Source organism: Bradyrhizobium sp. USDA 10063, from assembly GCF_054063735.1.
Genome location: NZ_JBSSGP010000002.1, coordinates 4,996,168 through 5,053,838 on the forward strand (window position 1 = coordinate 4,996,168; position 57,671 = coordinate 5,053,838).

44 protein-coding genes and 5 pseudogenes (2 of these 49 only partly in view) are annotated in these 57,671 nt (G+C 63.2%); 22 read left to right on the forward strand and 27 right to left on the reverse strand.

All coding sequences use genetic code 11. The features are described from left to right. A protein-coding gene (locus ACVJGD_RS25655) for a polysaccharide deacetylase family protein (protein ID WP_456636914.1) crosses the window boundary here: on the forward strand, window positions 1-182 show its 3' portion. Its footprint begins 880 nt before the window's first position; only the last 182 of its 1,062 coding nucleotides appear in the window; its start codon lies off the left edge, out of view; it ends in the stop codon at window positions 180-182. Between the two features lie 191 nt (window positions 183-373). Further along, a complete protein-coding gene (locus tag ACVJGD_RS25660) occupies window positions 374-1,183 on the forward strand; it encodes an SDR family oxidoreductase (RefSeq protein ID WP_456636915.1) in 810 nt (269 codons plus the stop codon). A gap of 136 nt (window positions 1,184-1,319) precedes the next feature. Here the strand turns inward: ACVJGD_RS25660 and boxB are convergent, their stop codons facing one another. From boxB to ACVJGD_RS25680, 4 genes are all read right to left on the reverse strand, one after another. Then, the gene (gene boxB / locus ACVJGD_RS25665; protein ID WP_456636916.1) at window positions 1,320-2,771 is read right to left on the reverse strand and encodes a benzoyl-CoA 2,3-epoxidase subunit BoxB; all 1,452 of its coding nucleotides are present in this window, start codon (window positions 2,769-2,771) and stop codon (window positions 1,320-1,322) included. Window positions 2,772-2,903: 132 nt separating this feature from the next. Then, window positions 2,904-4,592: a 2,3-epoxybenzoyl-CoA dihydrolase gene (gene boxC, locus ACVJGD_RS25670; RefSeq protein WP_456636917.1), complete on the reverse strand. Its 1,689-nt coding sequence runs from the start codon at window positions 4,590-4,592 to the stop codon at window positions 2,904-2,906. A gap of 114 nt (window positions 4,593-4,706) precedes the next feature. Next, window positions 4,707-5,513: an alpha/beta fold hydrolase gene (locus ACVJGD_RS25675; RefSeq protein WP_456636918.1), complete on the reverse strand. Its 807-nt coding sequence runs from the start codon at window positions 5,511-5,513 to the stop codon at window positions 4,707-4,709. Window positions 5,514-5,618: 105 nt separating this feature from the next. After that, window positions 5,619-7,163 carry a benzoate-CoA ligase family protein gene (locus tag ACVJGD_RS25680; protein WP_456636919.1) on the reverse strand — a complete coding sequence of 515 codons (1,545 nt, stop codon included), beginning with the start codon at window positions 7,161-7,163 and terminating at the stop codon, window positions 5,619-5,621. Window positions 7,164-7,300: 137 nt separating this feature from the next. Here ACVJGD_RS25680 and ACVJGD_RS25685 point away from each other — a divergent pair, with 137 nt between their 5' ends. Continuing rightward, on the forward strand, window positions 7,301-8,209 hold the full coding sequence (locus ACVJGD_RS25685) for a helix-turn-helix transcriptional regulator (protein ID WP_456636920.1): 909 nt from the start codon (window positions 7,301-7,303) through the stop codon (window positions 8,207-8,209). A 171-nt stretch (window positions 8,210-8,380) separates the two neighbouring features. Here the strand turns inward: ACVJGD_RS25685 and ACVJGD_RS25690 are convergent, their stop codons facing one another. After that, window positions 8,381-9,166: an IclR family transcriptional regulator domain-containing protein gene (locus ACVJGD_RS25690; protein ID WP_456636921.1), complete on the reverse strand. Its 786-nt coding sequence runs from the start codon at window positions 9,164-9,166 to the stop codon at window positions 8,381-8,383. A gap of 116 nt (window positions 9,167-9,282) precedes the next feature. Here ACVJGD_RS25690 and ACVJGD_RS25695 point away from each other — a divergent pair. Both ACVJGD_RS25695 and ACVJGD_RS25700 read left to right on the forward strand, forming a co-directional pair. Next, window positions 9,283-10,642, forward strand: a pseudogene (locus ACVJGD_RS25695) (aromatic ring-hydroxylating dioxygenase subunit alpha). 31 nt (window positions 10,643-10,673) lie between these two features. Next, window positions 10,674-12,110 (forward strand): glutamine synthetase family protein, encoded by a 1,437-nt coding sequence (locus tag ACVJGD_RS25700; protein WP_456636922.1) that lies wholly within the window; start codon window positions 10,674-10,676, stop codon window positions 12,108-12,110. A gap of 339 nt (window positions 12,111-12,449) precedes the next feature. Here ACVJGD_RS25700 and ACVJGD_RS25705 read toward each other — a convergent pair whose 3' ends face one another. Continuing rightward, window positions 12,450-13,910, reverse strand: coding sequence for a GH1 family beta-glucosidase (locus tag ACVJGD_RS25705; protein WP_456636923.1), 1,461 nt, complete (start codon window positions 13,908-13,910; stop codon window positions 12,450-12,452). Between the two features lie 15 nt (window positions 13,911-13,925). After that, complete coding sequence (locus tag ACVJGD_RS25710) at window positions 13,926-15,656, reverse strand: glycoside hydrolase family 17 protein (RefSeq protein WP_456640371.1); 1,731 nt, start codon at window positions 15,654-15,656, stop codon at window positions 13,926-13,928. Between the two features lie 289 nt (window positions 15,657-15,945). On the opposite strand from ACVJGD_RS25710, the gene ACVJGD_RS25715 reads away from it, so the two are divergent. After that, window positions 15,946-17,172, forward strand: coding sequence for an SGNH/GDSL hydrolase family protein (locus ACVJGD_RS25715; protein WP_456636924.1), 1,227 nt, complete (start codon window positions 15,946-15,948; stop codon window positions 17,170-17,172). Between the two features lie 916 nt (window positions 17,173-18,088). On the opposite strand, the gene ACVJGD_RS25720 is transcribed toward ACVJGD_RS25715, so the two are convergent. Next, window positions 18,089-19,882, reverse strand: coding sequence for an adenylate/guanylate cyclase domain-containing protein (locus ACVJGD_RS25720; RefSeq protein ID WP_456636925.1), 1,794 nt, complete (start codon window positions 19,880-19,882; stop codon window positions 18,089-18,091). A gap of 227 nt (window positions 19,883-20,109) precedes the next feature. Next, window positions 20,110-20,229, reverse strand: a pseudogene (locus tag ACVJGD_RS25725) (ABC transporter ATP-binding protein); the annotation flags it as partial. A gap of 709 nt (window positions 20,230-20,938) precedes the next feature. Between ACVJGD_RS25725 and ACVJGD_RS25730 the strand changes: the two are divergent. Next, entirely contained in the window at window positions 20,939-22,486 is a 1,548-nt protein-coding gene (locus ACVJGD_RS25730; protein WP_456636926.1) for a DUF1254 domain-containing protein, read from the forward strand. Window positions 22,487-22,650: 164 nt separating this feature from the next. Here ACVJGD_RS25730 and ACVJGD_RS25735 read toward each other — a convergent pair whose 3' ends face one another. The 7 genes from ACVJGD_RS25735 to ACVJGD_RS25765 all read right to left on the reverse strand — a co-directional run bounded on the left by ACVJGD_RS25735 (window position 22,651) and on the right by ACVJGD_RS25765 (window position 28,787). Next, window positions 22,651-23,364 carry an ABC transporter ATP-binding protein gene (locus ACVJGD_RS25735; protein WP_456636927.1) on the reverse strand — a complete coding sequence of 238 codons (714 nt, stop codon included), beginning with the start codon at window positions 23,362-23,364 and terminating at the stop codon, window positions 22,651-22,653. Beyond that, entirely contained in the window at window positions 23,357-24,124 is a 768-nt protein-coding gene (locus ACVJGD_RS25740) for an ABC transporter ATP-binding protein (RefSeq protein ID WP_456636928.1), read from the reverse strand. Before ACVJGD_RS25740 ends, ACVJGD_RS25735 begins: the two co-directional genes overlap by 8 nt. Further along, complete coding sequence (locus ACVJGD_RS25745) at window positions 24,117-25,064, reverse strand: branched-chain amino acid ABC transporter permease (protein WP_456636929.1); 948 nt, start codon at window positions 25,062-25,064, stop codon at window positions 24,117-24,119. Before ACVJGD_RS25745 ends, ACVJGD_RS25740 begins: the two co-directional genes overlap by 8 nt. Further along, the gene (locus ACVJGD_RS25750; RefSeq protein ID WP_456636930.1) at window positions 25,061-25,978 is read right to left on the reverse strand and encodes a branched-chain amino acid ABC transporter permease; all 918 of its coding nucleotides are present in this window, start codon (window positions 25,976-25,978) and stop codon (window positions 25,061-25,063) included. Before ACVJGD_RS25750 ends, ACVJGD_RS25745 begins: the two co-directional genes overlap by 4 nt. 133 nt (window positions 25,979-26,111) lie before the next feature. After that, window positions 26,112-27,284: an ABC transporter substrate-binding protein gene (locus ACVJGD_RS25755; protein WP_456636931.1), complete on the reverse strand. Its 1,173-nt coding sequence runs from the start codon at window positions 27,282-27,284 to the stop codon at window positions 26,112-26,114. Window positions 27,285-27,578: 294 nt separating this feature from the next. Further along, on the reverse strand, window positions 27,579-28,469 hold the full coding sequence (locus ACVJGD_RS25760) for a sigma-70 family RNA polymerase sigma factor (RefSeq protein ID WP_456636932.1): 891 nt from the start codon (window positions 28,467-28,469) through the stop codon (window positions 27,579-27,581). 9 nt (window positions 28,470-28,478) lie between these two features. Beyond that, complete coding sequence (locus ACVJGD_RS25765; RefSeq protein ID WP_456636933.1) at window positions 28,479-28,787, reverse strand: hypothetical protein; 309 nt, start codon at window positions 28,785-28,787, stop codon at window positions 28,479-28,481. Between the two features lie 272 nt (window positions 28,788-29,059). Between ACVJGD_RS25765 and ACVJGD_RS25770 the strand changes: the two genes are divergently transcribed. Together ACVJGD_RS25770 and ACVJGD_RS25775 are read left to right on the forward strand one after the other, a co-directional pair. Next, window positions 29,060-30,334: an NAD(P)/FAD-dependent oxidoreductase gene (locus tag ACVJGD_RS25770; RefSeq protein ID WP_456636934.1), complete on the forward strand. Its 1,275-nt coding sequence runs from the start codon at window positions 29,060-29,062 to the stop codon at window positions 30,332-30,334. 69 nt (window positions 30,335-30,403) lie between these two features. Continuing rightward, window positions 30,404-30,919: a MarR family winged helix-turn-helix transcriptional regulator gene (locus ACVJGD_RS25775; RefSeq protein ID WP_456636935.1), complete on the forward strand. Its 516-nt coding sequence runs from the start codon at window positions 30,404-30,406 to the stop codon at window positions 30,917-30,919. Between the two features lie 13 nt (window positions 30,920-30,932). On the opposite strand, the gene ACVJGD_RS25780 is transcribed toward ACVJGD_RS25775, so the two are convergent. Further along, window positions 30,933-32,795 carry a feruloyl-CoA synthase gene (locus tag ACVJGD_RS25780; protein ID WP_456636936.1) on the reverse strand — a complete coding sequence of 621 codons (1,863 nt, stop codon included), beginning with the start codon at window positions 32,793-32,795 and terminating at the stop codon, window positions 30,933-30,935. Window positions 32,796-33,136: 341 nt separating this feature from the next. Here ACVJGD_RS25780 and atzF point away from each other — a divergent pair, with 341 nt between their 5' ends. Continuing rightward, entirely contained in the window at window positions 33,137-34,930 is a 1,794-nt protein-coding gene (atzF, locus tag ACVJGD_RS25785) for an allophanate hydrolase (protein ID WP_456636937.1), read from the forward strand. Window positions 34,931-35,124: 194 nt separating this feature from the next. On the opposite strand, the gene ACVJGD_RS25790 is transcribed toward atzF, so the two are convergent. The 10 genes and pseudogenes from ACVJGD_RS25790 to ugpB form a co-directional block, all read right to left on the reverse strand. Beyond that, complete coding sequence (locus ACVJGD_RS25790) at window positions 35,125-35,853, reverse strand: GntR family transcriptional regulator (protein WP_456636938.1); 729 nt, start codon at window positions 35,851-35,853, stop codon at window positions 35,125-35,127. Next, window positions 35,850-36,249: pseudogene (gene hpxZ, locus ACVJGD_RS25795) on the reverse strand (oxalurate catabolism protein HpxZ). The gene ACVJGD_RS25790 and the pseudogene hpxZ overlap by 4 nt, the downstream one beginning before the upstream one ends. 3 nt (window positions 36,250-36,252) lie before the next feature. After that, a complete protein-coding gene (locus tag ACVJGD_RS25800; RefSeq protein WP_456636939.1) occupies window positions 36,253-37,644 on the reverse strand; it encodes an AtzE family amidohydrolase in 1,392 nt (463 codons plus the stop codon). 7 nt (window positions 37,645-37,651) lie between these two features. Next, on the reverse strand, window positions 37,652-37,834 hold the full coding sequence (locus tag ACVJGD_RS25805) for a DUF4089 domain-containing protein (RefSeq protein WP_456636940.1): 183 nt from the start codon (window positions 37,832-37,834) through the stop codon (window positions 37,652-37,654). 121 nt (window positions 37,835-37,955) lie between these two features. After that, window positions 37,956-39,725, reverse strand: a complete 1,770-nt coding sequence (locus ACVJGD_RS25810; RefSeq protein ID WP_456636941.1) for a dipeptide ABC transporter ATP-binding protein — start codon at window positions 39,723-39,725, stop codon at window positions 37,956-37,958. Further along, complete coding sequence (locus tag ACVJGD_RS25815) at window positions 39,725-40,624, reverse strand: ABC transporter permease (RefSeq protein WP_456636942.1); 900 nt, start codon at window positions 40,622-40,624, stop codon at window positions 39,725-39,727. Before ACVJGD_RS25815 ends, ACVJGD_RS25810 begins: the two co-directional genes overlap by 1 nt. A gap of 9 nt (window positions 40,625-40,633) precedes the next feature. Then, window positions 40,634-41,647 carry an ABC transporter permease gene (locus ACVJGD_RS25820; protein ID WP_456636943.1) on the reverse strand — a complete coding sequence of 338 codons (1,014 nt, stop codon included), beginning with the start codon at window positions 41,645-41,647 and terminating at the stop codon, window positions 40,634-40,636. Window positions 41,648-41,746: 99 nt separating this feature from the next. After that, the gene (locus ACVJGD_RS25825) at window positions 41,747-43,366 is read right to left on the reverse strand and encodes an ABC transporter substrate-binding protein (protein WP_456636944.1); all 1,620 of its coding nucleotides are present in this window, start codon (window positions 43,364-43,366) and stop codon (window positions 41,747-41,749) included. A gap of 228 nt (window positions 43,367-43,594) precedes the next feature. After that, a complete protein-coding gene (locus ACVJGD_RS25830; RefSeq protein ID WP_456636945.1) occupies window positions 43,595-44,548 on the reverse strand; it encodes an aminoglycoside phosphotransferase family protein in 954 nt (317 codons plus the stop codon). A 54-nt stretch (window positions 44,549-44,602) separates the two neighbouring features. Further along, window positions 44,603-45,913 (reverse strand): sn-glycerol-3-phosphate ABC transporter substrate-binding protein UgpB, encoded by a 1,311-nt coding sequence (gene ugpB / locus ACVJGD_RS25835; RefSeq protein WP_456636946.1) that lies wholly within the window; start codon window positions 45,911-45,913, stop codon window positions 44,603-44,605. A gap of 244 nt (window positions 45,914-46,157) precedes the next feature. On the opposite strand from ugpB, the gene ACVJGD_RS25840 reads away from it, so the two are divergent. From ACVJGD_RS25840 to ACVJGD_RS25895, 12 genes and pseudogenes are all read left to right on the forward strand, one after another. Beyond that, entirely contained in the window at window positions 46,158-47,117 is a 960-nt protein-coding gene (locus ACVJGD_RS25840) for a TRAP transporter substrate-binding protein (RefSeq protein ID WP_456636947.1), read from the forward strand. An 85-nt stretch (window positions 47,118-47,202) separates the two neighbouring features. Continuing rightward, window positions 47,203-49,231: pseudogene (locus ACVJGD_RS25845) on the forward strand (sensor histidine kinase). Continuing rightward, the gene (locus ACVJGD_RS25850; protein WP_456636948.1) at window positions 49,201-50,946 is read left to right on the forward strand and encodes an ATP-binding response regulator; all 1,746 of its coding nucleotides are present in this window, start codon (window positions 49,201-49,203) and stop codon (window positions 50,944-50,946) included. Before ACVJGD_RS25845 ends, ACVJGD_RS25850 begins: the two are co-directional and overlap by 31 nt. Beyond that, window positions 50,943-51,681, forward strand: a pseudogene (locus ACVJGD_RS25855) (response regulator). The gene ACVJGD_RS25850 and the pseudogene ACVJGD_RS25855 overlap by 4 nt, the downstream one beginning before the upstream one ends. A gap of 260 nt (window positions 51,682-51,941) precedes the next feature. After that, window positions 51,942-52,553, forward strand: a complete 612-nt coding sequence (locus tag ACVJGD_RS25860; RefSeq protein WP_456636949.1) for a sigma-70 family RNA polymerase sigma factor — start codon at window positions 51,942-51,944, stop codon at window positions 52,551-52,553. A 168-nt stretch (window positions 52,554-52,721) separates the two neighbouring features. Then, window positions 52,722-52,901 (forward strand): hypothetical protein, encoded by a 180-nt coding sequence (locus ACVJGD_RS25865; protein WP_456636950.1) that lies wholly within the window; start codon window positions 52,722-52,724, stop codon window positions 52,899-52,901. A 219-nt stretch (window positions 52,902-53,120) separates the two neighbouring features. After that, window positions 53,121-53,822, forward strand: coding sequence for a cytochrome c biogenesis CcdA family protein (locus ACVJGD_RS25870; RefSeq protein ID WP_456636951.1), 702 nt, complete (start codon window positions 53,121-53,123; stop codon window positions 53,820-53,822). Between the two features lie 24 nt (window positions 53,823-53,846). Next, a complete protein-coding gene (locus ACVJGD_RS25875) occupies window positions 53,847-54,392 on the forward strand; it encodes a thioredoxin family protein (RefSeq protein WP_456636952.1) in 546 nt (181 codons plus the stop codon). Between the two features lie 151 nt (window positions 54,393-54,543). Next, window positions 54,544-55,950 (forward strand): cytochrome ubiquinol oxidase subunit I, encoded by a 1,407-nt coding sequence (locus ACVJGD_RS25880; protein ID WP_456636953.1) that lies wholly within the window; start codon window positions 54,544-54,546, stop codon window positions 55,948-55,950. Next, window positions 55,947-56,957, forward strand: coding sequence for a cytochrome d ubiquinol oxidase subunit II (gene cydB, locus ACVJGD_RS25885; RefSeq protein ID WP_456636954.1), 1,011 nt, complete (start codon window positions 55,947-55,949; stop codon window positions 56,955-56,957). Before ACVJGD_RS25880 ends, cydB begins: the two co-directional genes overlap by 4 nt. Beyond that, window positions 56,957-57,085, forward strand: a complete 129-nt coding sequence (locus ACVJGD_RS25890; RefSeq protein ID WP_456636955.1) for a DUF2474 domain-containing protein — start codon at window positions 56,957-56,959, stop codon at window positions 57,083-57,085. Before cydB ends, ACVJGD_RS25890 begins: the two co-directional genes overlap by 1 nt. Window positions 57,086-57,244: 159 nt before the next feature. After that, window positions 57,245-57,671, forward strand: the 5' portion of a protein-coding gene (locus ACVJGD_RS25895; RefSeq protein ID WP_456636956.1) for a L,D-transpeptidase. It continues 167 nt past the right edge of the window; 427 of the gene's 594 nt are visible here — the first part of the coding sequence; its start codon is at window positions 57,245-57,247; the stop codon falls past the right edge of the window.

The window sequence follows — 57,671 nt, forward strand, 5'->3', positions numbered from 1 at the left end:
GCTTCAAGACCGCAGTGACGACGCGGCCAGGCATGATCTTTTCGGAAAGCGCCGACCACCTGACCGCGCTGCAGCGCGTCTCGCTCAATGGTAATTACCAGGAAGCACGCATTATCCCCGTCCTCACCTCCGGCGCGGCTACCGCCGTCTGGAACGGCTTCCGCCGCATCGACGCGGCGTAGCTTACCGTCGTCCCGGGCTTGACCCGGGACCCATAGCCACAAGCGTTTGTGGCATGCTCCGCTACCACCGCTTGCTCGTGCCACAACGTACATTGGTGGTTATGGATCCCGCTTTCGCGGGGACGACGAGACTTTCTTGACTCGCTTCCCTGCTCCTTTCACAACCATCCGCAACGCAATTGGAGGGATGCATGTTCAAGGATCTGTTTTCACTCAAGGGCCGTATCGCGCTGGTAACGGGCGGATCGCGCGGCATCGGCAGGATGATCGCCGCGGGCTTCCTCGCGCAAGGTGCGGCGAAGGTCTACATCACCGCGCGGAAAGCCGGACCGTGCGAGGAAACGGCAAAGGAGCTTTCGGCCGAATATGAGGGCGAGTGCATCGCGCTGCCGATCGACATCTCCACTCTCGCCGGCATCGAGATGCTGGCGGCCGAGATCAAGAAGCGCGAGCCGAGGCTCGACATCCTCGTCAACAATGCGGGAGCCGCGTGGGGCGCGGATTTCGACGAGTTTCCGGAAAGCGGCTGGGACAAGGTGATGAACCTCAACGTCAAGTCGCCGTTCTTCCTGACCAAGGCACTGGCCGCGCCGCTGCGCGCCGCCGCGAGCGCCGAGCGGCCCGCGAAGGTGATCAATATCGCCTCGATCGATGGCATTTTCGTCAACCCGATGGAGACCTATTCCTATGCCGCCAGCAAGGCCGGCCTGATCCACCTGACGCGGCGGATGGCGGTGAAGCTGATCAATGACCATGTGGCGGTCACCGCGATCGCGCCGGGGCCGTTCAAGTCGGACATGAACCGCGCCGCGCGCGACCATGCCGACGAAGTGGCGACGCGGGTGCCGTCGGGCCGCGTCGGCACCGACGAGGACATGGCGGGTGCTGCGATCTATCTCGCCTCCCGCGCCGGCGATTATGTCGTCGGCGCCACCATCACGGTGGACGGCGGCATCGTCTACGCGAATGCCGGGATCAAGGGCAGCGGCTGGGATTCGTGACGATAATTTCGCTGTCGTCCCGCCTTGAGCCGGGACCCATACCGCGTTGCGCTATCGATTTTGGTAAGGTCGGAGACGCCGTTCCTTAACTACACACGCCTGTGGTTATGGGTCCCTGCTTTCGCAGGGACGACGGCTAGCTCTCGATCTTCACATACTCGAAATCGCCGGGCTTGTTGTCGATGCCGACTTTCGGCGGCGATATCCAGGAGGCGAATTTGCCGATCTCGGTGACCGGCTTCATCAGGGAGGCGATGAACTCGCCGTCTTCCTTCGAGGGCAGCCATTCGTTGTTGCGCTTCGCCCAGGTGGCATCGTCGATCAGGATGCCCTCGGGCGTCGCCTCGACGTCCTTGAACTCGCCGATCGCGCGGTGGAAGGCGACGTGCGGCACCGCGAGCTTGAAGTCGTAGCCGGCGGTCGAGATGACCTTGTTCCAGCGCAGCATGCCCTTGACGCAGTCCTGGGTGTAGTCGTCGCGCAGGCGCATGTTGAGCGCGGTCAGCGCGGGTTCGTCGACCAGCTTGAGTTCGCCGTCGATCAGCTTCAGCACCGGATAGGTCGAGTTCTGGAGCTGATGATCGTCATCGATCGTCGTCTCCTTGTAGCGACCCTTGATGCCGGCGTTGAAGGCGTTGGCGGCGTTGGTCGAGACTTCCGAACCGAACAGATCGAGCGACAGCGAATAGTGCAGATTCAGCTTCTTCTGGATGGTCGGCAGGTCGATCACCCCTAACGCCCGCACTTTCGCGATATCGGTCGGATCCTCGATGCCGGCCTCCCGCATCGCCTCGCAGGTCCGCTGCACGACACGGCTGATGCCGGTCTCGCCGACGAACATGTGGTGCGCTTCTTCCGTCAGCATGAAGCGGCAGGTGCGCGACAGCGGGTCGAAGCCGGATTGCGCCAGCGAATGCAACTGCATCTTGCCGTCGCGGTCGGTGAAATAGGTGAACATGAAGAAGGAGAGCCAGTCCGGCGTCTTCTCATTGAAGGCTCCCAGCATGCGTGGGCTATCCGTGTCGCCGGAGCGGCGGCGCAAGAGCTCGTCCGCCTCCTCGCGGCCGTCACGGCCGAAATATTTCTGCAGGAGATAGACCATCGCCCAGAGATGGCGGCCTTCCTCGACATTGACCTGGAACAGGTTGCGCATGTCGTAGAGCGAGGGCGCGGTCTTGCCGAGGTGGCGCTGCTGTTCGACGGAAGCAGGCTCGGTGTCGCCCTGGATCACGATCAGCCGCCGCAGCATGGCGCGGTGCTCGCCCGGCACTTCCTGCCAGGCCGGCTCGCCATAATGGGCGCCGAACGGCACCACGCGGTTCTCTTCCTGCGGCGCGAGCAGGATGCCCCAGCGATATTCGGGCATCTTGACATAATCGAACTTGGCCCAGCCGCGCGGATCGACCGAATAGGCGGTGCGCAGATAGACCAGCGACTGCTGGAAGCCTTCCGGCCCCATGTCGCTCCACCAGTCCATGTAGCCGGGATGCCAGCCCTCCAGCGCCTTCAGGACCTGGCGATCCGCCGACAGATTCACGTTGTTGGGAATCTTGGTCGAGTAATCGACGTTCATGATGTTGACGTTCATGGGGACCTCCCGTTGGAGACGATCTCGTCAAAAGCTGGCATCGGACCGTGGGCCGGCGAGTAGCGAATAGCGAGTAGCGAATAGCGAGTAGCGAATAGAAACCATTCGCCATTCGCTACTCACCATTCGCCCCTAAACTCTCGTCATATCGAACTGCGCCTTCTGGCCTGTGCCGTAGCGGCGTAGCGCGCCCTCTTCGCCGACCGCGTTGGGGCGCTGGAAGATCCAGTTCTGCCACGCGGTCAGCCGCGCAAAGATTTTCGATTCCATGGTCTCGGGCCCGACGAAGCGCAGGTTCGCTTCCATGCCGGTGAGACCGTCAGGAGAGAAGCTGGTTCGCTCCTCGAGGAACACGCGCACCTCATCGTCCCAGTCGATGTCGTCGAGCGCGAAGGTGACGAGGCCGAGCTCCTCGGCCTCCTCCGCATCGAGCGCCTTGCCGATCGCGCCGCGCGCGCGCTCGAGGTCGGACGGATCGGCCTGGAAGCGCGATTCCAGCCGGGTGAGCCCGTGGCTCATCGGATAGGGGCCGAAATTCATCGCGGTGAGCTGGATCGCGGGCGGCGGACGGTTGTCGCCCTCGCGCGAGCCGATCAGCATGTAGGAGCGGTCGGCGGCGAACACGAGCTCGGCCAGCGTGCCGACGAAGCAGGAGCCGGGCTCGACCAGCGTCACCAGCGTGCGCGAGGTGACGTCGATGCGCTTCAGCACGCGCTTCCAAGTATGCCTGATCTCGTTGACCAGCCAATGCGCCTTGTTGGCATCGAGGAATTCGTCATAGGCGACGACATGAGCGGGGTCGCCGTGGCTCTTGAACACCAGCATCGCGATCTCGAGCTCGTTGATGCGCAGATGCAGGATCGCGTCATCGAGCTCGCGCGCGACCTGCAGCGGCCAGAATGCGGCGCCTTGCGCGATCAGGCCGTCTATATCGGCCGGCGGCGCGGCTTCCGGCGCCTGGATCGAGATCGTGGCGATGCGCGCCGCGCGATCGATATCGACGCTGACGAAGCCATAGCGGATGCTGTTCTCGTCGATCACGCGGCTAAGCGGCGTGAGCGCAATGCCCTTGCCGCTGCCATTGCGGGTCGATTTGGCGGCGAATTCCTTGATGCGCTCGCCAAGCTTGCCCTCGAGCTTGCTGTTCGGCGCGATCTCATCAACGAGGCGCCACTGCACGGCGCGCTTGCCCTTGATGCCTTCCTCGATGGTGCAGAAGAAGTCGGCATGGTCGCGGCGCACCTTGCGCTTGTCGACGACGCGCGTCAGCCCGCCGGTGCCCGGCAGCACCGCAAGCAGCGGCACTTCCGGCAGCGCCACGGCGGCCGCGCCGTCATCGGCAAGGATGATGTGGTCAGTCGCGAGCGCCAACTCATAGCCACCGCCAGCCGCGGTGCCGTTGACGACGGTGATGAAGCGCTGGCCGGAATTCTCGGAGGAATCCTCGATGCCGTTGCGGGTCTCGTTGGTGAACTTGCAGAAATTGACCTTGTGCGCGTGCGTCGAGCCCGCAAGCATGCGGATGTTGGCGCCGGCGCAGAACACGCGGTTCTTGCCCGAGCGCATCACCACGACCTTCACTTCGGGATATTCAAAGCGCAGCCGCTGCACGGCGTCGGCAAGCTCGATGTCGACGCCGAGGTCGTAGGAATTGAGCTTGAGCTGGTAGCCTTCGAACAAGCCGGCATTCTCGTCGACGTCCATGGTCAGCGTCGCGACCTCGCCGTCGACATCGAGCTTCCAATGCCGGTAACGGGACGGGTCGGTCTGAAAATCGATGTATTTCGCGCCGTTTGCGAGCACGCGATCCTCACCGGCCATGGGCCACCCTTGTACGTTATTGGTTAGTGGATATGCACAATAGTGCATGTTTTTGAACTGGTCCAGCCCGAAATGCGGAAACATGCACTTTGTTTCATGTTCCCGACATCGGGCCTAGGCGGCCTGCGGCTGATCGGCCCTCAGGGCAGCTTCAGCGAAATCCGCGATTGCCGTAAGCGTCGCCTCGGGCGCCTCACGGTGCGGCGAATGTCCCGCACCCGCGATGACCGTGACATCCACCGGGCAGTAGCACTCATCGTTGGCGATTTCGGCCTGGCGCAGCGTCCCATACTGGTCATCCTCGCCCTGCAGGATCGCGATGGGCACGCGGATATAGGCGAGGTATTCGGAGATATCCCAGTCGCGGAATTTCGGATCGAGCCAGGCGTCGTTCCAGCCGTAGAAGGCGTTGTCGACGTCCTTGTGCCAGCGCGCCAGCTTCTCCCTCAGGTTCATACTCTCGTACGTCGTCTTGATGTCGGCGATCGACTTCACCGAGATGTCCTCGACGATGAAGTGCGGCGCGATCAATGCAATGCCCTGCAGGCGATGGTCCTGGTGCGAGCCGGCGTAGATCGCCGCGATCGATGCACCGTCGGAATGCCCGAGCAGGAGCCCGCGCCGGAAGCCGATGGCATCCAGCAGCTTTGGCAGCACCGCCTGCGCCTCGATGTGCATATAGTCGAGCGGCCTCGGCAGCTTCACCGGGCTCGAGGCGCCATAGCCGGCGCGCGAATAGGCGAACACGCCGGCGCCGGTCGCGGCCTGAAGCTGTTCCGGAAAGTCGCCCCACAGCCCGACCGAACCCAGGCCCTCATGCAGCATCACGATCGTCGGCGCTGTGTCAGGCGCCGGACCGATCATGCGGTATTCGAGATCGGAGTTGCCGATGCGGAGGAAGCCGGATGGAGAAAGAGTCATGTCATCACTCTCGCCTTCTCGTCATGGCCGGGCTTGTCCGGGCCATCCCGTCTTGTGACTTGGCACGAAGGACGTGGATGCCCGGGACAAGCCCGGGCATGACGGCTAGTGGGGTGCAATATCCCGCAGCTTGAAGCGCTGGATCTTTCCCGTCGCGGTCTTTGGCAGGCTCTCGACCACGTCGATCCAGCGCGGATATTTCCACGGACCGATCTTCTGCTTGACGTATTCCTTCAGCGCCTCGTGCAGGCCATCGGTGTTCGCATCCGCGCGCAGCACCACGAAGGCTTTCGGCTTGAGCAACCCTTCCGGATCGGCTTCCGGCACAACGGCGGCCTCTAACACCGCGGGATGGGTGATCAGCGCGCTCTCCACCTCGAAGGGCGAGACCCAGATGCCGGAGACCTTGAACATGTCGTCGCTGCGGCCGCAGAAGGTGTAACGGCCCTCGGCATCGCGGATGTATTTGTCGCCGGTGCGGGTCCAGTGGCCTTCGAAGGTCTGCCGGCTCTTGCTGCGCTGGTTCCAGTAGCCCTCGCCGGCGGAGGGCGCGTCGACCAGCAGTTCGCCGACTTCACCGTCAGGCACCTCAGTGCCGCTCTCGTTGACGAGGCGCACCTTGTAGCCAGGGACGGGACGGCCGGACGAGCCGTATTTGATGTCGCCGGGCGCATTCGACAGGAAGATGTGCAAGAGCTCGGTCGAGCCGACGCCGTCGAGGATGTCGACGCCGAAGCGCGCCTTCCAAGCATTGCCGACCGATTCCGGCAGCGCCTCGCCGGCGGAGGTGCAGATGCGCAGCCGCTTGCCCGCCGGCGTCGTCTTCGACGCTTCATCATTCAGCATCGACGCGAACAGCGTCGGCACGCCATAGAAGATGGTCGGGTGATATTTGTTCATCAGCGCGAACATCACCGCCGGCGTCGGCCGCTCGGAATTGAGGATCGTGGTGGCGCCGACCGACATCGGGAAGGTGAGCGCGTTGCCAAGGCCGTAGGCAAAGAACAGCTTTGCCGCTGATAGTCCGACGTCGTTCTCCCTGATGCCGAGCACCTGCCTGGCGTAGGTCTCCGCCGTGGCGGCGAGATTGGAATGCAGATGGCGCACGCCCTTGGGCATGCCGGTCGAACCCGAGGAATAGAGCCAGAACGCCGGCTCGTCGGGATGGGTCGCGGCGGTCGTGAAGTCATCACACTCGCGCGCGAGCTCCTCGGAAAACTTTTTGTGGCCGTGCGCGTCCGCCCCGGAGACGACGACATGCTCGAGGTCGGGCATCCGCCCGACGATGTCCTTCACGATGGGCAACAACGCTTCCGAGATGAACAGCACCCGCGCGCGGCAGTCGGCAAGCACATAGGCATATTGATCCGCGGTCAGCAGCGTGTTCAGCGGCACTGGCACCACCCCGGCGCGGATCGCGCCCAAAAACACGATCGGGAAATCGACCGTGTCGAGCATGATCATCGCCACGCGCTCCTCGCGGCGGACGCCGAGGCGGCGCAGCAGATTGGCGAGACGGCGCGTCTGTCGCTGCAGCTCGCCATAGGTGAGCTGCGAGACCGTATCGTCGAAGACGAGCTTGTCGCCGCGGCCCTCGTCGACATTGCGGTCCAACAGCCAGGTCACCGCATTGTAGGAGGTGCCGCTCATGCCCTGTTTCTCACGCCCATGCGCGCCACGACGCCTCTCCCAGATTTTAAGAATTATAATTCATAGAAAGCCACCGGAGCGGCTTGCTGTCAATCCTCCTCGGCACTATCCTTCCTGCGACTCCTTTGCGGGGGGACATGACAGACCAAGACGATCCCGAAACCGACTTCCTGGAACAGCTCGGCCAGCGCGTGCGCACGATGCGCGCGCTGCGCGGCATGTCACGGAAAGTGCTCGCCAAGGTTTCAGGAATTTCGGAGCGCTATATCGCGCAGCTCGAGAGCGGCAAGGGCAATGTCTCGATCGTGCTGCTGCGCCGGGTATCGCACGCGATGGGCGCGCATCTGGAAGACCTGATCCCCTCCACTGAGCCGGCGCCCGACTGGGCCGTGATCCGCGACCTCCTGCGCAAGGCGACGCCGGAGCAGATCGCACACGCCAAGGACATCCTCGCCGGTGGCAGCCCATCCGCGCCGCGGCGCTCCTCATTCTCAGGCATTGCCCTGATCGGGCTGCGCGGCGCCGGCAAATCCACGCTCGGCAAGATGCTGGCCAAGCGGATCGGCTGGAGCTTTGTCGAGCTCAACAAGGAAGTCGAGCGCGAGAACGGCCTCTCGGTCGCCGAGATCATCGCGCTTTACGGCCTGGAAGGCTTCCGGCGCATGGAGCAGGCTGCGCTGAAGCAATTGCTTGCGCGGAACGAGCTGATGGTGCTCGCGACCGGCGGCGGCATCGTCTCCGAGCCCCTGACCTTCGACCTGATCCTGTCGTCGTTCTACACGATCTGGCTGAAGGCCGAGCCGGAGGAGCACATGGCGCGGGTGCGCAGACAGGGCGACCTGCGGCCGATGGCGGATGACCGCTCGGCGATGGCGGAGCTGCGCAACATCCTGCTCAGCCGCGAGCCGCTTTATTCGCGTGCTTCCGCGGTGGTGGATACCGCAGGCCTTTCCGTCGATGCCGCCGCCGCACGGCTGATAGAAGCGGTGACGCCGGTGCTGGAGAACCAGGCGCGCAGTTTTGGATTGCGCAGCGTGGCGATGTAGCCGCAACCAATGTTGTCGTCCCGGGCTTGACCCGGGACCCATAACCACAGGCCTTTGTTGTGCGCTCAACTTCAACTGCTTGCTCGCGCCACAACACCTCCCTGTGGTTATGGGTCCCTGCTTTCGCAGGGACGACGGCTGATAGGAAGCGCAATCCGCACTACGTGCCGCCTACAGCAGCTTGTCCTTCACATCGCCGGCGCCCTCTCGCAGCAGCGGCAGGAATCGCTCGATCAACTCTTCCGTCGGCACGCGGTCGACATGGGCGCCCATGTTGATGGCGGCGACGATGCTGTCGTCGTAGCGGCGGACCGGCACCGAGACCGAACGGAAATGCGGCTCGGCTTCGCGGTCCACGAGTGAGAAGCCCTTTTCGCGATCGGCGATGATGGCGGCGAGCAGCCGCTTCGGGTCGGTCACCGTCTGCGGCGTCAGCGCCTCGCGCCGCATCGCTTTCAATCTTGTCGCCAGTTCTTCATCGCTGAAGCGGCCGAGCATGGCGCGACCGACCGAGGTGCAGAAGGCCGGCAGGCGATAGCCGATATCGAGACCGCTGGAGAACATCCGCGCCGGGCTGCCGCGCGCGACGAACACCACGTCGTCACCATCGAGCAACGCAAGCGAGCTGATCTCCTGCGCCGCGCTCGCGATGCGATCGAGCACCGGCTGCAGCACCGCGATTGCCTGGTTCGAGCGCAGGTACGACCCTGCAAGCGTCAGCACATGCGCCGTGAGCGTAAACAGCTTGCCATCGGTCGCGACGAACCCGCCGCGCTCCAGCGTGAACAAAATGCGCCTCGCCGTGGCACGCGGCAGGTCGGCGGCGCGGGCGAGATCGCTCAGCGTCGCAGGTCCCGTGATGGTACCGAAGATCTGGAGCAACCGCAGCCCGCGGTCGAGACTTTCGACGAAATCGGTGGCGCGCTCCTCGCGATCCTCACGCTTCAGCTTCGGCATAGGTCCGTCCCGGCGGCGCGGATCAAAAATTTGGCTTGCCGCCAAACTAAGTCATGTCATAATTCGCCCATTCGTTCAATAGGCGAACAAATCCGAGCAGCCGGGAGGACCGCCGCATGATGAGCCAGGAGCAGAACGACCTGATCACCCGCACCGGGCCGAAGGACCCCTGCGGGAAATTGATGCGGATGTACTGGCAGCCGGTGGCGCTGGTGGACGAGCTCGACGGGCCGCGGCCGGTACGTCCGGTCCGGCTGCTGGGCGAAAACCTCGTGGTGTTTTCGTGACGAGCAGGGCCGCTACGGCCTGATCGACCGCCATTGCGCGCATCGCGGTGCCGATCTCGCTTTCGGCCGCCTCGAGCATGGCGGCTTGCGCTGCGCCTTCCACGGCTGGCTGTTTGACGTCACGGGCCAATGCCTGGAGACCCCGGCCGAGCCGAAGAGCTCACAGCTCTGCAAGGGCATCAAGCAGCGCTCTTATCCCGTGGTGGAGAAGAGCGGCATCCTCTGGGCCTGGCTCGGCGAGGGCGAACCACCGGCCTTTCCGGAGATCGACTGTTTCGTGGCGCCCGACAGCCACACCTTCGCGTTCAAGGGCCACATGAACTGCAACTGGCTGCAGGCGCTCGAAGTCGGCATCGATCCCTCGCACGCGTCCTATCTGCACCGCTTCTTCGCGGATGAGGACACCTCGACCGCCTATGGCAAACAGTTCCGCGGCGCTTCCGCGGGGTCCGAGATGCCGATGACCAAGATCCTGCGCGAATATGACCGGCCGATCATCAACGTCGAGCACACCGAATATGGCCTGCGGCTGATCGCGCTGCGCGAATTGGACGAAGAGCGCACCCATGTGCGCGTGACTAATCAACTTTTTCCGCACGGCTTCGTCATCCCGATGAGCACGGAGATGACGATCACGCAGTGGCATGTGCCTGTCGACGACGAGAACTGTTACTGGTACGCGATCTTCACCAGCTACACGGCGCCGGTCGACAAGAAGAAGATGCGCGATCAGAGGCTCGAGCTGTATGAATTGCCTGACTACAAGTCGCGCAAGAACAGGTCGAACGACTATGGCTTCGATCCGCACGAGCAGATGACCGCGACCTATACCGGCATGGGCAACGACATCAACGTCCACGACCAATGGGCGGTGGAATCGATGGGCCCGATCCAGGACCGCACCAAGGAGCATCTCGGCCAGAGCGACAAGGCGATCGTGCAATATCGCCGATTGCTGCGGCAGGAGATCGAAAAGGTGTCCGCCGGCGAGAAGCCGATGCTGTTCCTCGATGAGGCGACGTCGCGCAGCATCCAGGGCCCTGCGACCATGGATGGCATCGGGCCGACCCAGGGCTGGGAGCTGTATTGGATGGAAGTCGACGTGAAACGACGCCGCGGCGCACCGTGGGCCGCGCCTGTGCCGAGCGAGATCGCCGGCAAGGTGCAGCATCTCTCGGCCGCCGAGTGAGCGGGCGGCGTCAGCAAGGGGGAACGACGCGTTGAGCTTTGTTGAGCGTCACGGCCTGTGGTCGGATGAGCAGAAGGCGGCGGCGGCGCGTGTCCGCCGCATCGTCGAGGAAAAGAATCTTGAAGTCATCAGGCTGTCGTTTCCGGACCAGCACGGCATTCTGCGCGGCAAGACGCTGATCGCGAGCGAAGCGGTGCGCGCGCTGGAAAGCGGCTGCTCGATCACCACGACCATGCTGGCGAAGGACACCTCGCACAAGACGGTGTTCCCGGTGTTCACCGCCGGTGGCGGCTTCGGCATGAAGGAGATGGAAGGCGCCGCTGACGTGTTGATGGTGCCCGACCCAACCACGTTCCGGATCCTGCCATGGGCGCCCACGACAGGCTGGCTGCTCTGCGACATCTATTTCAATGATGGCCGCCCGGTGCCGTTTGCGACGCGCAATCTCTATCGCAGGGTGCTCGAACAGCTCGGCGCGCGCGGCTATGATTTCGTTGCGGGGCTCGAGGTTGAATTCCATCTCTTCAAGCTCGACGACGCGCATATGACGCCGGAGGATGCCGGCCAGCCGGGCTCCCCGCCCTCGGTCAGCCTGCTCTCGCACGGCTATCAATATCTGACCGAGCAGCGCTACGACCAGATGGAGCCGGCACTGGAGATCATCCGCCGCGACGTCCTCGCGCTCGGCCTGCCGCTGCGCTCGGTCGAGGTCGAATTCGGGCCGAGCCAGTGCGAATTCACCTTCCAGCCGACCGCAGGCATCGAGCCCGCCGACACCATGGTGCTGTTCCGCGCAGCAGTGAAACAGATCGCGCGGCGGCATGGCTATCACGCGACCTTCATGTGCCGGCCGAAACTGCCGAACGTCTTTGCCTCGGGCTGGCACCTGCATCAGTCGCTGGTGTCGCGCACAGGCGGCGAGAACGCGTTCATGGCGAAGGAGACCGACCAAACCCTGAGCCCGTTCGGGTCCTGCTATCTCGCCGGGCTGTTGGAGCATGCCCGCGCCTCCACCGTGTTCACGACGCCGACCATCAACGGCTACAAGCGCTACCGCTCCTATTCGCTGGCGCCCGACCGCGCGATCTGGGGCCGCGACAATCGCGGCGTGATGATCCGCGTGCTCGGCGGGGCCAACGATCCCGCAACGCGGCTGGAGAACCGGATCGGGGAGCCGGCTGCCAACCCGTATCTCTACATGGCCTCGCAGATCCTGTCGGGGCTCGACGGCATCGACCGCAAGCTCGACCCGGGGCCGTCGGCGGACACGCCCTATGAGACCAAGGCAGCGCCATTGCCGAAGAGCCTGCGCGAGGCGGTGTTCGCGCTGAGCGACGATCCGTTCTTCCGCCAGGCGCTGGGGGCGGAGTTCGTCGACTATTACGTGCATATCAAGAACGCCGAGATCGAGCGTTTCCAGGCCGAAGTGTCGGACTGGGAGCATCGCGAATATTTCGAGATGTTCTGAACGGGCGGACGCTGCGGAGAAGGACAGTAGTTCTTACCAAATGACGGCGGTATCTTTCACGCGCGCGTGACTCGGTTTCGTGCATCGTCGCCCGACGAAATCCGCTCTGGCCGCGACGAAACCATTTTCACCGCGCCGCGAAAATCTCCAGAAAGAATAAGGGTTCAATGTGCCGCTCCATGATCAACAGCGGAGTTCGATCATGTTGGCGTATCTCTTGAACATGATTTACCGCCTTGCTTTGCGCGCCAGCCTTTCGCAAATCGGTCGACACCATTTGGGCCCCTGACGCATTTAGGTAAGTCGGATTGCCCCAATGATAGCGTGTCAACCGGCGGCTCAGACCACGGCGTTTTGCTTGATGACCTCACGGTAGAATGACGCGCTTAATTTCGGCGTACGGCGTTGCGTCTTGAAGTCGACGCGGTAGAGCCCGAATCTTTTCTGGTAGCCATCGGCCCATTCAAAATTGTCGATCAGGCTCCACAGGAAGTACCCGGCCACGGGCACTCCCTGTGATGTCGCGCGCCGTAGCTGCTGCAAATAATTGCGCAGGTACATCACCCGATCCAGATCGTAGACATTGCCGTCCGCGGCCGGCTCGTCCGCCGATGACGTCCCGTTCTCGGTGATATAGATCGACCGCACGCCCCACAGCTTCGCCGCGTGACGCGGCGCCCAATACATCGCCTCGGGGCCGACCCGGAGCCAATCCGCATCCATGTGCGGAAACGACGCCGGAAACGGCGCCAGGGTGAAGCCGCGTTCATTGTCGGCCGCCAGGACGTAATGGTCGGGCTTGTAGATGTTCAGCCCCAGAAAATCGATCGGCGACGAGATGATGCGCAGATCCTCGGCCGAGTATCTTGGGGCATCTTTCCCGGCCTCGGCCAGAAAGCCGTCGATGTACCGTCCCTCGAGCATCACGGTCAGATAGCCGCCGTTGAGTTCGCGTGTCGCAATTTCTGCGGCGCGGACGTGCGCGGGTGTGTCGATCGCCGGGATGCAAACGACCAGGTTCTCCGCGGGCCCGACCTTGGTGCCCGGCCGGCCACGCGCGCGGATCGCCTGCACCGACAGGCCATGCCCGAGCGCGACGTTGTGACGGACCTGATTCAATTCGGCTTGCGGCAGCTTTAAACCGGGGGCGTCGATCCCAAGGCCGTGGCCGAGATGAACGAGCCTCGAACATTCGTTGATCGTGAAGATGTGGCTGACGCGATCGGTCAAGCGCTCGGCGACATAGGCTGCGTACTCGGCAAAGGCCTTCGCGGTGTCGCGAGACATCCAGCCGCCGAAACGGTCCTGCAGTGCCTGGGGCAGGTCCCAATGATAGAGCGTGGCAAAGGGCTCTATGCCGTTGGCCAGCAGCTCGTCGATCAACCGATCGTAGAAGTCCAAACCCTTGGGATTTGGCGTGCCCGATCCATCCGGAAAGACGCGCGGCCACGCGATCGAGAACCGATACGCTGTGGTTCCCAGCGCCTTCATCAATTGGACGTCGTCCCGGTACAGGCGATAATGATCGCACGCGACATCCGCATTGCTGTGATCGATAATGGTCCCGGGCGTGTGCGCAAAGCGATCCCAGATCGCCGGACCGCGCCCGTCTTCGTTGACGGCTCCTTCGATCTGATAGGCCGAGGTCGCCGTGCCCCAGCGAAAGCCGGCCGGAAAGCCGGCCAGCGAATTCTCCTGCGTGCCGGCATCGGCCGGACAGGCTGGCGCGGCCGACAATCCGAGCGCCGCCCCGCCGGCGAGCGTTCCGAAATGGCGCCGCGAAAGTCCGTCCAACGACATCAGCATACTCCCGGATCAGACCTGAAGCTCAACAGCGCGGACATGCCCGATATCCCCACTCAAGACTGCGGAACGCGACCGCCACAACGCGGCGCCGAGCAGGAAAAGTGCGGCCGCGGTCCATAAGGACTGCCAGTTTTGAACCCCTTCATGCAGCAGGATGTAGAGCGCAGCAGCCGCGAACAGGCCCGCGAATACCGCCTCGGATGTTGCGCAGACCGCCAATTTGCGACGGTTCAGCAGCGTCACCGCCCAGATCGGCACCGCCGCCATGGTCAGGCTGGCAAATGGGAAGTCTCGCGACCGCGGATCGAACATGAGGCCCAGCGCGACTTCCGCCGCCGCCAGCGCAGTGACGAGGAGCACCGCGCCGAGAAGCAGTGCCGGTAGGGAGCGTGTTCGCGTCTCGCGCGGTCCGATCAACTCAGCAAGAGCCGGGAGCGTGCGGCCCGACATCATGGCGTTGGCGCACAGCAGTGGCAGGAGCATTGCTGCGATCAACAGCGATCCTTGCCGGATCAACCCGGCAAAGCCGTAGCTTTCGTAGAGCGCATTCTCGACGCTCACACCGAGCAGGATTCCGCCGACGGTGGCGGATGCAGCAACCGCAAGCCACCGCGGCAATGCCGTTGGCGCAGGCGAGCGCCACCGCGCCACCAGCGCCGTGACGAATACGGCAATGCCGAAGCCCAGCCCGGCGCCAAGCTGCAGCTTCCAGTGCGGATAGTTGCTGACGGCGGCTCCGGGTGAATACTTCAGCCGGCGGCTTTCTCCATCCAGCCACCCCCAATGAGCGCCCACTGTTCCTTCCCACTGACGCTTCCATGGCTCGTCATAGGCTTCGAACAGATTGACACGAACGTTCTCCCGGCTGGCCTGGTCGAGGAGGTCAAGAGTGAAGCGCGCCTGATTGATGCGCGATGGCAGCGCACCGTCGCGCATGCGCCCTCGGCTCGGCCAGCCGGCCTCGCCGACGAAGATCTCCTTTCCCGGAAAGGCCAGCGCGACCTTGCTGCGCGCGTCGATCACATGCCGCGGCGCATCCTCGGCGCGGGGCGGAACGTCTTCCCAATAGGGCAGGACGTGGATCGTCACGAAATCGACCTCATGGCCGAGCTCCGGGTAGCGCAGCCAGAAGTCCCAGGTGTCGGCGTAGCTCACGGGGACGCTGACGCGGCCTTTCGCAGAGCGGATGGCTTCGCGGAGGCCCGCCTCGGGCAATTCACCCCGGAGCAGCACCTCGTTGCCGACGATGACGGCGGTGACCACGTCGGTGAATTGATTGGCCAGCGACACCGCGGTTTCGATCAGGCTGGCATTTTTCAGACGATCACGTCCGATCCAGACGCCGAGGATCACCTTCAGCCCGACCTTTGACGCAAGCTCCGGCACCCTGTCCAAGCCGTTCTCCACCGAGTAGATGCGGATGCAATGGGTGATCCTGGCAAGATCGGCGATATCTTCCGCGATCTGGTCCGGGCTGATGACGACGGAGGAATTCCACGGCGTCTGGTGGCCCCGGAATGGCGCGTAGGAAACACAGTCGAGCTTTTTTGCAGGGTCCACCGGCGCACGTTCCAATGAGACCGGCGTCGCCAACCAGCACCAAGCCGCGACGATGATGCTCATGGACAGGAAGAACAGCAACAGCGGCGCAGCAAGGCCAAGCCGGGCTCTCCTGGCCGCGTTGTCGACCAACCGGCTCGCACGACTGGGACTTGATCCAGTGGAAGCATCGAGCTGCATCACGCAATGCTCCGCCCTGCATCCGAACCGACGAGCGCAGCGGAGCGCGAGAAACCATCCGGGTCGCTGAAGAAAGCGATTGAAGACATCGTTTCAAATGCTCTAGCCTAGCTCGGTCAAGCCAAGGCTAAATTCCCAAATTGACCATAGGCAACTGCGACGCCGCGTCCGTAGATTTACGGAAGAAGTATAGCAGCGTCTCTCATTTGCCTACAAACGCAGGAATGGCAATGGGCAAGCTATGCGCGTTCTTGATGAAGGCCCCCGTGATTTTGCCGGGAAGCTCGTGATGCGGCGACGCGAGTTCATCACAGGCGCTGCGGCGCTGGCGGCCTGTATGCAACTTTCGAGGCAGAGCGGCCTGCTGACGCCGGCCTATGGCGGGGTACCGTCCAGCGGCACCAATCCACTGCCCACCGGCTTCTACAATTTTACCGGCTCCAACCTCGCCAATTGGCAAAGGGCATCGGCGGCGCAGCAGCGCGGAGATGCCAATGCGATCATCGGGTGCCTCGGCGATTCAACGGTGGCCGGCCAGGGTGCCGCCAACAATGAGCTCGCCTCCAATGCCAAGAGCCTGTCGTGGCCAACGCAACTGGCACGACTGATCCCGCACGGAAGCTGGTCAAGCGTATGGGGCGACAACAACGTCAGCGCCGCCGCCGGCGACCTTCATGCCTTCGATGCGCGGCTTGATCGTTCCGGTTGGTCGATCGACAACACAAGGACTTCCGGAACGCTCTGCGGCGGATTTTTTCACGGCCGTCCGAGTTCGGTTTCACATTCCTTCACCCCGACGAACCCGATCGACACGATTGAGGTCTGGTACGCCCGCTCGCCCGGCGGCGGGCGTTTCACGATCGATGTCGATGGAGGGTCGCCGCTGGCGGCGGTCGATTGCGCAGGGGCCAATGCGTTCATGAAGGCAACGGCGATCTGTGCGCCCGGTCACCACACCGTAACTCTGCAGAAGACAACGACCGATTCAAGCGACGTCTATTTGACCGGGCTGAGATGCTTCAACTCGGCCATCAAGGAAGTGTCCGTTTACAATCTCGGCGGCTGCCGCTGGGGCAGCGCGGATTTCGTGGTCGACCGCTACCCGTGGAATACGTTGCCGGCCATCGCGGCGATAGCGCCGAACCTGGTGATATTCCAGGCCGGCATCATCAACGATTGGGACGATCGAATTCCGCTGTCGACTGTCACCTCGAACATGACGACGGTGATCAATGCGCTGAAAGCGGTGAACTGCGACGTGATCCTGATGAGCGGCGCTCCGTCCGAACCGAGCGTCTATGCGTCTTACCCGACGCAGGCCGCCTATGTGGCCAATATGAAATCGCTCGCTTACGCCGCCAATGTGCCCTTTATCGACATCTGGGGACTGTTCGGCGGAACCTGGAATTCGTTCGCGATGAATGATCCATTGCATCCGAACCAGAGCGGCTACGCGCTCATCGCCGGCTATACGAGCACTGCCGTTCTCGATCCCTCGGCGCGCAGCCTGAGCTAGCACGAAGCAATCCATGCCTCAGCAAGCGGAGAAGTGGATTGCTTCCGCCTTCGCTCGTTGAGCTACGGCAGACAAGTCGCCGGCGCTCACAATGACGGCCTGGGGCGTCGTCCCGTCGAAAGACGGGACCCATAACCACAGGGAGGTATTGTGGCGCGAGCAAGCGGTTGCGGCGGAGCGCCCAACAAACGCTTGTGGTTATGGGTCCCGGCTCCCGGCTACGCCAAGGGGCTTCGCCGCGGCGCGCAAGGCCGGGACGACGTGGGGAGAGATTCTGATTTGAATGTCAAACAGCAGAGGGGATGTGAGTCCGCGTTCTCGCGGCGCATTGCGTCCGAGCTTTGCGTCTCGTTTCACCCTCTCATTGAATAGAGGGCGCAGGGAAAGCCGGGTGCCGGTTGCACCCGTGGGCCCCGTGCAACAAAAAGCACGGGGGTAGGACCACAGGTCAACCGAAGCAACTCCGGCTTTCCCTGCGCAGTGGTTTTACGGCTTACTTCGTGCTCTTCCCGGTGACCGGGCTTTCTTGCCACCGTCGCTCACAGATCATCTCTGCGAACTTAGCGCCAGCGTCGGGGCGCCAGAACCACACGACTTCGCCGTCCACGGATAGTCACGCTCGTCAGTCGCAACACCCGTGTCCACCGCATCTCACCGCAACGTTCGTGACGATCGCGAGCCGCCCCTCATTCGGGTAAGACGCGCGGAGTCATAGTGCTGATTTGCCCGACGACGGAAGCGGAATATTTTTTGCTGAGAGTCTGGACAGACTTTTGGTGATTTGCCCGTCGGGTTGTTTTGTCGCACCCAAACTAGCCACATTGTCATTGCGAGCAGAGCGAAGCAATCCATAACGCCGCAAGTGGAGGCATGGATTGCTCCGCTTCGCTCGCAATGACGGCGGCCAAGCGGACAATCACCCCTCTGGTACCTCGGCCATGTAAAACCCTTTTACGATGCGCTTGGCGCCCGCGAGCCACGCCGGATTGTCGTTTACCGGGGTAGCCTTAAAGCGACGAATGGTGAAGTTTGGATCGAGCGCAAGGCCAGCCCTGGCCGCGGCCCTCGCCTCGTTCAGCGAGCCAAGCAGCGCGTGCGCAGCGGCTAGCCCGAAATGAGCTATTGGATAGTTTCGGTTGGCTTCGATGCTGCGGAGGAACCAGCTAACTGCTTCAGCGTCTGCTGTGAGCTGCAACTTGGCGAAGCCGATCTGCAGCAGCCAGTCGAAGGCATAGATATCGCGAGGAGAGAGCCGAAACGCTTCGCTGACGTGAGCCTCAGTCTCTGCTGCGCGACCCAACCAAAACTTGGCCTTGCCGATATGCGCGTGCGCCCAAGCCAAATTGCGATCTAAGGCTAACGCTCGTTCGAGTTCGGCTATGCCTTGAGCCGCGCGGCCCGTCGCGGCTAGCAAGACGCCCAAGCCGAAGTGGGCAAAGGCATGGTTCGGCGCGAGGGACAGCACCTTTACCGCCGTCGCCTCGGCCAACGAGACATGCACGGCCCAGTCGTCGGTCACATAGGCCGTTCCACGTACTCCCTCGACACACATGATACCGACCATCGCCTCGACATTTGTGGGATCAAGCTCTAACGCCCGTCGAAAAAAACCGTGCGCTTGTGCCAGATATTCGGGCGTCCACCACCCCTTATTCCACAGAGCTCTACCTTGAAAATACAAGTCCATTGAATTGGGATGCGGCGAACGCTCCGCTCGTCGCGCCTCAACCTCGATGAGCTGCGCACCTAGTGTGTTGGCGAGTCGCGATACGATTTCGTCCTGCATATCGAACAGTTCGGCGATGAGCTTGTCAAAACGTTCGGCCCATAGGTATGCGCCAGTTTCCGCGTCCACGAGCTGAACGTTTACGCGAAATCGATTGCCGCCACGCTGCACGGAACCTTCCAGTACATAGCGGATGTTGAGCTCGCGACCGACCTGCTTCCCATCCACGGCCCTATCTTTGAAGGTGAACGCCGTATTGCGGGCGATCACAAACAATCCGACGATGCGCGACAAGTCCGTAGTCAGGCTCTCGGTCACACCATCGACGAAGCAGTCTTGCTCGGGCTCGCCGCTGAGGTTGGCGAAAGGCAGCACAACAATGGAGAGGCGAGGCGGCGACGGTGGGTTGGGCCTAGTGCCCTCAACCGGTGTCGCTGAGCCAGGTCGATCGCGGACCACGGCGTACGCCCGGACCGGCCGGGCGATGTTTTTAAGGTCCTGCTCGCCCATATCGACGAACTGAACCTCGATCTTGTCCCGGACGGGATCGTACGCAGAAGACGAGATACAGATACCCCCGGGTTCTGCGATGCTCTCAAGCCGTGCTGCGATGTTTACGCCATCGCCAAAGATATCATGCGGCTCAACAATCACGTCGCCGACATTGATGCCAACACGGAAAGCGATGCGCCAATCTTCCGCGTCACCGACTGTAAGTTCATGAATGCGGGTCTGGAATTGCACGGCAGCGCGGACCGCTTCAACTGCGCTGGGAAACTCCGCCAAGAACCCGTCCCCGGTGCTTTTCACCATGCGGCCGCCGTGTTCGGCGACTGCGGGGTAGACAGCGTCCGCCAGGAGCGCTGTCAGCTTGGCATGCGTGGCCTCCTCGTCATGGTGCATGAGCCGCGAATACCTGGCCACGTCAGCGGCCAATATCGCAGACAACCTACGCACGACCCGGACTGGCTTCTCTTGCACCATGGCCCGCCATCCAACGTAGATACCATTGTACAATGGATCACAGAGGATGCCTATCCAGGGATGCCAGTTACTGGCCCATCTCGTCATCTCGCTGCCGCGCAGCAATTGCATCGCTTTGGGCGCAAGCGAACATCGACTTCGGGTGGATCGCACAAGCGGCGTAGGCGGCGCAGCAGTCTAGAGCGATAACCCTTCTTCGGGCCGGCATCGCGGCGCCGAGCCGCACCTCAAATCCCGAGATAGCGGTGTTGCAAGTCGGGCTCGGCGACCAGTTGCTCCGATGTGCCGCTCCACACGGTCCGGCCGCGCTCGATGATGTAGTGGCGGTCCGCGATGCGGGCGAGGTTTCCGCGACCCGTTGGCTCGCAATGACAGGAGCCGTCATTCCGGGGCGATGCGACGGCATCGAGCTATGTGCAATTGCACATCAGAGAATCCATTTCACCGCAGCGCTTGCGGCCCCAATGGATTCCGGGCCTGCGCGCTTCGCACGCATCCCGGAATGACGGCGAAGTTTGCGGCGTGGGACGGCGCAAGGCGTCATCCACCATCATAGTCGCAAGCGAACGCTGGGCTATGCTTCGCCACCAATTGGGCCGTGGACTCATTAGCGCAGAGCTACAACCGTGGGCCTCACCAACTGCCAGTGCGATCCAGACCGGCGGGCGTTGATATCGATCAAATCGATGTGTCGATCATCTGGACAGCTTCGTCGCCGTTCGCCCTTGTCCCGCTCTAGCGGCCAAGCGGACATCGACCGGTCGGTGCACCCGGCCCACTCGGTCGAAAATGACCGCAAAGCGGACATGAAAGTCACCACAATCTTAAACGCCCCGTCCCGTGCCACTGGTAACAATTCCTTCGGCATTTTCGAGCCGGTTCCCCCCAAGGGGACAGCAAATTGGAACTACCCAAGGTAGCCTTCCCGAAGATTATTGACCTTGGCTGAAAAGGATCTCGCTTCTAGAGTAGAAGTCGCGGCGGCAGAGCCAAGCGACATGTCGCCGCCGCTCCGTTCGACCATCTTTTGATCAAGGACAAAGATGGGAGTGTTGCATGATCATGAAGCGACCTAGCAGATTTTGGCTGACCGTTTCTGTCCTTGTCAGCGCAAACATTCTCGCGAGCGACCTTGCTTACAGCCAATCCAATCCGTTTGATGCGGTTGCCAACCTACCGTTCGAACAGAACCGTCCGACGCCAGAGACTGCGAAGAGGCTGATGGATGAGCTTGAGTTCCAGCAGGCGACGCAGGCCTATCTCTGGGCACTTCCACTCATCAATACGCTCGGCATGAAATTCGGCTCCGAGAAGGAGTTTGGCGCAGGCTACAACATCCTTCCCGTCTGGAAGGAACGGCTCGATCCGAAGACGCTGGTCACGACACCCAACTCCGACGTGATTTACGCCATGGGCTATGTAGACATGGGCGAGACTGGTCCTATCGTCTTCGAAGCGCCGCCCAATCTCCAAGGTATTCTGCTCGACTTCTGGCAACGCCCGATACCGGTCGATGGCGGCAAGTTCTTCGGTGACGTGGGTCTGCCCGGACCGGACGCTGGCAAGGGCGGCAAGTTCTTAGTCTTGCCTCCGAACTACAAGGGTAATGTTCCGAAGGGCTACTACGTCTACCGATCTGGCACGAACAATCTTTTCATCTTCCTTCGCGCCTTCTATCAAGATCCGAACGATCTTTCGCCTGCTGTCTCGCTGATGGAGCGGGCCAAAATCTACCCGCTAAACTTCGCGGCTGACCAACGCAAGCCCATGAAATTCCCGAATGCTTCAGGCGTGCCAGCCAACATGCTCCCACGCTCTGATGCTACAGCCTTTGACCAGCTCAAGTGGCTATTGGACCGAGAAGGATCGAACCTGTCGGACGCCACCGGCTTGGGTCTGCTTGCGAATGTCGGTCTCATCGCTGGAAAGCCCTTCAACCCTGATACCGAAATGCGGGCGATGCTCGATGCGGCTGCGAAGACTGGGTACAAGATGAGCCGTGTGATTGGCAGAATGTCGGAGGTCAACGGGCGCGATTACAGGGTGTGGAAAGACCGTCAATGGATTAATCCGGTCAACAATGTCACTGAACCAAGATCCGAAAAGAGTTTAGATCTTTCTTTCCGCAACAAAGCGGGGGGCTTTATCGAGATCGAGCCGCGCATCTGGTTCTTTACCGACTACTATTCAATCAGCCCCGGGATGGTGTCTCAATTGCCGGGTCGCGGCGCGGCTTACGAGATTGCTTTCAATGACGCGGATGGCAAACCGCTCTCGGGTGATGCCTCGTACAAGCTCACGCTTCCGCCAAATGTCCCGGCTCAACTCTTCTGGTCGCTAACTCTCTACGAGGCCGAGAACGCATCAGGCCTTGCGACCGAAGCGCGGCGCTTCCCCTCGCTCGGCTCACGCGATAAGCCCACTCAGAACCCTGACGGGACGATCGACCTTTATATCGGTCCAAAGACACCAGACGGAAAACAAACGAATTGGCTCCCCACAGCTCGGGGGCGCGGCTTCTTCGCCATCCTCAGGCTCTACGGGCCCGGCGAGCCAGCCATCAACTACAGCTGGAAGCCCGGCGATTTCGTGAAACAGGAGTGATGTCCGCACATGGCCATCGCGTCATTTGCTGCCGCGCAGCAATTGCGCCGCTTTGGGCGCGAAGCGGATATCGACTTCGGGTGGATCGCACAAGCGGCGTAGGCGGCGCAGCAGTCTAGAGCGACAACCCTTCTTCGGGCCGGCATCGCGGCGCCAAGCGCACCTCAAATCCCGAGATAGCGGTGCTGCAAGTCGGGCTCGGCGACCAGTTGCTCCGATGTGCCGCTCCACACGGTCCGGCCGCGCTCGATGATGTAGTGGCGGTCGGCGATCCGGGCGAGATTTCCGACGTTCTTGTCGATCACGAGCACGGACTGGCCGCGCCCCTTCAGCATCGAGAGGCAGCTCCAGATCTCGTCGCGGATCAGCGGGGCGAGGCCTTCGGTGGCCTCGTCCAGGATCAGGAGTTTCGGATTGGTCATCAGCGCACGGCCGATCGCGAGCATCTGCTGCTCGCCGCCGGAGAGCGTGACGCCCATGTTGCTGCCGCGCTCGGCAAGCCGCGGAAACAGCGCGTGGATTTTTTCCAGCGTCCAGGGATCGGAAGAGCCCAGGCGATTACCGGACGCGGCGACCAGGTTTTCGCGCACCGTCAGGTTCGGGAAGATCTGGCGGCCTTCCGGCACCAGGCCGATGCCGAGTTTCGCAATTCTATAAGACGGCAGGCCGCGCACCTGCTGCCCGGCAAAGCGGATCGCGCCTGATCGCGCCGGAGTCAGCCCCATGATGGAGCGGATGGTGGTGGTCTTGCCCATGCCGTTGCGGCCCATCAGCGCGATCATCTCGCCGCTTTTGATCGACAGCGACAGGCCGAACAGCACCTGGCTCAGGCCGTAGCAGGTCTCGATCCCCTCGACTTCCAGTAACGTGTCAGCCATGGCGGGTCACCGCATGCTGTTCGCCGAGATAGGCGCGCTTGACCTCTTCATGCCGGCGGATCGCATCCGGCGTGTCGCACGCAATGACGCGGCCATAGACCAGCACCGTGATGCGGTCGGCGAGCGCGAACACCGCTTCCATGTCGTGCTCGACCAGCACGATGGTGACTTCCTTGCGCAGCTCCTTCAACAGGGTGACCATCCGCGCGGATTCGGTGACACCCAAACCCGCCATCGGCTCGTCCAGCAGCAGGAGCTGCGGCCTGGTTGCGAGCGCCACTGCGAGCTCGAGCTCGCGCTGCTCGCCATGGCTGAGCTCGGAGACCAGGACATCGGCGCGCGCCGCGAGGCTGACGCGCTGCAGGCAAGCGCGGGCGGCATCACGCAGATGCTTCTCCTTTCGCGCGTTACCCCAGAAGCGGAAGGAATGGCCGTCATGCGCCTGCGCTGCGAGCGCGACATTGTCGATCGCGGTGAAATCCTTGAGGAGCGAGGTGATCTGGAACGAGCGCGCCAGCCCGAGGGCGCTTCGCCGGTAGGACGGCAACCGCGTGACGTCGCGACCGGCAAAATGGATGGTGCCGGAATTCGGCATCAATTGCCCGGTCAACTGGCTGATCAGCGTGGTCTTGCCGGCGCCGTTGGGCCCGATGATCGCATGCAGTTCGCCGCGCGGCACTTCGAGCGACAGATTGTCAGTCGCGAGGATGCCGCCGAAACGGCGCACGAGATTGTCGACGCGAAGCAGGGGATCAGCCACGACGCACCCTCCCGAGCAGGCCCATGATGCCACCACGCGCGAACAGCACGATCAAGAGCAACAGCGGGCCCATGATCAGCGCCCAATATTCGGTGAACTGCGACAGCAGTTCTTCCAGAACGAGATAGACGATCGCGCCGATCAACGGGCCGAACAGCGAGCCCATCCCGCCCAGGATCACCATCACCATGAGGTCGCCGGAGCGGGTCCAGTACATCACGGCCGGGCTGACGAAATCGGTATTGTTGGCGAGCAGCGCGCCGGCAAGACCGCAGATGGTCCCTGCGATGACGAAGCAGGTCAGGCGATAACGATAGGCCGGAAAGCCGATCGCCTGCATGCGCTGCTCGTTGGAGCGCACGCCCTGCACCACCAGGCCGAAACGCGAATTGACGATCCGCCAGATCAGATAGAGGCCGCCGAACAGGCAGGCGAGGCAGAGATAATAGAACTGCGTGCGGTCCGAGAGGTTGATCAGCCCGTCGAAGGTGCTGCGCTTGTAGATCGTCAGGCCGTCGTCACCGCCATAGCGCGACAGCGCCGATGCGACGTAATAGGCCATCTGCGCAAAGGCGAGCGTGATCATGATGAAATAGACGCCGCGGGTGCGCAAGGAGAGCGAGCCGATCACCAGCGCAAACAAGGCGGAGACCGCGAGCGCCACCGGCCACTGGATAAAGCCGGAGCCGATGCCTTCCGCGGCGAGAATGCCGACGGCATAGCCGCCGATGCCGAGATAGGCGGCGTGGCCGAAACTCATCATGCCGCCATAGCCCATGATCAGGTTCAGGCTCGAGGCCGCCAGCGCAAAGATGATGATGCGCGTCATCAGCGTCAGGATGAAGATGTTGCCGGTCGCCGCCGAATAGACCGGCAGCAGAAGAAGAGCGGCGCAAACGGCCGCGACGACGGCGTTGCTGGCGTTGAGCTTGGACTTCATCGCTTGGCGGCCGGAAACAGCCCCTCCGGCCGCAAGACCAGCACGATCGCCATCAACAGGTAGATCAGCATCGAGGACAATGCGGGTGCGGCGGTCGAGGCGGCGGCACCGCTCAGCACCGTGCGCAGCAGATCCGGCAGGAAGGCGCGGCCGAGCGTGTCGATGAGGCCGACGAAGATCGCGGCGAGGAAGGCACCGCGGATCGAGCCGATGCCGCCGATCACGATGATGACGAAGGCCAGGATCAGGATGTTCTCGCCCATGCCGATCTGCACGGTCAGGATCGGCGCCTGCATCAAGCCGGCCAGGCCTGCGAGCGCGGCACCAAGGCCGAAGACCAGCGTGAACAGCAGCTTGATGTTGATGCCGAGCGCACCGATCATCTCGCGGTTGGAGGCGCCGGCCCGGATCAGCATGCCGATGCGGGTGCGCATCACCACGAGATAGAGCAGCGCGGCGACCAATAGCGCGACGATGATGATCGAAAGCCGGTAGGCCGGGTAGTACACGCCAGGCAGGAGCTGGACCGGGGTGGTCAGCCAGGTCGGCAGCGGCAGCGCGAGGCCCGCCGGCCCCCAGATCAGCCGCACCATGTCGTTGAAGAACAGGATCAGGCCAAAGGTCGCCAGCACCTGGTCGAGATGGTCGCGGCCATAGAGATGCCGGAGCGCCACGAATTCGAGGGCGATGCCGAGCAGGAGCGTGGCCGCGAGCGCAAGGATCGCACCGAGCACGAAGCTGTCGGTCCAGCCGACGAAGGTCGCGGCGAAATAGGCGCCCATCATGTACAGCGAACCATGCGCCAGGTTCACGAAATCCATGATGCCGAACACCAGCGTGAGCCCGGCCGCGAGCAGGAACAAGAGCAGGCCGAACTGCAATCCGTTCAGAAGTTGTTCGATCAGAAGGAACATCGGCGACTTATATCAGGCTGAAACAAGAAGGCGGCAGCGCGTCGGCGCCGCCGCCAATTGTTGTTGGGTGCATGATGGCTGACCAAACCGCTCAGACTTTTGGCAGATCATGCGCCGGGAATATCCAGAAGACCTACTTCATCGGGCACTTGTCGTGGAAGCGATCCTGATCGTTCTCTACGATGGTGGCAACCGTCTTGAGTGCGAGCTGGCCGTCGCCGTCCTTCACGACGTCCTGCAGGTAGAAATTCTGGATCGGGATGTGGTTGTTGCCGTATTTGTACGATCCACGCACCGACTTGAAGTTGACTTTCTCCATCTCGGCCTTCATCGCGTCCTTTTTCGTCAAGTCGCCCTTCACGGCGACCACCGCGGAGTTGATGAGGTTGGCGGCGTCATAGGATTGAGCACCGTAGAAGGTCGGACGCAGGCCCGGGTATTTCTTGCGGTAGTCGGCCACGAACTTCTTGTTCTGCTCGTTCGGCAGGTCGTTGACCCATTGCTGGGCGCCGGGCACGCCGAGCGCGTTTTCCTTCTGCAGCGGCAGTGACAATTCGTCGATGGTGAAGGCGGTATAGAGCGGAATCTGCTGCTTGATGCCGGCCTGCGCATACTGGTTCAGGAACTGCACGCCGGCAGCGCCCGGATAGAACACGAAGATCGCCTCCGCCTTCGAGTTGCGCGCCTTGGAGAGTTCGGCGGAGAAGTCGAGCTGGCTCGGCCACACCGTATATTCCTCACCGACCACCTGGCCCTTGAAGGTGCTCTTCACGCCGGCCAGCATGTCCTTGCCGGCGGCATAGTTCGGGCCGATCAGGAACACCGACTTGACGCCCTTCTGGTTCATGTAGGTGCCCATCGCCTGAGGCGTCTGGTCGTTCTGCCAGGAGGTCGAGAACACGTAAGGCGAGCAGAGCTCACCGGCGAGCTGGGACGGACCGGCATTGGCGGAGATCAGGAAGGTCTTGCTGTCGACGGCGGTCTTCAGCGAGGCCAGGAGCACGTTCGACCAGATGTAGCCGACGATGAAATCGACCTTGTCGGACTGCACCAGCTTCTCGGTCTTCTGCTTGCCGACATCGGGCTTCTGCTGGTCGTCTTCGTAGATCACCTCGACCGGCTTGCCGTCGATCTTGCGGCCGAGATGGTCGAGCGCCAGCTCGAACGAGTTCCGCATGTCGTTGCCGATGACGGCGGTCGGACCGCTGAAGGTCGAGACAAAGCCGATCTTGATTGTGTCAGCCGCAAGTGCGGGCTGCGCCAGCGCCAGCGCGGTGACGCCTGCCAGCCAAAATGACGTTTTCATGTTCACTCCCCTCCTCCTCAACCATTCCAACTGGCCGGCCAGGGCGGTAAACCGTCTGGCGGCGCCGTCCGTGCCCCCGTCACTCCCATTTTCGGGGTGACGTGTTTTGTGCGCGGAATCCTGACTGGGCGGCAAGCGCGAACCGAAGGCGGCGTTTAGAACCTTCGGCGCATGCTTGAGCCTGATCTGCACCATAATTCGTAAAGCGCGAGGCTGGCAAGAATTATAGTGCCGGTTGCCCGGGCAACCATTGTCGCAGTTTCGGAGCTGCTGCGGGAGGCGCCTTTCGCGGCGCTAAAGGAAATATTCCGCGCCCTCGATGACGTAGGGCGCGTGACGGAAATCCCGGATGCTCGCGACCCGATCGGCCTGCCAGTCCAGCAGCACGAAATATTTCGGCCGGGTCGGGCCGGGCGCCGCAGGATCGAACACCAGGATGGCGGGACGGCCTTCCACAAGCCCCGGCACCAGATGCCAGTCGCTGGCCTTCGCATAGTTGCCGAAATAGCGCGAGACCTCGGCCTTGCCACTGAGCCGGGTCCTGCCGACGAGATCAAGCTTGATGTCGTCGGCGATCATGGCGCGGATGGCGTCGAAGTCGCGGGCGTTGAAATGGGTGACATAGGCGGAGAGACGGGCGCGATCGGCGTCCGTCAGCTTCGGCCGCGGTGCGTCGTCGCCTTCTTGCGCGAGCTCGCGCAGCCGGGCCCGGCCGCGGTGCAACGTGGCCTTTGCCGCTACCAGGCTGTAACTCATGATCTCGCAGACTTCCGCCAGCGAATAGCCGAGCACATCCCTCAGGATCACGCTGCTGCGCTGCGCCACCGGCAGACGCATGAAAGTACGCAGGCTGGCGGCGGCGGTCTCGCGGCGGGCGATGTCGTCGAACTCGTCGGCCATCATGTCCACCTCCTCCGTCGACCGGAGCGCATCCTGCCGATGGCGGCGGCGCAGGAAATCGAGCGCGGCGTTGTGCGCAATCCTGAACAGCCAGCCCTCCGGGTTTTTGATCTCCCCGACCGAAGGAAATGCCTCCACCGCCTTGATCAGCGCATCCTGCAACACGTCCTCGCCGTCGATCACCGAACCGACCATGCGGGAGCAGTAGCGATGCAGCCGCGGCCGCAGCACGACCAGGAGGCTGTCGAGACCGGCGGCCGCTGATATGTCAGGCACTGGCGTCATTCTCGCTGCTCAGGACTGGTCCAGCATACGGTAGTTGCCGACCACCTTGGCGCTGCGAACCAGCGGCGGCTCGGCGCAGCGGTCGCGAATGCCGCTCTGGAACGCCTTGAACGCGGCGAGCTCCGGCAATGGGCTGGACCCGTCGTCGGAGACGCTCTCTACGATATGGATGAACGTGTCGTCCTCCAGCCGCAGCGTAAGATAGCGCACACCATCAACCCTTGCCGCTTTCAGTTCCGCAAACACCGCTGCAACGAGCTCGGCGTTCGTGTCGGCCATTTCCGGCTTGGCCTTGTACCGGATCAGTCTGGTGGTCATCGTCCTCTCCCTGGCTCGTGCCGCGATGCGGAAGCCATCGCGTCGTCCCAAGGACGTTTGACGACGGTCAAAGGATACGGCCCCCAGGAAGAATTTTTTCCGGCCGCGCAGAACGCCATCGTTCCTGGTCGCCGATCACGGCGACGGCACCGCGGAAGGACTGAACCATACGTTTTCGCTATCGTGCGATTGGAAAGAAGCGCCTTGGAACAACTGCGCGAATGAATACATAATCTGTACCGAGACACTGCGAACCCCTGGGGCCATATTCCATGACGACGCCGCCGAAAGATCCGCATCACGTGGTGATCGTCGGCGCAGGCTTTGGCGGCCTGGAGGCGACCTTTGGGCTCGCCGGCGTGCCGGTGAAGATCACCTTGATCGACCGCCGCAACCATCATCTGTTCCAGCCGCTGCTCTACCAGGTCGCGACCGCTTCGCTCGCCACTTCCGAGATCGCATGGCCGATCCGCTACCTGCTGCGTAACCGCCGCGAGGTGACGACGCTGTTTGCCAACGTCAACAGCATCGACGCCGAAGGCAGGCGTGTCGTGCTCGATGACGGCGACAGCGTCTCCTATGACACGCTGATCCTGGCGACCGGTGCGCGCCACGACTATTTCGGTCACGACGAATGGGAACCGTTCGCGCCGGGCCTGAAAACGCTGGAGGACGCCACCACGCTCAGGCGGCGCATTCTGGTTGCCTTCGAGCGCGCCGAACGCGAGACCGATCCGGCAAGGCGCGCGGCGCTATTGACCTTCGTCATCGTCGGCGCCGGACCGACCGGCGTCGAAATGGCCGGCACCATCGCGGACCTTGCGCGCGACACGCTGGCGCCCGACTTTCGCAACATTGACACCCACAAGACCCGCGTGGTGCTGATCGAGGCGGGCTCGCGGGTGCTCGCGGGCTTTCCTGACGAACTCTCCACCTATGCGCAACGTTCGCTGGAAAAGCTCGGCGTCGAGGTGATGCTGGGCGCACCGGTCACCGAATGCGATGCAGAGGGCGTGGTCTATGGCGGCAAGCGGCTGGAGGCGCGGACCATCATCTGGGCCGCCGGCGTGCGCGCCTCGCGCGCCGCCGAATGGCTGAACGCGCCCGCCGACCGCGCCTATCGGCTGCAGGTCAATCCCGACCTCACGGTCCCCGGCCATCCCGACATCTTCGCGATCGGCGACACTGTCACGATCGCCGGCCCCGACGGCAAACCGGTGCCGGGCATCGCGCCGGCGGCGAAGCAGGAAGGGCGCTACGTCGCGTCGCTGATCAAGGCGCGGCTCCAGGGCCGCACGCTGCCGCCCTTCCGCTACAAGCACCAGGGCAGCCTCGCCCAGATCGGCAAGCGGCTGGCAGTGATCGATTTCGGCTGGCTCAAGCTGCGTGGCGCCATCGCCTGGTGGATCTGGGGCATCGCCCACATCTACTTCCTGATCGGCATCCGCAACCGCCTCAGCGTCGCGCTGAGCTGGCTCTGGATCCACGCCCGCGACCAGCGCGCGGCCCGGCTGATCACCCAGGGCAGCAGCAAGGTGGCGCGATAGCCTTAAGTAAAAAGAGCCGCTGGAACGTCCTTATTGCGGGGCCGCGACCCCGTAGCGATGATCGGAAATATGAGCACTCAAACCTCCCCCAGGAAGCCGCGCCGGCCGAGACCCGCGCAAGCTGCGGCTGTCAATTCCGGCCCGACACTCGACCTCGATCGCTACGTGCCGGCCTTCGTCACCTTCATTGCCAACAAGCTCTCCAACAGCGCCACCGCGTTCTACCAGCGTCATTTCGGCGTCAACGTCACGGAATGGCGGATCATGTCGCAGCTCGCGATCGAGCCGGGCATCCCCGCCTCGCGCATCTGCCACGTCATCGGCTTCGACAAGGGACCGGTGAGCAGGACGCTGGCGCTCCTGCAGAAGCGCGGGCTGGTCGCGATCCGCGCCAACCCGCATGACGGCCGCAGCCATTCCATCACGCTGACGGCCAGAGGCCGCGCCGTGCATGACAAGGTGATTGTCGCTGCACTCGATCGCGAACGGCGGCTGTTGTCCTGCCTGCGCAAGGACGAGCGGGAAGTGCTGATCGACCTGTTGCGGCGGCTGCACAACAATCTCGGCGCCGTGACCAGCTCCTGATCGCGTGCCGGTATCAGCCGGCGCAGCCGATCCATTCACGCGAGGCATCATCATCCAGCATCGCCACCGCGCCCGCGCGGCGCGTCAGCACCGCGCGCTGGTTGATGTAGCCCTTGTCGGTGATCTCGCCGCCGTCAACGGAAGCGGGTTCCGCAAGCAACAGCGCGCGCGTGGCATGGCCGGAGGAGTGGCCGCTCTGCGCCTTCAGTCGTGCAAGACCCTGCGCGATGGCGCCGCGGATCGCTTCGTGGCCGATCACTTCGGCGATATCAGCGCTATCGGGCAACCCGGCCTGCGCGCGGCAGGCGGCGACGTTGGGGAATACCAGGAAGCGAACCTCATCCCCGCCATGGCCGGCGACGACGATGTCCTGCGCGAGCGGCGCCAGTGCTGCGATGCCGGCGACACGCAGCGTACCGACGCTGACCCAGGTGCCTGAGTTGAGCTTGAAATCCTCGGCAACGCGGCCGTCGAAGAACAGCCCCAGTTCGGGCCTTTCCGGATCGGCAAACTTCACGGCATCGCCGATCCGGTAGAAGCCCTCCTCGTCGAACGCCTGCGCGGTCAGCTCCGGCGCCTTCCAATAGCCCGGCGTGACATTGGGGCCGCGCACGCGCACTTCGAGCTTGTCGCCGGAGGTGACCAGCTTCAACTCGGTGCCCGGGATCGGCACGCCGATATTGCCGGAACGCTCCGCCAGAAAATGGCAATCGGTCGCGAGCGGCGACGTCTCGGTCGAGCCCCAGGCCGACACCATCGGAAACCGGCGGCCGACCGTCTTCACGGACAATTCTTCCAGCGCGTCCCACAGATTCTGCGGCAGCGCCGCGCCGGCATAGAACGCGAACTTCACCTCGCTGAAGAATTTCCGGCGTAATTCGTCATCGTCGCGAAGCGCCGCGATCAGCATGTCGAAGCCGCGCGGCACGTTGAAATAGACCGTCGGCATCACGCTGCGCAGATTGGCGAGCGACGTCGCAAACAGGCTAGGTGCCGGCTTGCCGCCATCGATGTGGAGCGTGCCGCCGTTGCGCAGCACCAGGTTGAAATTGTGGTTGGCGCCGAAGGTGTGGCTCCAGGGCAGCCAGTCCAGGATCACGAGATCGTGGCTTTCAGTATCGAGGAAGGTCCAGGTCTGTGCCTTGGCCTGCTGGCTCGAGGTCAGCATGCGCTGGGTGTTGATCACGGCCTTCGGCGCGCCCGTCGACCCCGAGGTGAACAGGAATTTTGCGATCGTGTCCGGCGCCACCGCCGCAAAGGCCTTTTCCACCTCCGCGGTCTCGGGCGTGGCCGCGACGGCGCGGAACGAAAGCGCCTCGGCGTCATCGGCAGCGCCGCTGACGATGCTGGCCGAATGCAGCGGCTTGATTGCCGCCAGCGCCGCTGCGAACGGCCTGGTGGCGGAAACATAGATCGCGCCGGGCTCGAGCAGCCGGACCATGCTCTTCAGCTTGTCGAAGTCTTTCGACATCAGCGAATAGGCCGGCGAGATCGCGGCGGACGGCACGCTGACATGCTGGGCGGCAAGTGCGAGCAATGCGTGGTCGATGCTGTTGTCGGAGAGGATCATCACGGGGCGTTCGGCGCTCAGCCCCTGCGTCAGGATCCAGGAGGCGAGCGAGCGCACCTGCCGCAGGGCATCGGCATAGCTGACGGTGGTCCAGGGCGCTGCGACGTCGGCGCGCTCGGCGAGGAAAACACGGTTCGGCGTCTGCCGCGCCCAATGCTCCAGCCAGTCGCCGACGCAGCGCGCGCTCTCGCGCAAAGCCGCGGTCGATTTCACGATGATGCTGCCATCGCCCCGCCGATCGGCAACGATCGCGGGCACCGCAAACAGCATTTCGGGATCATCGCGGCGGGCGACGGCTAAGGTCATGGGGCTTCCTCACATGCCCTCTTTGTCGGGGCTTGTTCTGCTCTATCCGACTATCCCGCCATCAGGCAATGTCGCCGCGCGCCGCGGATGGAGGACTGCTAGGCCAGGGGATACCCGCCCAACAATTAGGCAGAAGCATCGCAGCCGGTTCGCCCTGCACGCCCTCGCTGGTTCCCAGCGATTGGCTTAAGCAACTGAGATTGCATCCTGATTTCCGTAAACGCACTGGCGCGGGAAATGTACACAATGGCACATCGCTTGCTTCGGTCAGGCTTGGATTCTGCCAGGCCGGGCGCCGTCGATCGTGACGGAGATCGGCCGGCCAACGGACGGGGCACCAATTGACTGAAACCGTCGCCGAGATCGTTGCTGCGCACCGCGCCGGCACCATGACGCCTGCACAAACGGTCGCGCGCAATTTTCAGCGCATCCGCGACCATGGCGATCACGCCGTCTTCATCAGCCTGCGCGAGGAAAAGCAGGCGCTGGCGGAAGCCGAAGCGCTGGCGGGCAAGGACGCCGCACGCCTGCCGCTCTATGGCGTGCCGGTCGCGGTGAAGGACAATATCGACGCGTTGGGGATGCCGACCACGGCGGCCTGTCCCGCCTTCTCCTACATGCCAACGCATGACGCGACCGCCGTCGCGCGGCTGCGCGAGGCCGGCGCGATCATCATCGGCAAGACCAATCTCGACCAGTTCGCGACGGGGCTCGTCGGGGTACGCTCGCCCTACGGCATCCCCAGGAATCCGGTCCGCGATGACCTCATTCCGGGCGGATCGAGCTCGGGATCGGCGGTCGCGGTCTCCGCGGGCCTGGTGCCGCTGGCGCTGGGCACGGATACCGCGGGAAGCGGCCGCGTGCCGGCGATGCTCAATAACATCGTGGGATTGAAGCCGAGCCTCGGGCTGCTCTCGACCGCCGGCGTGGTGCCGGCCTGCCGCACGCTCGATTGCATCTCGGTGTTCTCGCTTACGGTCGATGACGCCATGACGGCGCTGAAGGTGATGGCCGGGCCCGACGGTGCCGACCCCTTCTCACGCGACCGGCCGCTCGCCGGGATGACGGAGTTTCCTGCAAAACTCCGACTCGGCATCCCGCGCAAGGGGCAGTTGATCTTCTTCGGCGACCGCCAGTCGGAGCAGCGTTACGCGGAAGCGATCGAGCGCTGGGCTGCGCTCGGCGCCACGCTGATCGAATTCGACCTCGAACCGTTCTACGAGACCGCGCGGCTGCTCTACGAAGGCCCATGGGTTGCCGAGCGCTATCTGGTGATCCGCGACCTGCTCGCCTCGTCGCCGGAATCGATCCACCCGGTGACGCGCGATATCACCGCGGCCGGCGCCCGGCTGACCGCCGCCGAGACCTTCGCTGCGCTTTATCGCCTGCAAGCGCTGCGCCGGATCGCCGAGCGCGCCTTTACCTCGATGGACGCGGTCGTACTGCCGACGGCGCCGACGGTCTATTCCACCGCGCAGGTGCTGGCCAATCCGATCGAGCTCAACAGCCGGCTCGGCACCTACACCAATTTCGTCAACCTGCTCGACCTCTGCGGCCTGGCGCTGCCGTCGGCGATGCGGCCGGACGGTGCGCCGTTCGGCATCACGCTGCTGGCGCCGGCCGGACGCGACGCGCTGCTTGCGAGCATCGGCCGCGTGTTCCATGCCGACACCAGGCTGCCGATCGGCGCCAAGTCGCTGCCGCAGCCGCCGCTTGTTCCGCTGCCGGCCACAAGCGGGGATGGCATTCCCATTGCCGTCGTCGGCGCGCATCTGTCCGGCATGGCGCTGAACGGCGAACTGCACGCACTCGGCGGGCGCCTGCTCGAGGAGACCACCACCGCGCCGGACTACAAGCTGTATGCACTCGGCACCACGCCGCCGAAACCCGGCATGGTGCGCGTCGAGGCGGGCGTGGGATCGGCGATCAAGCTCGAGCTCTGGGCGCTGTCGCCGGCGTCCTTCGGCAAGTTCGTCGCGGCGATTCCCCCTCCACTTTCGATTGGCACGATCCGCCTCGCCGACGGGCGCGAGGTGAAAGGTTTCCTCGTAGAGCCCGCGGCGATCAACGGCGCGCGCGACATCTCCGCCTTCGGCGGCTGGCGCGCGTTCGTGGCGGAGACGGCTACCGCCTAACCGTCATTGCGAGCGCAGCGAAGCAATCCATGCCGCCGCTTGTGGAGAGATGGATTGCTTCGCTCCGCTCGCAATGACGTGGAGAGAGCGTGCCACACAACACAAACGCGTAGGGTGGGCAAAGCGAAGCGTGCCCACCACCACGAGCAGTGCGTGAGATGGTGGGCACGCTTCGCTTTGCCCACCCTACGAAGCTACACCGAGACCGCGTAGATCTCGTATTCGCCGCGCACCAAGGTGATGTGGGCGCGCATGGCGGTGGCGGCGCCGGTTTTGTCGCCGCGCAGGATCGCGACCACGACGCGGTCATGCTCGGCATGCGATTTGGCGAGCCGGCCGAGATTGCGGAACTGGGCGCGGCGAAACGGCTGTACCCGGACCCGCGTCGCCAGCGTCATCTCGGCGATATAGTCGTTGTGCGACCCGGCATAGATCGTGTTGTGGAAGCGCTCGTTGACCTCGTGAAAGCGCTCGGGATTGCCGGTGTAGCTGAGCACGCGCAGTTCCTCATGCACGGCTTCGAGCGCGTGCCGGTCGGTTGCCGTCATCCGCTCGGCGGCGAGGGCCGCACACAGCGCTTCCAGCTCAGCCATCGCCTCGAACATGCCGGTAAGACGTTCGACCGAAGGCCGCGCCACCACGGCGCCGCGGTGGGCGCGCGCTTCGACCAGGCCGCTCGCTGCAAGCTGGCGCAGCGCCTCGCGCACCGGCGTGCGCGAGACATTGAAGCGGCGCGCGATATCGGTCTCGTCCAGCGGCGAGCCCGGCCTGAGCGCGCCACGCACGATCTCGTCGGCGAGCTGCAGGCGCAGCTCCTCGGCGCGCGTGATCTTGGATTGTTGCGGAGACGGACGATCGACGCGCCGGACCAGCATTTCCGGTTCAGCGGCAGCAGGGCTACGCGGAAGATCGTCCAGACTCATGTCTTCGGATCCTTCGGTTCGTCGATGATGCTGACATGGGCGGCGACGATTCTCCAGCCCTCGGGGAAGCGTATCCACGTCTGCATCTGCCGCCCCCACCTTGCCCGGCGCAGTGTCGCGATAGAAGAGAGTGGACGCCACCGCGGTGTCGCGACCGTAGGTCGATATCACCGTCTTGTCGGTCCTGCGATTGAGCCCGGCCGGCGAGCGCGCGGCGCGGAACGCCATGATCGCGTCATAGCCATAGAGATTTTCGCCCATGCCGTAACGCAGCGTCCGCTTGTCGTTGCGGAACAATTCATCGAGCACGGCGACGTCGTTCGACACCAGCGCCTTCTCGTAGCGCTCGAATTGCGCGGTCACTTCGGCAAGCACGTCGGGGAGATCGATTTCCATTCGCTAGATTCCTCGCGGCGGCGGCGCGGCGGCAGCGCCCATACGCTCCAAAGCGTAGGCAACGCGCAGCGCGATGTCCTCGCGCCAGGGCGCGGCGATGATCTGCACGCCGATCGGCATTGGCTCGAGCGGAACCGGGACTGCCACCACCGGCAGGCCGATAAACGAAATCGGCTGGGTGTGGATACCGATATTGGCGCGCACCGGCAGCTCGACACCGTCGAGCGTGAAGTTCACCTGGCCAAGCTTCGGCGCCACGCAGGGCGTCGCCGGCGCCAGGATCACGTCGACCGTCCTAAACAGCTCCAGCACCTTCGCGCGGTACCAGCGGCGGAATTTTTGCGCCTTGTCGACGTACGGCGCCGGAATCATCGCACCCGCGATCAGGCGATCACGCACTGCGGGATCGAAATCATTCGGCCGCTTGCGCAGGCGATCGAGATGTAGCGACGCACCTTCCGTTGTCGTGATGACATAAGCCGCCGAGCGCGCGCGCGCGGCTTCAGGAATCTCCACCGTTCGCGTGGCGTTGAGCGCCTTGGCAATGCGGCCGACGGCTTCAATCGCCTCCGGGAAGATATTCTGCTGGAAATAGCCGCCGGCAATGGCGATGCGGAGATCGCCGATGCCTTGTGCGAGCTGTGACGCAACCGGCTCGACCGGCCGCGTGGTGCAGGCGGCGTCGTCAGGGTCCGCCCCCTGCATCGCATCATAGGAGAGGGCGAGGTCACGCACGGTTCGCGCCAGCGGGCCGAGGTGATCGAAGCTTGCGACGAACGGGAACGAGCGGGCGCGCGACAGCCGGCCATAGGTCGGCTTCAGGCCGAAGATGCCGCAGAAGGACGACGGCACCCGGATCGAGCCATTGGTGTCGGAGCCCAGCGCGATCGGCACCAGGCCGCCGCCCACCGCGCTGCCGGAGCCGCCCGAGGAGCCGCCGGTCATCCGCGTCGGATCGTGCGGATTGCGTGATGGGCCGTCATGCACGTTCTCGCCGGTGAAGTCATAGGCGTATTCGCCCATGTTGAGCGCGCCAACCAGCACGGCGCCGGCCGCCTCCATCCGCTCGATCAAGGTCGCATCGCGCGTGGCCGGCGGCAGGTCGCGGTTGATCTTCGATCCGGCGCGGGTGGAGATGCCCTGCACATCGAACAGGTTCTTCACCGCAAAGGGGACGCCTGCGAGTGGCCCAACGGTTTGGCCGACCGCGATCGCGGCATCGATGGCTTTCGCCTTGGCGCGGGCGCGATCGGCGGTGACGTCGGTGAACGCGTTGAGCACGGAATCGTGCTTTGCGATGCGGGCCAGCGCCGCCTCGGTCGCTTCCAGCGCGGAGAGCTTTCGCGTGGCGACGGCCTGTGCGATGTCGGCGGCGGACAGGGATTGATCGGTCATTGCGCTATCAGGCAGAGTAGACACTGGCCGGCTCGGTCTCGTCCGGCAGCGGGAATTCATCCACCATCCGCGCCAGTCTCAGCGAGACCTCGAGATTGGCACGAACCGCCGGCCGCCAGGCGTCCTCGACCGGCAACCCCATCGCCGTCGCGACGGCGTCGATATAGTTATCAAGCTTGTCGGCAGCCATTACGCTCCCACCCGGCGATCTCAACGCACCCATGATCCGATTACTTGAATCGGACAGCAAACTCATCTGTTTTATCGAGCGTTTGGAAAGCCTGCCTGCCCGTTTTCTTTCCCAGGACTGCTCAATGAACAGGCAACGGCGGATGCGGGATCGCCGTCAGCAGCTCCTTTGTATAGGCATCCTGCGGATCGCCCAAGACCTTTTCCGACGTGCCCTGCTCGACGATCTTGCCGCTGCGCATCACGATGACGCGGTCGCACAACAGGCGCACGACATTGAGATCGTGCGACACGAACAGATAGCTCATCCCCATCGACTGCTTGAGATCCTGCAACAGGTTCAGCACCACCGCCTGCACGGAGACGTCGAGGGCCGCGGTCGGCTCATCGAGGATGACGAGCTTTGGGTGCAGCGCGATTGCCCGCGCGATGCCGACGCGCGCCTTCTGCCCGCCGGACAGTTGATGCGGGAAACGGTCGAGCAGATTGACGGGAAGGCCGACCAGCGTCGCGAGTTCCTCGCAGCGGGCGCGCAGGGCGTCGCGGCCCCTGATGTCGCCGAGTTGCAGAAGCGGATCGGCGATCGCGCGCGCCGCGGTGAAGCGGGGATTGAGGCTGTCGGTCGGATCCTGGAACACCATCTGGATCCGGCTTCGCAGCGGCAATCGGGCAAAGGATTGCGGCTTGATCTCGCCGATCTCCTCGCCGTCGAAGGCGATGCGGCCGGAGGTCTGGTCCAGGAGCCGCATCACCATCATCGACGTCGTCGATTTGCCGCAGCCGGATTCGCCGACCAGGCCGACGCTCTCGCCGTGGCCGACATGGAAGCTGATGCCGTCGACCGCGCGGAACACTTCCTGCTCCACCGGCGGCTTGCGGCCGAAGAGTTTTGACAGCACCGCGCCTGCACCCTGGCGCGGATATTCCTTGACGAGCTTTTCGACGAGGAGGAGCGGTTTTTGTTTCCCGTCACCCCCGGGCTTGACCCGGGGGTCCATCCCTTCAGAAGAGTCTTTCGAAGATTGATGGATGGCCGGGTCAAGCCCGGCCATGACGGGGTTGGCATCGTCCTCCGGCAACAGATCGCGCAATGACACGCCGATCCGCGGCGTCGCGCGCATCAGCTTCTTGGTATAGGGATGCTCGGGCTTGGCAAAAATATCGGCCGACTTCGCGGTCTCGACCACGCGGCCCTTTTCCATCACCACGACGCGGTCGCAATAGGCGGCGGCCAGGCCAAGATCATGCGTGATCAGGATCGTCGACATCGACCGCCGCTTCGTCAGTTCAACGATCAGGTCCATCACCGCCTTCTGGGTGGTGACGTCGAGGCCGGTGGTGGGCTCGTCCGCGATCAATAGCTGCGGATTGCAGGCCAGCGCCAGGGCGATCACCACGCGCTGGCACATGCCTCCCGAGAGCTCGAACGGATAGGCGTGATAACGCTCGCGCGGGCGGGCGATCTTGACCTGCTGCAGCGCCTCGATTGCCTTCTCGCCGCGATCGGCCACCGTCGATTGCTGCACATGCTGGCGCAGCACGTCCTCGATCTGGTCGCCCACTTTCCGGATCGGATTGAGCGCCGCGCGCGGGTTCTGGAAGATCATCGAGACTTCGCGGCCGCGCAAGTCGCGCATCTGGTCTTCGCTGGCGGCCTTGACGTCAATGCCGGAAAACATCACCGAGCCGTCGGCGATCTTTCCCGCACGGTCGAGGATGCGCATCACCGCGTATGATGTCACCGACTTGCCCGAGCCGGATTCGCCGACGATGCCGACGGTCTCGCCTTTTGCGACCGAGATATTGACGTGTTGCACGGCCTTGACGATGCCGCGCCGCGTGGTGAATTCGACGGTGAGGTCCCGAACGTCGAGCAACGGTTGCGCGGTCATCACGTCCTCCGCTGCGGGTCGACGATGTCGCGCAGGCCGTCGCCGAGCAGGTTGAAACAGAACACCGCGATCATCAAGGCGAGGCCGGGGAACAGCGCGATCCACCATTCGCCTGACACCATGAAGCCCGCACCTTCGGCGACCATGATGCCCCATTCTGCCGTCGGCGGCCGCACGCCGAGCCCGATGAAGGAAAGACCGGCGGCATTCAGGATGGCGTAGCCCATGGTGAGCGACATCTGCACGATCATGATCGGCATGATGTTCGGCAGGATATGTACCAGCAGGATGCGGTATTCGCCATTGCCGGAGAGCCGTGCCGCCTGCACGAAGCCGGCGTTGCGGCGAACATTGGCCTCGGCGCGGGCGACGCGGGCATAGAGCGGAAAATTCACGATCGCGGTCGCGATGATGATGTTCTGCACGGTGTTGCCCAGCGCCGCGACGATGCCCATCGCCAGCACGAACAGCGGGAACGCCATGATGGTGTCGGCGATGCGACCGACGATGCGGTCGGTCCAGCCGCCAAAATAGCCGGCGGCGATGCCGGCGAGCCCGCCCATCAGGAACACCAGCGCCACGGAGGCGACCGCGATGAAGGTGTCGAGCCGCGTCGCCACGATGACGCGGCTGAAGATATCGCGCCCGAGCTGATCGGTGCCGAACCAGTGCGCCGCCGACGGCGGCTTCAGCGCCGCGGACGTATCGCTTGCGAGCGGATCGTAGGGCACGACATAGGGACCGAACAGAGCTGCGAACAGGATCAGGATCAGCAGCGCGAAGGCGAAACCGGTGACCTTGTTCTCGCTGAGCACATAGCGCGTGTGCTCGAAGACGGCGGATAGTCCCGAGGTCCGCGCCGGACCGACGGGCTCAACGACAGGCGCAACGGTGCTCATGCTTCACCCCTACCCTTCCAGCCGAACGCGTGGATCGATGACGCCGTAGAGAATGTCGATGACGAGATTGAGCAGCACATACATGACGGCCATGGTCAGCACGAAGCCCTGCACCGGCGCGAAGTCCGACGAGATCAGCGCTTCCACGGCGTAGGAACCGACGCCGGGCCAGGCGAACACTTTTTCCACCAGCACGTTGGCGCCGAGCAGGAACGAGAACACCATGCTGAGCGTGGTGATGACCGGCAGCATCGCATTTCGGAAAGCGTAGGTGACGATCACGGTGCCGGGCGACAGGCCGCTGGCGCGCGCGGTGCGCACGAAGTCCGACGCCAGCACCGCAAGCATCGAGGCGCGAGTCATGCGCGCGATCGGCGCCAGCGAGAAGATCGCAAGCGTCGTCGCGGGAAGAATGAGCTGGCTGAGCGCCGAACGGAACGCATCGAAATCGCGCGCGATCAGGGTGTCGATCAGATAGAAGCCGGTCACCGTCGGCGGTGCGCTGTAGAACACGTCCAGTCGTCCCAGCGGCGCCGGCGACCAGCCGAGCCGGAAATAGAAGACGTAGACCAATACGAGACCGGTGAAGAACACCGGCAATGAGACGCCGGCCGTCGTCGTGACGCGACAGAGATGGTCGATCCACGAACCCGGTCGCGTTGCCGCGAGCACGCCGAGCGGGATTGCGATCGCGATCGACACGAACAGGCCGAGCAGCGTCAATTCGGCGGAGGCCGGCAGGCGATTGCGCAGTTCGGTCGCGACCGGCTGGCCGGTCGTGAGCGAGGTACCGAAATCGCCATGGGCGAGATCGTTGGTGTAACGGAAGAACTGCTCGATCAGCGGCCGGTCGAAGCCGAGTTTCTTGCGGATCTGCTCGACCGCCTCCTTGGTCGCGGCGGGACCGGCGAAATAGGCGGCCGGATCGCCCGGCAGCGCACGCGTCAGCAGGAAGGTGACGATGACGACCCCGATCAGGCTCGGGATCGCAAACATCAGCCGCTTGCCAATCATCGTCAGCATGTGGAGCGCTCCGTGCTGGCGAATGGCGAATAGCGAATGGCGAATAGACGATCTCGGCTAACAACGACCATTCGCTACTCCCCATTCGCTACTCGCCACTCACCCTTTCGCCATCGCGCGATAGTCGAGGCGGCGATGGAACCAGTATTGATAGCCGGAGATGTTCTTCTGCATCGCCACGTTGACGAAGGGCTGGTACAGCGGAATGCGCGGGATGTCGGTGAAGGCGAGATCGACGAAGCTTTTGACGTCGCCGTCATAGGCGGCCTTGTCGCCGAAGGCGGCGGCCTTGCGCGCGCCGTCGATGAACTTGTCCATCTCCGGCGACTTGTAGCTCATCGTGTTGAAGATCGAATTATTGCCGTGATAGCACCAGTAGAAGAAGTATTCGGGGTAATCGAGCCAGCCCGAGAACACGTTGGTGAATAGCGGCATTTCCTTCTTGGTCAATTCGGTGCGCCAGTTGGCGCCGGGCACCTTGTTGATGGTGGTCTTGATGCCGATCTGCGCCAGGCTCTCCTGCACCAGCACGCAGAGCGGCTCGTTGACCCCGGCGAAATTGAGATCGAAGGAGATCGTGGTCTCGAAGCCGTTGGGATAGCCGGCCTCGGCAAGCAGCGCCTTGGCCTTCTCGATATCAGTGTAATATTTGTGCGGCTGCGGCCAGGCGACTTCGGTCGGCTTGTCCTTCGGCGCGCCGAACATCGGGTTGGCGAGGCCGAACAGCACCGCGTCCATGATCTTCTGATAGGGGATCGCGTAGGCAACCGCCTGCCGCACCTTGAGATTATCGAACGGCGGCTTGATCACGTTCATGCCGATATACTGGATGCCGTTGGAGAAGGGCAGCGACACCACGTCGAGCTTGCCGTTCGCCTTCATCTCCTGGAAGTCCTTGAACGGCAGCTCATAGGAGATGTCGGCATCGCCACGCTCCAAGAGCGCGCGGCGGTTGCCGGCCTGCGGCACCATGCGCCAGATCACGCGCTTGATCTTCGGCATGGGACCGCCGACCCACGCATCGTTGCGCTCCATGATCACTTCGGTGCCGGCGGTCCACTTCGTCACCTTGTAGGCGCCGGAGCCCGCGGTCTGCTGCTTGGTGTATTCGAGGCCCCACGGGTCTTTTTCGGACGCGTTCTTCTTGACCAGTTCCGAATTGACGACACACGGCACGATCACCGCGAGATCGGGAATCGTCAGCCGGTCCTTGGTCGCGAAATCGACCCGCACCGTGGAGTCGTCGACGATGACGAACTGCTCGGGCTTGGTCAGCGAGCCTGCGCTCATCTGGAAGGTCGGGAAGCCGCCGACACTGACGGCGCGATCGAGCGACCATTTGACGTCCTTCGCCGTCACCGGCGCGCCGTCGTGGAATTTGGCGTTCTTCTTCAGTTTGAAGGTGACGGACATGTCGCCGACGTTCATGTCGTCGGCGAGTTCGCCCTTGAACTTGTCGCGGTCGTAATAGGGCACCCCGCCCGGACCGCTCTTCATCTCATGGGTGATCAGGCGGTCGTAGCAATTCCAGGACACTTCATAGCCGGGCACATTGGTGCCGACGCCGTGGATGTCGAGATTGTTCGGGCCGCCTTCCGAGACGATCAGAAGCGTCTCCGAGCGCGCATCGGCCTTGGCGGGCGACCAGATCGCCGGAGCAGGCACCATCGCGCCTGCCGCCAAGCCGGACACGGATTTCAGAAAATCGCGACGTTTCATGGGTGATGCTCCAACGCCCCTGGGAAATGGCGTGGAACAGGTTCGCAAGGTTTGTGCCAAGCCTTAGTGGAACGGTAGCGTACGCCCAAGGCCTTGATCCGGCTTACGAATATCAAGAGCGGCACTTGAGCCGCGTCGATCGGTTGTTGCTGCTATTGCATACAAATCGGCATATTTGCGCATAATATATGCAGAAATTTCTGAGCGCCCGTTTGTTAGGCGAGCCGTTCAGATCGCCCAAATCAGTTCCTGCAGTTGCAGGAGATCGTCGGCCTTTGCTTGCCAGCCGTCGATGCAGATGTGCCGGTTGAGGTCGCTTGCGCGATGCAACAGCATCAGCGCCATCAGCCGCCGCTTCAGCGCGAAATCGATGTCGCTGCGTGAGTACCCGAATCCTTCGAGCAGGCTCAGCACACGGCGCGGCCGGCCTGCAGCCATGAACGCGCCGGGACCGAGCAGATCGTAGTCGCGCCATCCCGTCAGAACGTCGCCGAAATCGATCAGCCCGCAAAGGTGCCAGCGGCCGTCCCGCTGCGTCAGCATGAGGTTTTCCGGGATGTATTCGCCGGTCAAGATGACCGGCGGTTCGTGCATCGGGATCAGCTCGGCAGCGTCGCGCAGGAGATCATCGAGTCCGTCGAGGAATTTTCGCGCCAGCCCCAGCCGTTCGTGCCTGCTACGGCAACCTTCCATCTGGCTCTGCATGAAGACGTCCCAGCGCGGCTCGATTTCAAGCAGCGGGCCCGGCGGCGCGCGCTGAACATCGGCAATGGTCTCGCCGATCTCGGCGAGCACGCGCTCCTTGTCCGCTTCGGGTAGCGATGCCCACACGTCCGCACCCAAGACGCCTGAGAGGCGCGTGATAATGAGATAGGGCCACCCATCGCGCTCGCCTTCGGCGACGATCTCGGGAATCGGAATCTTGACCCGTCCACGGAGCTGCGCGAGCGATCCGCGCTCGGACACGAACTGCGCCCGCAGCATCGGCGGAAATATCTTCAGGATGAGCTCTTCACCGAGCCCGACGACGAGATTGGTGCCGGTCGCGAAAATCTGGGGCGACGCGGAAGCAATTCCGTGGCTGCGGACGATATTCATCGCGACGGGCAGCCAGCGCGACGGGTCGGCACGCCAGGCGCGAAAGGCCTCGTAGTCCGTCAGGGTGGGTAGTGATGCGATCATGACCTGCGCCCCATCGTCATTGCGCAATGACGGCGAGGCCGACGAGCGCCACTTCTATCTGTCCGGATTGGCGCGCTCGAACTGGCGCAGCAGCCGGTTACCGCGTTCGACAGCCAGATCGAGCGCGGCCTGCGCCGACCGCTTACCTGAGAACGCCTGCTCGAGTTCGTCATCGATCACGTCGCGGATCAGCACGAAGGAGCCGAGCCGGATACCTTTCGAGTTCTCAGTCGGCAGCTTCAGCGTCAACTGCTCGATCCCGATCGCCGCCCCGGGATTGCGGTCGTAGAAACCCTGCGCGCGGGTCAGTTCATAGGCCGCGCGGGTGATCGGCAAATAGCCGGTTGCCTGGTGCCAGGCGGCCTGGACCTCCGGCTTCGACAGATAGGCGAAGAACTTCGCAACGCCTGCATATTCCGGCCGCGGGCGATCGCGCAGCACCCATAGCGTGGCGCCGCCGATGATGCTGTTCTGCTGGGCGCCGCTGGCGTCTGGCCAATAGGGCAGCATGCCGTAACCGACCTCGAATTTCGAGTTGGCCTTGATATCGGCGCTGGTGCCGGACGAGCCGATGAAAATGCCGCATTCGCCCTTCTGGAAGCGCGGCTCGGCCGCCTGCCCGCGGCCGCTGTAGTCGAACACCTTGGTGGCTTGCCATTCCACGAGCTGGGCGATGTGCTTCACCATCAGCGGATTGTTGAAGATGAGCTCCGCATCTAACCCGCCGAAGCCGTTGGTCTTGGTCGCGATCGGCACATTGTGAAAGGCGGAAAAATTCTCGACATTGATCCAGGACGGCCACGACGTGGTGAAGCCGCAGGGCGCGCCCGCCGCGCGCAGCCGCTTTGCCGCCGCGCCGAGATCGGGCCAGGTCTTGGGCGCCACCTCCGGGTCGAGGCCAGCGGCGCGAAACAGATCCTTGTTGTAATAGAGGATCGGGGTCGAGGAGTTGAAGGGAAACGACAACAGGTTGCCGCCGGCATCGGCATAGTAGCTGGTCACGGTCGGCAGATAGGCCGACGGCAGAAACGGCTCGGATTGGTCGCGCATCAACTCGAACACCGGATAGATCGCGCCGCGAGCCGCCATCATGGTGGCGGTGGCGATCTCGTTGACCTGGACGATGGCGGGCTGGCTGCGTGAGCGGAAGGCGAAGATCGCCGCCGTCACCGTTTCGGTGTAGTTGCCCTTGTAGCTCGGCACGATCCGATAGTCGGACTGGGACGCGTTGAAATCGGCGGCGAGCTTCTCCACCTGCTTGCCGAGTTCTCCCGACATCGCATGCCACCACATGATCTCGGTCGCGGCATGCGCAGGAGATCCAACGAGAGTGGCTGCAACCGCCGCCGGGTATAGGAATCTCATAAATAACGTCACGGTGCGCCAATCCAGGCTTCGCGCTTAGAGTGAAATGACTTTGTCCCTGATAAGGCTGCGCCGTACTGGTTGCAATCCGGCAAAACGTCGGGGATGGCCGATTAACCGTAGATCGTCGGATAGCTATCTTTCCGGCTTCTGCTAAAAAGTATTGAACCTTTTCTTCCTGCCACAGACCATATCACAAGGGGATTTGTAGCCTGTGTACTGCCGCGCCGGCCTTTCGCGGACCATGACGCTTGTCGTCGCGCTGCTGCTGACCGCGGTGGCAACGAGTGCGGCTGCGCGCGAGTTTCGGGCTTCCGATACCCAGAGCGAGGACTATCCGACCGTCCAGGCGCTGCGTTACATGGGCAGCCTGGTGGAGGAGCGAAGCGGCGGCCGTCACCATGTGCGGGTGTTTCACTCGCGGCAGCTTGGCGAGGAAAAAGAAACGCTGGAGCAGACGCGTGCAGGCGCGATCGACATCAACCGCACCAATGTGGCGCTGATCGGGACCATGGTGCCCGCAGCCAATGTGCTGGCGATGCCCTTCCTGTTCCGCTCGGCCGAACATTTGCAGAGGGTACTGGATGGCCCCATCGGCAACGAGATCCTCAACTCATTCGAGACTTACGGATTCGTCGGCTTGGCCTTCTATGATTCCGGAGCGCGTTCGATCTACAACAGCGTTCGTCCGATCCATTCGCTCGACGACCTCAAGGGCCTGCGGATTCGAGTCCAGCAGTCGCGGCAGATGTCGGACATGATCCGCGCGCTCGGCGCCGAACCGGTCGAGCTGCCCTACGGCCAGGTGAAGACCGGCCTTGCCACCGGATTGATTGACGGCGCCGAGAACAACTGGCCGTCTTTCATCACCACCGATCACTACAAGTTCGCAGGTTTTTATACGCTTACCGAACATACGATGAGCCCGGAAGTGTTAGTGATGTCGCAAAAGGCGTGGGCGAGCCTGTCGGTCGAAGACCAGGCGCTTTTCCGCGAGGCCGCAAAGCGCTCCAGCCACTTCATGCGCGAGACATGGAAGGACCTCGAGGAGCGCACGCGTCAGCGGGCCGAAACCGCGGGCGTGAAGATCGTCGGCGATTTCGACCGCGGGCCGTTCGAGGCGGCGATGGCAGGGCTCTATGCCAAAGCGCAGCGCGACGGCGCGATCGCGTCATTGATCGAGCGCATCCGCAAGGTGGAGTGAAGCGAGTTTGGCAGCGCCCGCACAGAATGGAGCAGTGGGACGGCAGGCGAGCCTCGCCGCGCGCGGCCGTGTTCACATCGTCCAGATGCTGCGGGCGGTGCCGATCCGCTGGCGCATCCTGTCGATCGCGCTACTCAACTCGGCGGTCGTGGTGGTGCTCGCGGCATTGATCTGGAACGGCGCTACCGTGCTCCGCTCGGCCTGGGAAGATGTCCGGCAGGTTCGGGAGTCCGACAAGATCCTGGCCAAGCTCGAGACCGAGACCAGCCGGCTGCAGAACCTGATCCACCGCTACATCAACCAGCCGAGCCCCGAGCTGTTCGCCGAGATTCCTGCTGCTCCGCGAGGCGGTGCTCGGCACGCTGACCACGCGCGCCGCCACCGATCCGATGCTATCGGGGTCGGTGGAGCAGCTCGAGCGCGTCACCAGCCGTTTCCTGGACGGCTTCGGCGAATTGCGCGCCGTGCAGGCAAAGATCACCAAGACCTATGAGGAGCAGGTGCTCGGACCGGCCAAGGACATGGCCGGGCTTTACTCCATCATCGAAGGCGCCACCGGCCATCGCGACGCGCTGATCTGGCCCTCGCTCGGCAAATCCCGCGAGGCCTTCACCGCGATGCTGGTGGCGGCGAACGCCTATTATCTGTCGCTCTCGACCGCATCGGCCGAAGAAGCCCGCCGCAACACCGAGACGATCGAGAAGACGATTCCCGTGATGATCGATCTCGCCGACAACGATCTGCAGCGCCTGGCGCTGGCGCGGCTGAACAAGCGGACCGAAGCGTTGCGCGAGGGATTGGGAAAATTGACCGAGCAGCTCGCCAGCCGCACCGAGCTGCTCCGCAACACCATCGACGCGAGCCAGGCCGATGCCATCGGCGTCATCGACGATCTCTCGATCAACATGCGCCAGCGCGAGCAGAAGGCGCAGGAGACCTTCGACCGGACGCTGTCCGACATTTCGCGCCGTGTGCTCTCGATCGCGATAATCTTCCTCGGCATCATCGTTTCCGCGGGCGTCCTGATCGCGCTCTCGATCCGCCTGCCGCTGCAGCAGATCATGGCCTCGATGCACGCCATCACGTCGGGCAATTACGACCGCCGCGTGCAGGGCACCGATGCCAAGGACGAGGTCGGCGCCATGGCGCGCGCAGTGGAAGTGTTCCGCGAGAATGCGATCGCCAAGCGCCAGGCCGAGGACGAATTGCGCGCCGCCAAGGAACGGGCCGAGAGCGCACTGCTCGAACTCAATACGGCGCAGCAGAACCTGATCGATGCCGAGCGGCTGGCGGCGCTCGGCGGCCTGGTTGCCGGCGTCGCCCACGAGGTGAACAATCCGATCGGCATCAGTCTCACGGTGGCCTCGAGCTTTGCGCGCCGCACCGAGATATTCGAGCACGAGCTGAAATCAGAACAGTTGCGCCGCTCCAAGCTCGACGAATTCGTCAAGAGCTCGCGCGACGCCGCGCAGCAGCTCGTCGCCAACCTGCAGCGCGCGGGCGAACTGATCCAGTCATTCAAGCAGGTGGCAGTCGACCGCTCGCATGCCGAGCGCCGCCAGTTTGCCTTGAGCGAAGCGACCGACCAGATCGTCGCCAGCCTTCGCCCCGTGTTGAAGAAGGCAGCGATCGCGCTCACCGTCGACGTGCCGGAAGGCCTGATGATCGACGGCTATCCCGGCTCCTACGGACAAATTTTAACCAATCTTTTCCTTAACGCCGTCAATCATGCGTTCGCCGACGGGCGATCGGGGACGATCACGATTTCAGCACGGGCCCGCGGCAGCGACGACGTCGAGATCATCTTCGCCGACAACGGCGCCGGCATGACGCCGGACGTGCAGCGCCAGGCGTTCGATCCATTCTTCACCACCCGGCGCAACGAGGGCGGCACCGGGCTGGGCTTGCATATCGTCTATAATCTTGTCACCCAACAGCTCGGCGGTCGCATGGTGCTGGAGTCAAGACCGGGACAAGGCACTACTTTTCGCATTATCATGCCGAGAATCGCCAAGGGCCAGCCGATGGGGCAGCCTGCGGACCAGCCTACGATCGCGGACCAAGCCACCGACGGAACTGCTCAATGGCCGAACAGGACGATGTCCTCCACCTGATCGACGACACCGGGGCCACGCCGGAGGATTCGTCCGCGCGCAAATGGAAGGTGGCAGTCATCGACGACGATGCTGCAGTGCATGAAGGCACTCGCTTTGCGCTGTCGGACTACAGCCTGAACGGCGCCACGCTGGAGATCCTCTCGGCCTATTCTGCGGCGGAAGGTCGCAAGCTGATGCGGGAGCATCCGGACATTGCAGCCGTCCTGCTCGACGTCATCATGGAGACCGACGTCGCCGGGCTCGACCTCGTCGAATATATCCGCAACGAGATCAAGAACGAGACCGTCCGCATCATCCTGCGTACCGGACAGCCGGGCCAGGCGCCGGAACGGCGAGTCATCGTCCAGTACGACATCAATGACTACAAGGCCAAGACCGAGCTCACCGCCGACAAGCTGTTCACCTCATTGACGGCGGCGCTGCGCAGCTACCAGCAGCTCGAGCGCATGGTGCAGACAAGGCGCGGACTCGAGATCATCATCGATGCCGCCTCCACGCTCTACGACTTCAAATCGATGCAGCGGCTCGCCGAGGGCGTACTGACCCAGCTCGCCTCGCTGCTCAATGTCGAGTGCGCCGGCATCCTGGTGCTGCGCGACGATGGCGCCGGCAGCGAATTGTCGGTGCTGGCGGGCTCCGGCTGCTACAGCCGTTTCATCGGCACCACCAGTTCGAAGTCGCTCGACCCTGATTTGCGCGAGATGGTGGAAGCCGCCTTCCAGCGTCGCAAGAACGAATTCGCCGACCACCGCAGCGTGCTCTATTTGCGTACCGGAAGCGGCCGCGAGGTCGTCGTGCTCCTGCAGGCAGAGCGCCAGCTTTCCGATACCGACCGTGCGCTGGTCGAGATTTTCTCCAGTCGCCTCTCGATCGCGTTCGACAATGTGATCCTCTACCAGCAGCTTCACGAAGCCAACACCCAGCTCGAGGACCGCGTTGCCCAGCGCACCCGCGCGCTGATGCAGGCCAACCGCCGGCTTTCGGCACAATGGCTGAGGCTGCAGCGCGCCAACGGCTTCAAGAACGAAATCCTGGGCACGGTTGCCCATGACCTCAAGAATCCGCTCGGCGTGATCCTCGGCCGCACCGAGATGCTGACCGAATTGATCGGCGCCGGCTCGCCACGGGAAGCGATCGCAACCCAGGTCGAACACATCAGGGACGCCACCAAGCGCCTGACGTCGATGGTCGATCATCTGATCTCGGATGCGATGGCTGACGCTTTCGACATCACCATCCGCCGTGAACCGGTCGATGTCGCGGCCCTTATCAACGAGGTCGCCGAAGCGAATCTGCCGCTGGCGGTCAACAAGCAGCAGAACATCTCGGTTTCCGCGCCACCGAATTTCGTGACCATGTGCGATGCCGACCGCATTCGCGAGGCAATCGACAATCTGGTCAGCAATGCCATCAAATACTCACCAATCGGGGGCAAGATCACGGTGGTCGTCACCCATGAGGGTGACAACACGGTGATCCGGATCGCCGACGAGGGCGCCGGCCTTTCGCCGGAGGATCTGGGACGCCTGTTCGGCAGGTTCCAGCGGCTATCGGCCAAGCCGACCGCCGGCGAGAGTTCAACCGGACTGGGACTTTCGATCGTCAAACGCATTATCGACATGCATGGCGGCCATGTAACGGCACAGAGCCCCGGCCCCGGACAGGGGTCGATGTTTACGGTTACATTGCCGGCCACAGCAGAGACATCATGACCCAGAGCCCGCACATCATCATTGTTGATGACGAGGCACCGGCCCGCGAAATGGTCGGTGATTACCTCAAGATGCACGGCTTTGGCGTGACGCTGTGCGACGGCGGAAAAAGCCTGCGCAGCGTGATCGAGACCAATCACCCCGACCTCGTGGTGCTCGACCTCAACATGCCCGAGGAAGACGGGCTGTCGATCATCCGCGATCTCAAGAGCCGGATGAACGTGCCGGTCATCATGCTGACGGCGACCGCAAGCCCGATCGACCGCGTGGTCGGGCTTGAGCTGGGGGCCGACGATTACGTGGCAAAACCCTGCGAACTGCGCGAATTGATGGCGCGGATCCGCTCGGTCCTGCGGCGCAGCACGCCAGCCAGAACGGCAGCGCCCGAAGCTGCGGCCGCCAAGACCGAGAAAGAACAATTGGTTCGCTTCGGCACCAAATGGCTTGATCTGCAGGCGCAGGCGCTGCGCGACGACGAGGGCAACGAGCATCCGCTAACCGCCCTCCGAATTCGGGCTCTTGAAGGTGTTTGCGGCCAACCCGAAACGGGTGCTTTCGCGCGAGCGGCTGCTCGAACTGGCCAATGCGCGCGATGCCGAGGCATTCGACCGCGCCGTCGACCTCCGGATCATGCGCATCCGCCGCAAGATCGAGATCGATCCGACCAAGCCCGCCGTCATCCGCACCATCCGCGGCGGCGGCTATCTGTTCTCACCGAGCGGCGAAAAAGCCTGATCTTCGTCCACAGCCCAATGATGGACGCGCGAGAACGCACCAGGGGCCGGTTCCGTTCCGCCCTGTCCGTAACTTCCCCTCAATTTTCCACGTATTGAAATTACTGGCATTTTTGCCCCGAATGTTTCGTCGGCCGCGCCCTGACGAAACAATTCTCCTACCGATGAAACCATTTTCCGCTTTTCGCGCAGACATCCCGAAACCGTGGCTAATTAACAATTCTCCCAACGAAAGCCGCCAAGGCGAACTGGGAGCCTGTCATGTCGAACGTCGTCGCCATCAACGCCGCAGCCAACGCGCATATCGACGCTGCACGCCAGACATCCGACGAAATGCTGCTCAGCAAGATCGCCACAGGCGACCGCACCGCCATGCACGTGCTCTATTCCCGCCACAACGTCCGGGTCTATCGTTTCGTCCTTCGCATGGTCCGCGACACCACGGTGGCGGAAGATCTCGTGAGCCAGGTGTTCCTGGACGTCTGGCGCACGGCCGAACAGTTCGAAGGCCGCTCGCAGGTTTCCACCTGGCTGCTGTCGATCGCCCGCTTCAAGGCGCTGACCGCGCTGCGCCAGCGCAAGCATGAGGACATCGACCAGGAAGAAGTGCTCGACATCGCCGACCAATCGGATACGCCGGAAGCCGCGCTCGATCGCGCCACCACCAGCGAGATCCTGCGCGCCTGCGTCGCGAAGCTGTCGCCGGCCCACCGCGAGATCATCAACCTCGTCTACTATCACGAGAAGTCGGTGGAAGAGGCGGGCGAGATCATCGGCATTCCCCAGAGCACGGTGAAGACCCGCATGTTCTATGCCCGCAAGCAATTGGCCGAGTTGCTGAGGTGTGCCGGCGTGGAGAGCCTCGCGGCGTGAAACAGTCATCCGGAAGATCGCGCACGGAGTGAGAAATTATAGGGATTGTCTTCGAAGCCAGAAAGCGGCGACGAAACAATTGAAACAATCGACGACATCACCCGGAAAAATTCGGTCCCTATACCATTAACCATCGAACGCAACGCTAACGCCGAACAGGAGAAAGACATGCTGAAGCCGTCCTTCCGCTTCTTCATCATCCCGCTCGGCGCAGTCGCTACGCTTGCGACACTCTCGAGCCAGAACGTCTCACCGCGCGCCCAGCGCGATGCCGGTGTGATGCCGGTGCGCGAGCAGGTGATCGATTGCAGCACCAAGAGCGCCGCAGACGTCTGCGAGATCAGGTAGCGAATTCGTAAGTCTTCAAGTTTCCAACCTCCCAAACGACCTCCAACGACCCGGCCGGGATGCCCCCCAGCCGGGTCGCTCTGCTTTTGCGGCCGTGTGGAAGTCTCACACAGACGTGACCTCGCCCGCATGAGGCGGACGTAACGGCCGATCTCGCCATCGCGAAGAACATCACACCGCCGGGCATTGGGCTTGGCCGGTTGGCGATGGGCGGTTCTGATGCTGAATCTTGTTCTCGCGCTGCTCGCGGGTGTTGTCACCGTCGCGGCGCCTTGCACCCTGCCGATGCTGCCGATCCTGCTTGGGGCATCGATAGGCCAGACCAGCAAGGCGCGGCCGGCGATGATCGCGCTTGGCTTTGTGATGTCATTCTCGATGGTGGCGTTGCTGCTGAGCGCGATCACGCGCGCCTTCGATTTCGATCCCAACGTGTTACGGACCGGCGCCGCGATCCTCTTGCTCGGCTTCGGGCTGTTGATGATCTGGCCGGCACCGTTCGAATGGCTGACGATCCGAATCGGCGGTCTCACCGCCGGCGGTTCGCCGGGCAACGCAACACCATCGCTGGGGCTGATCGGCGGCTTCGTGCTCGGCACAACACTGGGGCTGGTGTGGACGCCCTGCGCCGGACCCGTGCTGGGCTCGATCCTGACCATTGTGGCGACCTCGAAAGATGCCGGCTGGGCCAGTCTGCAGCTCGTCGTCTACGCCATCGGGGCGGCGCTTCCGATGCTCGCTATCGCCTACGGCGGTCAGGCCGTCACGACCCGTATCCGCAGCATCGCGCGGATCGCGCCGCGACTGCAGCAGGGCTTTGGCGTCGTCATCATCGCCTTCGCAGCGCTCTCCTACTTCCAATACGACACGCTCATCGTGGCGTGGCTGACCAGCTTCTACCCTAACGGCCAGATCGGCCTTTGACCTCAAGAGGAAACGGAAATGATCATGCGCTCACTTGTATCCGTCCTGATCGGCACTGTTTGCCTGACCGGCATCGCCGCTCCTCATATCGCCCACGCACAGGAGCCTGTATTGAAGGTCGCGGCAGCACAACAGAGCGCGCCGAATTTTGCCGGCATCAGCAGATGGTTCAATTCGCAGCCGCTCAACATTGCCGACCTGCGCGGCAAGGTCGTACTGGTCAATTTCTGGACCTATGGCTGCGTGAACTGCGTCAACACGCTGCCCCATGTCGTCGCGCTCGATGCCAAGTACAGGGGTCGAGGCCTCGTCGTGGTTGGCGTCCATACGCCGGAATTTCCGTTCGAACGCTCGGCATCCAACGTCCAGGCTGCGCTGAAACGGCATGGCATCACCTACCCGGTGGCGCAGGACAATGAGTCGCAGACCTGGAACGCCTACCGCAACCAGTATTGGCCGGCCCAGTACATCATCGATCAGAACGGAAATATCGTATTCCATCACGACGGCGAGGGACAATACGAGCAGATTGACCGCACCATCGCACGGCTGCTCAACGTCAACAGTTGAGCGCTTTTGCAAGGACGATACTACTGTCGTCAAACCCGGCGCCTCAAGGTCCGCGCCGGGTCGGTCGGTCTGCCTTGGTCATATTGACATGTTTTCACCGCGATCGGACGCGTGATAACCTCACGTCGGAACTCACGATGGATCGCACGTCATGTTCGAAGGCTGGGATGCGGTTGCGCTCGCCCGGGCGCAGTTTGCTTTCACGATGTCGTTTCACATCATATTTCCGGCTTTCTCGATCGGGCTCGCCAGCTACCTGGCGGTGCTCGAAGCGCTCTGGCTGTGGACCGGGCGCGAGGTCTTCATCAATCTGTTTCACTACTGGCTGAAGATCTTCGCGGTCGCGTTCGGGATGGGCGTGGTGTCGGGCATCGTGATGTCCTACCAGTTCGGCACCAACTGGTCGGCGTTCTCCGACAAGACCGGACCCGTCATCGGACCACTGATGGCCTATGAGGTCCTGACCGCGTTTTTCCTCGAGGCAGGCTTCCTCGGCGTGATGCTGTTCGGGCTGAACCGCGTCGGTCCCAGGCTGCACTTTCTCGCAACCTTGATGGTCGCGGTCGGCACGCTGATCTCGGCATTCTGGATCCTCTCGTCCAATTCCTGGATGCAGACGCCGACCGGTTACGCCATCAATGCGAGCGGCCAGTTCGTGGCCGCCGACTGGCTCGAGGTGATCTTCAACCCGTCCTTTCCCTATCGCCTCGTGCACATGGTGCTTGCAGCGTATCTGACGACCGCGCTCGTGGTCGGTGCGGTCGGCGCGTATCACCTTCTGCGTGACCAGCATCTTGCCGGTCCGCGCGTGATGTTCTCGATGGCGATGTGGATGGCGACGTTTGTCGCGCCAATCCAGATTCTGGCCGGTGACCAGCACGGGCTGAACACGCTGGAGCATCAGCCCGTGAAGATCATGGCGATGGAAGGCCACTACCAGAGCCACAAGGACGGCGCGCCGCTGATCCTGTTCGGATGGCCGAACCAGACCGCCGGCCGGGTCGACTACGCCGTCGAGATTCCCAAGCTCGGATCGGTGATCCTGAAGCACTCACCCACCGCGCCGATGGCCGGGCTCGACACCGTGCCGCGCGAAAACTGGCCGCCGGTACCGATCACCTTCTGGTCGTTCCGCATCATGGTCGGGCTCGGCTTCCTGATGATGGGGCTCGGCCTGCTCAGCGCCTGGATGCGCTGGCGCGGCCAGCTCTATTCCTCGCGCTTCCTGCACATCTTCGCAATGCTGATGGGGCCGGCGGGCTTCATCGCGGTGCTGGCGGGCTGGATCACCACCGAGACCGGACGGCAGCCATTCACGGTCTATGGCCTGCTGCGGACGGCCGATTCGGTTTCCCCGCTCGCCGCGCCTGCGGTCGGCTCATCGCTGCTCGCTTTCGTCATCGTCTACTTCGCGGTGTTCACGGCGGGCGTGATCTATCTGCTGCGGCTGATGGCGGCGCCGCCGCATCCGGGCGAACTCGGGCCGCCGCGTGACGTTCCCGCCCGTGCTGCCGGCATCACGCCGGCCGCCGCCGCAGCAGCGGAGGGCGCACGATGAGCGTCGCGGTCGACCTTGCCGTCGTCTGGGCCTTCATCATCGCCTTCGCGGTGTTCGTCTACATCGTCATGGACGGCTTCGATCTCGGTCTTGGCATCCTGTTTCCGCTCTTTCCGAGGAAGGCAGATCGCGACATCATCATGAACAGTGTGGCGCCGGTCTGGGACGGCAACGAGACCTGGCTGGTGCTCGGCGGCGGCGGGCTGATGGCGGCATTCCCGCTTGCCTACGCCGTGCTGATGCCGGCGCTCTACACTCCAATGATCGCGATGCTGGTCGGCTTGATCTTCCGTGGGGTCGCCTTCGAATTCCGCTGGCGCACGCAGCGCGAACGCAACCGCTGGGACATCGCCTTTTTCGGCGGATCGCTGGTGGCGGCGCTGGCGCAGGGCGTTGCGCTCGGCGCCATCCTGCAGGGCGTGCATGTCGAGGCCCGGCAATATGCCGGCGGCTGGTGGGACTGGCTGACGCCCTTCAGCGTGTTGACCGGAATATCGCTGGTCGTGGGTTACGCGCTTTTGGGCGCGACCTGGCTGGTGATGAAGACCGAGGGCGCGCTGCGCGACAAGGCCTATCAATTGAGTTGGGTACTCCTGTTCGCGATGCTCGGCGCGATCGGCGCCGTCAGCATCGCAACCCCGTTCCTCAGCGTGCAATATACCCAGCGCTGGTTCACCTGGCCGAACATCATCCTGACTGCGCCGGTGCCGATCGCGGTGGCGGCCACCACCGTTTTGCTGTTGCGAGGTCTTGCGAACAAGTATGACTACCAGCCGTTCTTCCTGACGCTGGTGCTGTTCTTCCTGTCCTACGCCGGCCTCGGCATCAGCATGTATCCCTATATCGTGCCGCAGAGCATCACGATCTGGGAGGCGGCCTCGCCCCCCAACAGCCAGATCTTCATGCTGGTCGGCGTCGCGATCCTGATCCCGCTGATCCTCGCCTATACGGGTTGGGCATATTGGGTGTTTCGCGGCAAGGTGCGGCCCGGAGGCGGGTATCACTGATGCCGCGCGAGGAGAATCCACGCCCGTTCGGAAAGCGCCTGATGTGGTTCGCCGCGCTTTGGCTCGGCGGCGTCGGTGCCGTGGCGCTGATTTCGTTCGGCCTGCGGCTCTGGATCGCACCGCAATAAGACAACTCCGCTACAGGGCCATGACGGAAATCGCAGGTATTCCAGCGAGCTACCTGCTTCGCCCCAAACTTGCCATCAAGCTGCCACTGAGATTTGATGCTTCCTGATTTGGGTGGACCATCAATGCATTTGGCCGCGCGCCAACGAGGAGAGCTTTGTATGACGAAACTTCGTCACCTGATCTGGATGGTCATTGCCGCCGGCGGCCTGATGCTTTCGGCCTCGCAGAGCCAGGCCCAGACGTCCGATGTCGGCGACCAGCCAGGCCTGGTCCCGGACGATAACGTCGAGCTCGATCCGGAATGGCGCAAGCAGGTGGTTTATTACCGCACCAACGAGGCGCCGGGGACCATCATCATTTCGACCAAGGAACGCCATCTCTACCTGATCCAGGGCAACGGCCGCGCCATCCGTTACGGCATCGGCGTCGGCCGCGAAGGCTTCCAATGGCAGGGTCTCCTCAACATTACCCGCAAGGCGGAATGGCCGGACTGGACCCCGCCGCCGGAAATGATCGCACGTCAGCCCTACCTGCCGCGCTTCATGGCCGGCGGCCCCGGCAACCCGCTCGGCGCCCGCGCGATGT

What these genes read in the sequence shown, in the direction of transcription:
- ACVJGD_RS25660 (WP_456636915.1), top strand. Translation starts at nt 374, where the DNA reads ATGTTCAAGGATCTGTTTTCACTCAAGGGCCGTATCGCGCTGGTAACG.
- boxB (WP_456636916.1), bottom strand. Translation starts at nt 2,771, where the DNA reads ATGAACGTCAACATCATGAACGTCGATTACTCGACCAAGATTCCCAAC.
- boxC (WP_456636917.1), bottom strand. Translation starts at nt 4,592, where the DNA reads ATGGCCGGTGAGGATCGCGTGCTCGCAAACGGCGCGAAATACATCGAT.
- ACVJGD_RS25675 (WP_456636918.1), bottom strand. Translation starts at nt 5,513, where the DNA reads ATGACTCTTTCTCCATCCGGCTTCCTCCGCATCGGCAACTCCGATCTC.
- ACVJGD_RS25680 (WP_456636919.1), bottom strand. Translation starts at nt 7,163, where the DNA reads ATGAGCGGCACCTCCTACAATGCGGTGACCTGGCTGTTGGACCGCAAT.
- ACVJGD_RS25685 (WP_456636920.1), top strand. Translation starts at nt 7,301, where the DNA reads ATGACAGACCAAGACGATCCCGAAACCGACTTCCTGGAACAGCTCGGC.
- ACVJGD_RS25690 (WP_456636921.1), bottom strand. Translation starts at nt 9,166, where the DNA reads ATGCCGAAGCTGAAGCGTGAGGATCGCGAGGAGCGCGCCACCGATTTC.
- ACVJGD_RS25705 (WP_456636923.1), bottom strand. Translation starts at nt 13,910, where the DNA reads ATGTCGTTGGACGGACTTTCGCGGCGCCATTTCGGAACGCTCGCCGGC.
- ACVJGD_RS25710 (WP_456640371.1), bottom strand. Translation starts at nt 15,656, where the DNA reads ATGCAGCTCGATGCTTCCACTGGATCAAGTCCCAGTCGTGCGAGCCGG.
- ACVJGD_RS25715 (WP_456636924.1), top strand. Translation starts at nt 15,946, where the DNA reads ATGCGGCGACGCGAGTTCATCACAGGCGCTGCGGCGCTGGCGGCCTGT.
- ACVJGD_RS25720 (WP_456636925.1), bottom strand. Translation starts at nt 19,882, where the DNA reads ATGGTGCAAGAGAAGCCAGTCCGGGTCGTGCGTAGGTTGTCTGCGATA.
- ACVJGD_RS25730 (WP_456636926.1), top strand. Translation starts at nt 20,939, where the DNA reads ATGATCATGAAGCGACCTAGCAGATTTTGGCTGACCGTTTCTGTCCTT.
- ACVJGD_RS25735 (WP_456636927.1), bottom strand. Translation starts at nt 23,364, where the DNA reads ATGGCTGACACGTTACTGGAAGTCGAGGGGATCGAGACCTGCTACGGC.
- ACVJGD_RS25745 (WP_456636929.1), bottom strand. Translation starts at nt 25,064, where the DNA reads ATGAAGTCCAAGCTCAACGCCAGCAACGCCGTCGTCGCGGCCGTTTGC.
- ACVJGD_RS25750 (WP_456636930.1), bottom strand. Translation starts at nt 25,978, where the DNA reads ATGTTCCTTCTGATCGAACAACTTCTGAACGGATTGCAGTTCGGCCTG.
- ACVJGD_RS25755 (WP_456636931.1), bottom strand. Translation starts at nt 27,284, where the DNA reads ATGAAAACGTCATTTTGGCTGGCAGGCGTCACCGCGCTGGCGCTGGCG.
- ACVJGD_RS25760 (WP_456636932.1), bottom strand. Translation starts at nt 28,469, where the DNA reads ATGACGCCAGTGCCTGACATATCAGCGGCCGCCGGTCTCGACAGCCTC.
- ACVJGD_RS25765 (WP_456636933.1), bottom strand. Translation starts at nt 28,787, where the DNA reads ATGACCACCAGACTGATCCGGTACAAGGCCAAGCCGGAAATGGCCGAC.
- ACVJGD_RS25770 (WP_456636934.1), top strand. Translation starts at nt 29,060, where the DNA reads ATGACGACGCCGCCGAAAGATCCGCATCACGTGGTGATCGTCGGCGCA.
- ACVJGD_RS25775 (WP_456636935.1), top strand. Translation starts at nt 30,404, where the DNA reads ATGAGCACTCAAACCTCCCCCAGGAAGCCGCGCCGGCCGAGACCCGCG.
- ACVJGD_RS25780 (WP_456636936.1), bottom strand. Translation starts at nt 32,795, where the DNA reads ATGACCTTAGCCGTCGCCCGCCGCGATGATCCCGAAATGCTGTTTGCG.
- ACVJGD_RS25790 (WP_456636938.1), bottom strand. Translation starts at nt 35,853, where the DNA reads ATGAGTCTGGACGATCTTCCGCGTAGCCCTGCTGCCGCTGAACCGGAA.
- ACVJGD_RS25800 (WP_456636939.1), bottom strand. Translation starts at nt 37,644, where the DNA reads ATGACCGATCAATCCCTGTCCGCCGCCGACATCGCACAGGCCGTCGCC.
- ACVJGD_RS25805 (WP_456636940.1), bottom strand. Translation starts at nt 37,834, where the DNA reads ATGGCTGCCGACAAGCTTGATAACTATATCGACGCCGTCGCGACGGCG.
- ACVJGD_RS25810 (WP_456636941.1), bottom strand. Translation starts at nt 39,725, where the DNA reads ATGACCGCGCAACCGTTGCTCGACGTTCGGGACCTCACCGTCGAATTC.
- ACVJGD_RS25815 (WP_456636942.1), bottom strand. Translation starts at nt 40,624, where the DNA reads ATGAGCACCGTTGCGCCTGTCGTTGAGCCCGTCGGTCCGGCGCGGACC.
- ACVJGD_RS25820 (WP_456636943.1), bottom strand. Translation starts at nt 41,647, where the DNA reads ATGCTGACGATGATTGGCAAGCGGCTGATGTTTGCGATCCCGAGCCTG.
- ACVJGD_RS25825 (WP_456636944.1), bottom strand. Translation starts at nt 43,366, where the DNA reads ATGAAACGTCGCGATTTTCTGAAATCCGTGTCCGGCTTGGCGGCAGGC.
- ACVJGD_RS25830 (WP_456636945.1), bottom strand. Translation starts at nt 44,548, where the DNA reads ATGATCGCATCACTACCCACCCTGACGGACTACGAGGCCTTTCGCGCC.
- ugpB (WP_456636946.1), bottom strand. Translation starts at nt 45,913, where the DNA reads ATGAGATTCCTATACCCGGCGGCGGTTGCAGCCACTCTCGTTGGATCT.
- ACVJGD_RS25840 (WP_456636947.1), top strand. Translation starts at nt 46,158, where the DNA reads ATGACGCTTGTCGTCGCGCTGCTGCTGACCGCGGTGGCAACGAGTGCG.
- ACVJGD_RS25850 (WP_456636948.1), top strand. Translation starts at nt 49,201, where the DNA reads ATGGCCGAACAGGACGATGTCCTCCACCTGATCGACGACACCGGGGCC.
- ACVJGD_RS25860 (WP_456636949.1), top strand. Translation starts at nt 51,942, where the DNA reads ATGTCGAACGTCGTCGCCATCAACGCCGCAGCCAACGCGCATATCGAC.
- ACVJGD_RS25865 (WP_456636950.1), top strand. Translation starts at nt 52,722, where the DNA reads ATGCTGAAGCCGTCCTTCCGCTTCTTCATCATCCCGCTCGGCGCAGTC.
- ACVJGD_RS25870 (WP_456636951.1), top strand. Translation starts at nt 53,121, where the DNA reads ATGCTGAATCTTGTTCTCGCGCTGCTCGCGGGTGTTGTCACCGTCGCG.
- ACVJGD_RS25875 (WP_456636952.1), top strand. Translation starts at nt 53,847, where the DNA reads ATGCGCTCACTTGTATCCGTCCTGATCGGCACTGTTTGCCTGACCGGC.
- ACVJGD_RS25880 (WP_456636953.1), top strand. Translation starts at nt 54,544, where the DNA reads ATGTTCGAAGGCTGGGATGCGGTTGCGCTCGCCCGGGCGCAGTTTGCT.
- cydB (WP_456636954.1), top strand. Translation starts at nt 55,947, where the DNA reads ATGAGCGTCGCGGTCGACCTTGCCGTCGTCTGGGCCTTCATCATCGCC.
- ACVJGD_RS25890 (WP_456636955.1), top strand. Translation starts at nt 56,957, where the DNA reads ATGCCGCGCGAGGAGAATCCACGCCCGTTCGGAAAGCGCCTGATGTGG.